Here is a 51,149-nt window from a genome sequence, read left to right as displayed (position 1 = left end):
TTACCTTTAACATTTACATAAGTTAAATCACTGACTACAACATCTAGAGTTTGCTCTCTGTTAAATTCTCTATCAACAATATTTTCTATTTTTTCTTCATTACATTTTGTTGAATGAACCTTGTATTGTTTGACAGTATAGCTAGAAACCAGACCATATTTTTTCATGATACGGCCAATCCTTCTTCTAGATACTTTATAATCTTTTTTAGCTAATTTTCTTTTGATTTTCCTTGTTCCATAATTATTTCTACTCTTTTTAAAAATAGAGATAATTTTGTTTTCTAGATCACTGTCAGATGATTTTTTCTTGGGCTTATAATAAATAAGGCTTCTTGATACATTTAATGCTCTACACATGGCGCTAATACTGTATTTATTCCTATTTGCCTTAATAACAGCTACTTTCGTCCTAGTATCAGCGCCGCTTGCTTTAAAATATCATTCTCCATCTTTAGCTGTTGATTTTCTTTGCGTAATTTTATTAATTCTTTTTCTTTATCAGTTCTATTGTCTTTGGCCTTAAATGAACCTGAATTATTAAAGTCCTTTACCCACTTATGAACAGTAGATCTGGAAATATTATATTCTTTGACTATTTCACTTATCTTTTTGCCATTATCAACTAAGCTTACTATCTGTTTTTTGAATTCATCATTATATCTTTTCGGCATGATATATATACCTCCATATTATTGATTTTATCTTACTATTATATCATGTCCGAGAAATTTCTGTACAATTAATTATAACCTATCCACTATATTGTCTCTTAAAACCTCAATATATTTTGATTTAATAACTTCTATAAGCTCATCAGGTATATTAAAATTCAGAAATTTTTTTGGAATTCCTGAAATATTAAATAAATTATAAATTTCATCTAACTGTCCATCATTTGCAAATTCAACAAACCTCCTAGGAACCCACTGATTCCCATGTGAATACATATTTAATAACTTATCTTTTTCTTGACTAGAATTATGAGCATATTCTTTTGAATCTTCTAATGTATTTAATAAAGCACTAGACATTTCATTTAATTTTGATAATATAAATACTCTTTTAAGATCAAAAGATTTATTAATTTTTTGAGTTCTTGTCTTTGCAAAAGGTACTTCAAATCTTTTAGAAATAATATCCCAGAACTTATCTTCATCATCCTTTAAAATTTCAAAAGGAACTATTAAAATATTATCAAAATACCTTCTATAACATTTTAAAATAAATTTAAGATCTAATGAATGCTTAAGTAAGTTATACTGCTTATAAACAAAATTTTCAGCACAACCATTCCACCCCTGTTTAATAGCTTGAACAAAAACAGACTTCACCCATGGAATTGGCTCCCTCACAACAATCAATAAGTTTGACTGATAATTGACCAAGAATACGACTGGAATAATCAATAAATTCAGGTATTTTATGCTGAAATTCAACCTCATTCATATATGCTGATGAAAAGCCTTCATTACTTATAACAAGTTTCTGTCCCTCCTGATAATTTATATCTGTATTGATATCTACTTTAAGATTTTTGTTTAAATTACCTTCTTTTACAGTAGATCGTAATTGTTCAAAAAACTTAATATTGCCTTTCCATGATAAAGAATATGATTCATCTTTTAACCATATATTTTGCATATATGTAGAAGCAGTCTTCGGCATTCCTATGTGTAAAAAAACAACGTCCATTTAGTTTCACCTACTCCTTTCAAAAACTGTACTTTAATCAATTAAAATACATAAACTTTGACTAATTAATAATTTAAATTATAATCTTCATTAGCTTGATAATAATCTTTTTTCTGACCAATATCAATCCAATATTCCCTAATAGGAAAACTTCCTACATTATTGCCATCGTTCAAAGCTGAATTAATAACGTCAGTAATATCAAAGAACTCATTTTCTGGAATATACTTTATCATATCTGGATTTAAACAGTAAATACCTGCATTAATAAAATAATAATAACTAGGCTTTTCTTCTAAACTCATAACCTTTGCTTCATCTATATTTACTACTCCATAAGGTGATTGGTATTCATATTTTCTAGTTGCCATTGTTAAATCAAATTCATTACTTTGATGAAATGCCATAAAACTTCTAAAATTTACTTCTGTTAAAATATCACCATTCATCACAAAAATAGGTTCTCTGTTTAGTTTATCTTCAGCTAACTTTAAAGCCCCTGCTGTTCCTAACCTTTTATTCTCTCTAATATAATCAATATTTACTCCGAATTTACTTCCATCTCCAAAGTAACTTTCAATTATCTCTCGTTTATAATTAACCGCAATTAAGATATTATAATAACCATATTCTTTAAACTGATCAATAATAATTTCTAAAATCGGTTTATTCCCTACTGTTAGCATAGGTTTAGGTGTATCTTCTGTTAAAGGCCTTAACCTAGTTCCTAATCCTCCAGCCATTAAAATTACATAATTATCTTTTTTCCTCTCTTCTAAAATTTCATCAAACAATACTAAATCTATAACTCTATTTTTAGAATCTAATAAAGGAATCTGATGAATCATCTTATTCTCTTGAAATACTTTCTTAATCTTTCTCTTTGAAGTGTCTTTATTTAAAGCTATATAATTAATATTCATAATTTTATCAACAGATTTATTTAAATCAATTCCTTTTAATATTCCTCGTCTAATATCACCATCGGTTACTGTTCCTAATAGTTTTCGGTTTTTATCAACTACTAAGGCTATTTGCTTTCTACCTTTATCAATTGCTTCAATTGTTTCCTTAATAGTATTATTGTGATTAACCATAATTTCTGCTAAATCTTTTTCAGTCATTAATGCCCCTCCTCTTTTTAATAATTCGTCCAGGATTCCCTACTACTAACGAATTGTCAGGCACATCATCTATAATTACAGAACCAGCTCCAATTAAAGAATTTCCCCCTATATTAATACCTTGGATTACCGTAACTCCAGTTCCAAGATGAGAATAATCACTTATTTTTACTCCTCCGGACAACTTAACTCCTGGTGCAATATGTACATGATTCCCTATTTCTACATCATGTTCTAAAATAGCTCCGGTATTTATAATATTATTAGTTCCTAATTTTACTCCAGAATTTAGAATTACACCGGCCATTATAGTATTAGCATTTCCTAAATCAACCTCTTCTCCAATAATACTATTTGGATGAATAGCATTAATAAAGTTATAACCTAATTCTTTAACTTTATTATAAAGCTTAACTCTTAGCCTATTATCACCTGTGCCACCTACAGCTATTAAAGTATTATTAACTTTTTTCTTAGTTTGAATTAATTCTTTATCAGATGCTATAATAGGAATATCTAAAATTTTTTCTCCTAATCTGTTCTTATTCTTATCTATCATGCCTATAATCTTGATATTATTATTACTTTTTAAAAGATCAATAACAACCTTAGCATGTCCTCCTGCCCCAATCAAAACTACTTTTCTTGACATTTTTACCCCTTCAATTTTCTTATTTTAGTAATTACTTCTTCAACCTCTTTATTCTCTATCCCTACACTACAAGGTAAATTAATACCCTGCTCCCAGAGTATATTGGCAATTTTAATATCAGCCTCATAGTCTTGATACATTGGCATAGTATGAATTGGCTTAAAGAAAGGTCTAGCCATAATTCCTACCTCATTAAGCAGTTTATATAGCTCTTTTGAAGTAATACCAAACTTATCTTCATCTATTAAAATTGAATATAACCAATGATTATTATAAGCCCAATTTTTTTTCTTGTTTACTTTAACTCCATCAATCTTTTTCAACCCAAATGTATATCTTTCAGCTATTTCTCTTTTTCTAGCAATAAAAGTATCTATCTGTTCTAGTTGTGCTACTCCAATAGCAGCTTGTATATTAGTCAAACGATAGTTATATCCTACCTCATTATGAATGTAATTTTCAGCATCATCTTTTGCTTGAGTTGAAAGATATTTGGCATATTCTGCATATTCTCTATTATCTGTTACTATCATTCCACCGCCACCGGTAGTTATTAATTTATTACCATTAAAAGAGAAACACCCAATATCTCCTAAAGAGCCTGTCATTTTATTTTTATATTTAGAACCTAAAGCCTCAGTAGCATCTTCAATTACCTTAATATCATAATCATTGCATACTTTTAAAATCGGGTCTATATCAGCAGGATTTCCGTATAAATGGACTACAATAACCGCCTTAGGCTTATCCCCATTATTAACCATCTCTTCGATCTTAGTCACTGTTTTTTCGGGATCTATATTATAAGTTCTTCTTTCTGAATCAATAAAAACTGGTTCTGCCCCACAATATCTAATCGGATTAACCGATGCTATAAATGTTAACGAAGGAACTAAAACCTTATCTCCTTCTTCTACTCCTATAACCTTAAGAGCAGTATGGATTGCTGCCGTTCCATTTACCATTGCTACTCCATGCTCTACTCCTACATAATCAGATAGCTCTTCTTCAAATTGCTCTACATATTTACCTACAGATGAAACCCAATTAGTGTCTAAACATTCTTTAATATACTTCCATTCATTCCCGTTAAGATATGGTATTGATAACGGTATTTTCTCCATCTTTTATGACTCTCCTCTTTAAATTAAACATTATAAATCTCTGGCTTGTAAAAATGCAAATTCTCACTTAACCAATCAATTGTTTCCTGTAACCCTTCTTCAATAGTATATTGAGGTGTCCAGTTTGTTAGCTTTTTAATTTTACTATTGTTACATAGTAAGCGGTCTACTTCACTTTTATTAGGTCTAACCCTCTTTTCATCAGTTAATATCTCTACTTCTTCATCCATCAACTCAATAATTAAATCTACCGTATCTTGCATGCTAATCTCATAATTAGAGCCTATATTAGTAGCTTCACCTATCGTTTCTTCACTTTTAGCAATCTCAATAAAGCCATTAACTGTGTCTTCAACATAATTAAAGTCTCTAGTCGGTGATAAATTACCTAACTTAATTTCCTTTTGTCCATTTAAAATTTGAGTAATAATTGTAGGAATTATTGCTCTCGCTGACTGTCTTGGACCATAAGTATTGAAAGGACGAGCAATGGCTATCGGCATTTCAAAACTCCGATGATAACTAATGGCCAATTGATCAGCTGCTATCTTACTAGCAGAATAAGGTGATTGTCCAACTAAAGGATGTTCTTCATCGATCGGTACATATTGTGCAGTCCCATAAGTTTCACTTGTAGATGTAATAATAACCTTTTCTAGCTCTCTTTGACGACTAGCTTGTAAAACATTATATGTTCCTTCTACATTAGTATTAATATATGCCAAAGGGGATTTATAAGAATAAGGAATACCAATCAAAGCTGCTAAATGAAAAACTACGTCTACTCCATCCAATGCATCATAAACAGCATCATAATCTCTAATATTTCCTGTATATACTTCTATCTCATCCTTAACTTTTGAATGTTCAAGCCAGCCCCAATCATTTTTAAAGTTATATTTAACAAAAGCTCTAACATCACACCCTAATTCAACTAATTTTTCAGTTAAATGTGAACCAATGAAACCTGAAGAACCTGTTACTAATATCTTTTTATTAGTTAAGTTCATACCTTGCCCTCCTTCAACCAAGCTATAAGTAGATTAAATTGATAAATTAATATCGTAAAAACTCTTTTTTATAAATTCCTCATTTATCTCTATTTCTTTTAAAACATTTTTTATCCGACAGCTTGTTTTACCATCTTCATGCTTATCATAAGGATTTACTACTTCTTTAATTTTATCTTTAAAATCAACTGAGAACCCTTTTTTAATTGCTTCTTTAATTTCATGATAGCCATATCCACAATCTATTACATTATCTGCTTTTATTCTTCCTTTCTGTCTATCTCCTACGTTAACTACTGGAATTTTGAAGCTTGGCCCCTCTATAAGACCACTAGATGAATTACCAATCATTATATCAACATGTTTTAAAGCTGAAAGATATCTCACTTGTCCTAAATTATCAAATAACTTATATTTTTCAGGCTCTTTATTTGTAAATTTTTCTATCTTTTCATTAATTACTCTACCAGATGTGTCAGCATTTGCTTTTGTAAAAATAACATTCATTTCAAACTTTTCAATTGCTTTTAGTAAATTTTCAATCTGATTATGAGCTGTATTGTTCTCTAATGTTACCGAATGATATGTAACAATAGCAGTCTTACTCGCTAATTGAAAGTTAAGCTCATTCTCTAACTCCGTCCTTGATAATAAATCTAATTTATGAATATTATCTAACCCTGGAGCTCCAAAATTAAATACTCGCCTTGGTTTTTCTCCCATCTGAATAACTCTTCTTGCATATTCTTTAGTAGCTGGAAAATGTGTAGACGCCATTTTAGTTAAAGAATGACGAATTGATTCGTCTATAGCACCTTCCGTTATTTCTCCTCCATGCAAGTGGGCTATAGGAATTTTAGCTATCATAGCAGCAATAGCAGCAGCCAAAACTTCAAATCTGTCTCCTAAGACCACTACTATATCTGGCTTTAATTCATCATAAGCATCAGCAAAGCCTATACATCCTAGACCAACTGACTTAGTAATTCCAACCTCAGTATCTGAAGACATAAGCATTTCTACTTTCTTATCTATCTTAAATCCATCTTCTTCTATCTTCTTATACGTTAAGCCAAATTCAGGTGATAAATGCATTCCAGTAGTAATAATTTGCAACTCAAGATTTGGGTCACTATCTATCTCCTTCATTAACCAATAAAGCAACCCGTACTCTGCTCTAGTTCCAGTTACTACACAGATTTTACGTTTATCCATTCTTTAAGTCCTCCCATTGTAATACCTGGTCTGCTTTTAAATCTTTTTTTACTTCCATACCTAGCACAGTATTTAAAAATTTAGGATTAATGCCTGTCCCTGGTCTTTTAATATCCAAGACTTCTTTATTTAAATCTTCTCCTGACTTCAACTCCGTATTTACAACTAAACTTTTTCTGGCTACTTTTATATTCGCAATTTCTGATTCAGCCGGCTTTTTAATCCCATCTCCTAAAGCTTTTTCTATATTTCTAATGCTTTGTACCATTTGCTTTAATTCATCTGGTTCTAAGGAAGCTTTGTGGTCAGGACCTTCCATATTATTATCTAAAGTAAAATGTTTTTCTATCACTACTGCTCCCATAGCTACAGCTGCAACTGGAATCTCTATTCCCAAAGTATGATCCGAATAACCAACCGGTAATTTAAAAGCTTGTCTCATTGTATTAATTGCTTTTAAATTAACATTTTGGTACTTAGCTGGATAATTACTAACACAATGAAGTAGAATCAATCTATCATTTCCAGTAGCTAATATCATATTAACTGCTTCTTCTACTTCAGCTAAAGTACACATTCCTGTAGACAAAATTATCGGTTTGCCTTTTTTAGCTATATATTTTAAAAGAGGTAAGTTTGTTGTATCACTAGACCCAACCTTATACAACTCTAAACCTAAATCATCAATTATATCAACAGACTTAAAACAAAACGGTGTAGAAAGTAATAAGATATCTCTATCTTCACAATATTCTTTTAGCTTTAAATGATCATCTAGAGAAAGCTCTAATTTTTTTATCATATCAAACTGTGACTCTTCTTTATCTGTCGTTTGAAGCTGATACTGAGCTTTTGGAGCTTGCTTAGAGACTAAATTTTCAGCTCTAAAAGTTTGAAATTTAACTGCATCAACCTCTGCCTCAACAGCCGCATCTACTAATTGCTTAGCAATATCTAAACTACCATTATGATTAACTCCTGCTTCTGCTATTATGAAGGTAGGTTCATTTGGTCCTATCCCTCTTCCAGCAATTTCAATCATATAAGTTCCTCCTCCAAAAGCAACTGAATTAACTTCCAATCTATTATATCATCAATATCTATTGACCGTTTCCTAGGCATTATATATGGTACTATTTTATCCGTAAAAAATGATTTATATTTTAGAAATACTTCTACTTGAGCTATATAAATGGCTCCATTTAACTGATAAGTGTCAGGTAGATCTTGTCTACGACTATAATGTTTCTTTTCACTAATGACTGGCTCTAAATGACCTTCATCATTTATTTTTTTCATCCAATATGGTGACTTATCTGTTTTACAAATACTTATTAATGAATCTGCTTTACTAGTAGTTAATTTTTCAATACTTCTATCAATATCCTCAACTATTCTTAATGGTGAAGTAGGTTGCAAAAGTACTATATAATCAGGTAAATATCCTTCATTATCTCTTAGCCAATTTAAAGCATGAATAATGGCGTCTTCACTCTTTGCAGTATCTGTAGCTAACTCATCTGGTCTTATAAAAGGAACTTCTGCCCCATATTGTTTGCCTGCTTCTGCTATTTCTTCATCATCTGTAGATAAAATTAACCTATCAATATAATCAGATTCTCTTGCTTCTTCTATAGTATACGTCATTAAAGGTTTACCATTTAACAATTTCATATTTTTACGCGGAATCCCTTTTGACCCTCCACGGGCTAAAATCATTGCTAATATTTGATTTCCCTCAAGCATATATACCCTCCAAATAAATCAATTTTATCTATGATTGTCTAAATCCTCTAAATGTCTCATCTAATTCAAAATATAATTTTTTTGCCGTTTCAATGGAACTATCTAATTGATGTTTATAATAATTTTCTATCAAAGTTTTATTAGCTTCATAAAGTGCTTTATGAAATTCTTCATCAGACAGTTCAGTAAAATTAACAGATAATAAATCTGAATTAACATGTTTATTTTCATAAAAATCTTCAACACCATCTAACAAACCATTATCTATAGCATAATAATATAATGGCGAACCAGGATATGGAGTAACAGGTCTTATAGTTCTTAATTGTGAATGATCATCATATTTTAATAAAAACTCTACTCCTTTTTTTAATGTCTCTTCATTCTCACCTATATTGCCAAATATAATATTAAATCCAGGAGAAATTTCTGCATCTAAAGTTGCTTCAATACCTTTAATAATTTGTTGTACTGTTAATTTCTTATTCATTACCTCTAATATTTCATCATCCATACACTCAATCCCATAATTAATAAATACACAGCCAGCTTTTTTCATTAAATCTAAAACATCAGAGGTAGCAAAGTTAAGTCTACCATTACAATCCCACTTAATATCTAAATCCGCCTCAATAAAAGCATGACATAATTCTTTGGTTCGTTCAGGGGATGACATTAATAGTTCATCAGAAAATGCTATATATGAAACATTATACTTTTCTTTTAAAATTTTAATCTCCTCAATGATATTTTCAGGAGACCTCAATCTAATCCCCTTATCCATACGGTAACAAAAGTTGCATTTAAAAGGACAGCCCCTAGCAGATAGAACTGGCATGCACCTCTCATCATTTTTAATATGAGGCATTCTAAGTAGTGAATAATAATCCATCGGAAATAAATCCCAAGCAGGAAAAGAAATAGTGTCTATATCTTTTATTAAATTCCTTCTCTCAGTAACTATACATTCACTCTCATCATCTAAATAAGCAATTCCTTTAACAGTAGATAAATTTCTTTTATTCTTTAACGCATTTAATAAATCAACTGCTGTTACTTCCCCTTCTCCAATTATTACTGCATCAGCATTAGTTTTATTTAAAAAGTATTCTGGCTCTGGTGAAGGACCATGTCCTCCAATCATATAAAAAGGCTTGTTAGGAACACTATTAATTACTTTAGAAATTTCTAATAGCTTTTGATATTGATAATAACCTGCTATCACACTAATACCTATCACATCAAAATTATTTTTTATTAAATATTCTTTTAGGTGTTCTTCTGAATAATGATACTTATCTTGATTATAAATTGTAATTTCATGACCAGCATCACGCAAAGCAGATGCTATATAAGCTAAACCTTGAGGAAACCAGTGTATATATGAATCATTATCGTATACTATTAATAATACTTTCATTATAGACCTCCCATTAATTAAAATACTATATCAATTATATTAATATTAATTTAAAATATATCTATTAATCCATTAACTTCTTATTAAATTTAATAAAATCATCTATATAATCTAATATTTCATATTCCAATAAGTCTGCTACAAAAACCATATCCTCATTTTGAAAAGCTTTCATTATATCTACTAATATTGTATTAATATTAGTAAGTTTATTCTTCCCTTCCTCTTTTAACTGATCATTAGAAATTAAAGATAAAATACTTTCTAAAGCATCAGTATACCATTCCAACCCTTCTAAACATAGTTGATATTTCTGATTCCCTTCCTCAATATTACCTTGTCTAAATAGTTCTGTTGTTTCTATTATCCCTTTTCTAAGCTTTGGTAAATATTCATCAGCTTGCTCTAATGTTTCTTGTATTAATATATTAACTTTCGTTGTTTTAAATTTAATATTAGATATCTGATCTAAGTTATAATTATTTTCTATTAAATAGGACTCATTCACCTCTACATCGTTAATAAAAATATTACTTATAATTTCATTATTTAACCTGGAATATATCCCATTTAATACTTCCACTATATTATTTAAATCAGATAAATCTTTAATTGCCTGACCATTCAAATATACCTTCATTACTTTCCACCTACTTTACAGTCTTTAATTATTGCCTTATCTTTATTAAAGAGCGCTTTATTTTCATCAATCTGTTTAGATGTTTTTTTCAATAATTCTAAAGAAGTTTTAAGTTGTTGCCAATAATTAGTCCAATAAGTTCGATAATACTTCATTTTCTCTTCCAATTCCTGTTTATTATTAAAGAAATATTTATTATTAACTTCTTGATACTTTAATTTCTCGATAATTAAAGTCCTTTGTGTAAAATAACTTATTCTTTTATGTTGTTTTAATTTAGACTCATATTCCCGTACTTTAGCTTGTACTTCTTTTAATTTATCGTTATTTATTTGCTGAACCTGAGTTAATTTTTTTTCAATCCCCTTAACGAAAGATAACTGTTCTTCTAAAATTTCAATTGAACTATTTAATTCCTCAATAGTTTTATCTATTTCTTCTTTTGAATTTTTGTAATAATCATTATGCTTTTCTTTTTTATTATAAACCTCTTGCAAGGTAATTAAAGGGTCAACTTCTTCTACACAATACTTAGCTATTACTTCTTGAAGAGTCATAATCTTAGTATGGTCAATCTTTGCTCCACCTTCTGTTGCATCAATATATAATCTATTAGACCGATTAGCAAAATAATCATTATAATAATTCAAAAAACTTTTAAAGCTTTTATTTGTATATACTCGATCTCCGTTAATTCCTTCTACGGTAATTAACCCTTCGTCATTTACTTTATTATTATCATATATTGTTCCTGAAGCATGAGTCTTATCCTCAGAAAATGATAAGTCCTGTCCTACAAGAATAATTGGATTTCCTCCAAACTTATAAGCTAAGTCAACCATACTATGAGCTACAGTACCGCCAGTATTAATTCCAGTATACTTCCCTTTCATCTTCTCTACCCAAGCACTTAAATTCCGCTTCATTGTAAAGAAGACTTGAAATCCAACCCAATTATCATTAACTAAAGGTGAATTAGCCTTTTCAGAAAAAAGAAAAACATCACTCAAATCTCCAATACCTTTAAACTGATTATACACTTTTTGACTACCATCCATAGAAACTACAATATCTGGCTCTATTCCAGCTTTTAGTAATGCTTTTAAAGCCGTTCCTACACAGATCAATAGGGCATTCCCTTTGGCATGTTTCAATTGATCAATATTCTTGTCTAAAGAAGGTCCAGCTGCAACACAGATTATTGGTATGTTTTGAAAAGAATTAAAAAAGTCATCAGCTTTTGGATTCTTTAATATATAAGGTAAATTTGAAATAATATTATTCCGCCATTGTTTTGCTACCTTAATATTAGTCATTCTACTAATATTCTTATACTCAATAGCATTTCTAATCTCATTATAAATTTGGTCATAATCTTCATTAAATAACCTAAGTGAAGGAGGATGTTCAAAGAATTTAATTTTATTTGCTAAAGATAATTGATAATTAGCTCTTATAGTAGAATAGAGATTCCCTTTGTCTCCTACAACTAAAATAAACTTCTTACTCTTTAGAATAGGAGTTAAATCACTATAAAGTAATGCGGTATAAAATATTGATAAATAAGGTTCTATAATGAAAACCTTACTAAATTTATCCTTAGTAAATAGTTCTACTAGATGATATCCTAAACCAACTCCTAAACCAAAAATTTGGTCTTTACTATTATACTTTAATTGTAAGTTATCAACTAACTTTTTAGCCTCTTTAACAGGATAATATCTACTATGAAAATAATTTTTTTCTTCATCTTTGATTATCTGCATAGTATAACTATCATTTTTAGTTTCTTCTATATTAATTATTAAATCATTTTCTAAATCTCTAACTTGAGCTATAATATCTTGGTCACTAACTTCATCATCTACTACGATTTTATCTGATTGATGGTAATTATCCATTATATTATAAGCCATTTTGCTTTTCCGTTTCAATAACCGCATATTTTCATCAAAAAAAGCCATTCTAATCCCCCATCTTTCTTTACTTCAAATCTATTCTTTCATTAACTATTCTTACTTAAAAAATCTAAGGGAAATATGAAATTTATTTTTTATTATCGATAAATTTACCCTCATAGTTATTAACAGCACCATCATAAGCACGATTAATATTTAAACCTGTATTGATATCTTTCATCTTCTTCTGTACTTTATTCTTTTGGTTAATTATCTGTTCTCTATTATCTTTTTCTAACTTATTAATCCGGTGCATGACTTGATAAGTATTTTCAATAACTTCCTTGAATTCGTTTGCATCCAATTGCAAATTATTCTGCTGGGCTAATTGCTTTTTATAAGATATCAATTGAGCTTCTAATTGTTCAATATTATCTATCTTCTTTTCTTTATCCTCTATTATTTGTTTTAAATTTTGCCATTCTTTCTTTTCAATAGCTTGCTGTTGATCTTTAGTTAATTTAAAAATCTGCTTATAAATTAATAGCTCTTGTTTATAAATATTTATTATTTCATTAATTAAACTCTTATGATCTAACTTATCCTTCAACACTAATACCTCCAGAAGGCACTTGTTGTTTCTTTTGAACTTTTCTTTCTTTCTTTAAATTCTGCATAGCTTGCTTCCAAGTATCACTTAACTCTTCCAACATATCTATTACTTCATCCATTGGTTCAATACTTTTATTAATATTAGCCTCAATTAAACGACGATTCATATAATCATACAAGCTCTCTAAATTCTGAGCAATCTCTCCGCCTTGCTCCATATCTAATGTAACCATTAATTCATTAATAATATTTTGTGTTCTAATTAAACAATTATTTGTAACTTGATAATCATTATTCTTTAACCCTTGCTTAGCTTGTTTAACAAATTTGAGCGCTCCATTATATAACATTAAAACTAATCTTTCTTGATTAGATGTTTCCACCTGAGTGTTTTGATATTTCTGATAAGGATTGTTAGCCATAATTAAACTCTCCCTTTTATTAATTAATAAATTATCCGTATCTATTAAGTAATTACTACTAATTGTCAATGCATATATTAAATTAAAGCATTGAACTTATACTACTAGCACTACCACCTAAACTAGCTAACTGGCTCTGCATCCAGCTCATTTGACTATTCATTTTTGAAATAGCTGTTTCCATAGCTGTAAACTCACTCTGCAATCTTTCCCTTTCTTGCTCTAAGTTATCATTTACAGAATCAATTTGCTCATCAACATTTTCCACCATTATTTCATAAGAATCTACTTTCTCCGGGATTACTCCTGTATTACTTTGAACCAATAAATCAAGATAGCCATCTACTTTAGTAGCAATGCCATTAAAAGAATCACCCTCATCAGTATCGGCATTAAATAGTTTCTTTACTTCGTTTGGCTTATCAGCAATACTTTCTTTAAATTTATTAGAATCGAACTCCATAGTTCCATCACGATTAATCTCTATTCCTACCATTGCTAATTGATCATAGTCACTATTGTTATCTACGCTATTAGTAATCATCTGTCGCAATTTTGACTGTAATCTCATTAGAGTTCCACTACCTTGTAAGGCTCCTGCTTCTCCAGTTTCTTGATTATAATCAAGTTTTTTCCCAATGAAACTCTGCACGCTATTATACTGGTCTACAAACTCTTGAATAGCAGAGGTAGCTTTATCTATATCTTTACTAACTTCAATAGTCGTAGCCCCTGTCGTTTTTAAATTAAAAGTAACTTCATTTACTACATCATCAAGCCCTTGATTACTAGACCGAGTAACAGCAAGTCCATTTACACTAAACTGGGCATCTTGAGCTGCCTGAAGTTCACTAGCAGTATTAACATTACCATTAATATCTAAATCAAAACCTAAATCATTAGTCCCATCATTATCTAGAATATTATCAGGGTCCTGAAAAGAAAGCATATTATTAGTTCCTGTGTTTACACCTTCAATAATTAAAGTATTGTCTACTACTGACGATTCTACTAATTTATTACCATTACCATCATCATTTCCACTGGCATTATTAATTGCATCTCGTACATCATTCAATGATTCAGGCCCATCTATGCTAACATTAAAACTTTTACTAATACCATCCAATTCAATAGTAAAACTACCACTATTCCCTCCATTTAAGCCTAAATCACTCGTAGAATCAACCTGCTGTGCAGAAGCAACTCGATGCTTTTTAGCTAATTGACTAATATCTAAAGTATAACTACTAGCATCAGCAGCAGTAGTTGCTGTCGCATCAGCTACATCTTTTGAAGAACTAGTTGTTTTATTGGAGTCGAAGGTAGAGCTTAGTCTTAAATCAGCCATTTTATTTTCTAAATTACTTATTCTAGAATTCACATCCCGCCAAGCATCTTTTTCAGTTTTTAAATTACTCTTCTCTCTACTTAAGTTCTGTAACTTAGTTCCATATTCTGCATTTAATATTTGATTAATTATATTTCCAGTTGCCATTCCAGTAGCTAAACCATCCATGCTTAAATCTGCCATTTTCTCACCCCCAAATTTAAACTAATAAAATAGCCAGCCAGAAAACCGGCCGGCCTATTTTATTCATATTTATTTTTTATTTATGTCAGTCTATTCCTTCACCGAGTAATGAAACTGCTTTCTGACACTAATGTATTAACCTAGAAGTTGAAGAACTCCCTGCGGTCTTTGGTTAGCTTGTGCTAACATAGCAGTACCAGCTTGAGAAAGAATTCGTTGCTTACTCAAATTCATCATCTCTTTCGCCATATCAACATCCCTAATTCGAGAGTTAGCAGCAGTTAAGTTCTCTTTAGATGTACTCAAGTTATTAATAGTATGGTCTAATCTATTTTGATATGCACCAAGCTTAGACCTTTCAGCCGAAACTCTAGATATAGCATTATCTATTGTAGTAATAGCATCATCAGCATCTGCTTGATTCATAACACTGATACCCTCGCCTTTTTCTAATACATTAATTGAAATATTTCCAGCGTCAGTAGAAATACCTGAAGTTGCAGCATCAGAAATTGCAATAGTCACAGAACCTGATGTAGTATCATCTGCAGTATAAGAGTCACCATTAATACCACTAAATGTCACACTTGTACCACCACTAGCCAAAGCTCCACTGGCAATAACAGTACCATCAGCAGCTTTAAGGTCAGCGCCACCACTATCTGTTACAGATACACTATATGCCCCTCCCTGTAAATTAGTTGTTGAGTTTCCACTAGCAGCCATATTAGTTGTCCCAGCATCAAAAGTTGAAACGCTACTATCTGCTGTAACACTTAAACTCTCAGCTCTCATATCATTAATCTTTAATGATATGTTTTGACCTTCATTTGAACCAATTTGAAACTTTGCCGCTTTCAGGCTACCATCTAATAATTTTTGAGTATTAAACTCGGTGTTATTACCAATTCTTGTCAACTCTTCAGTTAGCTTATTAACTTCTTTTTGAATTTCAAATCTATCAGCATTAGTATTAGTGTCGTTAGCTGCTTGAACTGATAATTCACGCATTCTTTGTAAAATAGAGTGAGTCTCTTTCAAAGCACCCTCAGCAGTCTGAATCATAGAAATACCATCTTGTGCATTTCTCTGTGCCTGTGCTAAACCGTTAATTTGCGCCTTCATCTTCTCACTAATTGCTAAACCAGCAGCATCATCAGCAGCTCTGTTAATTCTCTTACCACTTGACAACCTTTCTAAAGATTTGCTCATATTGCTCTGTGTAGTTTTTAGCTGGTTGTATGAATTCAACGCAGCAACATTTGTATTAATTCTCATAATATATCATCCTCCTTGAATTTTTTATATTTTTCAACATCCGTGTTGAAAAATTAGTGTCAGTGTATAGTGTCAGTGTCAATTAAAACCATTTAAATCCTTAACACATTAGCTACACACGCTATTTGGATACTATTTATCAGCTATTACTAGTCGGCCGCTCTAGTTATATCTGATAAAAGTTAGTAGCCACAACTACTTTAAATTGGTTTCAAAGCACCCGTCGATACTAACTTTCCTTTATTTTTCTATCTACTATTATATTTATCGACATTTTATTTAATATCTTAATCATTGTTTAATGCATATAAAGCCAAATAAAACCGATTAAGTGAAAATATAAACATATTACTCTTTCATTCCCCTTTTTTACTTGATTTCTCAGCTAACTCCATTATATCACTTAAGTCTTTAACTTTAACATTAGCTGCCTCTTTATTTTCAGCCTCTATCTCTTCATAAATCTCTTTACGATAAATATCTATATCACGAGGGGCATCAATACCTAATCTTACTTGATTACCTTCAATACCTACCACTTTTATTTCTATTTCATCCCCAATCATAATACTCTTATTATTCTTCCTCGTCAAAACTAACATTATATGCCTCCTCAATTACGCAGAAATATTCTCTTCATCATTAAATAACTTATATTTAACTGAATAATCGTCATCATCTAATATAATCTGTTTAGCAATTTGTTCGTTTTTATTAATTATAACTGGTGCTTTTAAATTCATAGTCATATCTTGAAGATTATCAGAAACTACTACAATATTAACTACTAATACATCTTGCTTCTCTTCAATTTTTAATTCTTTCTTTACTTCATTATCCAAATCAAATTCATAGTCTTCACAATAATTCCATGGTTCTGTTACTACAAAAGCTAAATCTGGATTATCTATAGCTTGCAACCAACAGAATGGTGTTTCATCATCCATTAATAAAATAAATTCTTTATTATCTTTAAAACCATATAGCCCCTGTTTAAAACTGATTACTTCATCTGGATCTATTTCTATCTTCCCAAAACGAGTAGTCTTTAACTCCATTTCTTCTCCTCCCCTTTTATTAATTGACAATTCACAATTGACAGTTGACAATTATATTTTCGTATCTACTACTTTAATCTCTAATCTTGGCTGTTTATTTTGATAGACCTCTACTTTCCCCCATTGAAAATCTACTTTAGGCCTATTAGATTTGACTTTAAAATCTATTCCATCTAAATCATTAACTTTAAATCTTATATTTTGCCTACCAGGAGCAACTCTATATTCAGGACCTTGCTTCCACTTTAAACCAAGCTTTTTTTGGTTTCCATAAGCGTGTTTAATTGCTTGACTAACTATCGATTTTCCACCTTTTTCTATAGCCGCAAGTTGGTCTCCTTCTTGGGCATAGATAGCTATAGCTTTTAAAGCAGCTTGATGTCCTTTTCGGGCAATTTCCTTACTATAAATTTTATGATTCTTATAATTCAAATCGGCCCTCGCTTTAGTCTGATCAATTTTAACCTTTGTAAATTGAGATTTAATACTTAATCGTCCTGGCTTCTGTGTCAAACTAATATTAGCAGGTCTTTGCTCAACACTCGTCTGAGGGTCTTTTAGTTGCAAGCCAATCTCTCCAAAGATCTGATTGATTCTTAATGATAATCTCAATTATATCACCTGCTTAACAGTTTTCAATTTCAGTTCTCAGTGTCTGTTGTCTGTGTCAGTTAACTGAAACTGTCACTGACCACTGACACTACTTAAGAAACTGAACTAAACTCGGCTGAATTATCCTAGCTCCCGAAGCTAAAGATGCTCGATATACATTCTCGCTCATCTTTAAATCCATAATCGTCTTAGCAATATCTACATCTTCATTCTCTGATAATAACTTTTTAAATTTAATCTTACTCTCTTCTAAACGATTTTGAGTTAATTCTAAACGATTCTGTTTAGCTCCAACCTCTGAGCGCAACCTAATTGCCTTGTCTAAATGCTTATCTATATTACCTAATCTCACATTAGATATATCATCTGTATTTCCTGCATTTAAATCGTTCACTAAGTTCTGCATTTCGTCTAAAATACCTTTAAAAAAGTCGCCATTCACATTAACATTCATCTTCACACCTTGATCAATCTCTCGAACAATCTTATTATTATCTCCCTGATAAGCAGAATTTGCAGTCGGATAAGGTTTAATCAGAGTCTTCTGACCTGCAAAGATATATTTATCATTGTATTTCGTATTAGCTACCGCAGCTAAATTCTTTCTTAACTCTTCTACTTCATCAGCAATTGCTTTTCTATCAGTATCACTTAAAGAATCATTAGCACCGTAAACAGCTAACTCTCTAGTTCTCTGCAATATCTTCCCGGCGTTTTTTAAGCCATCTTCTGTAGTCTGCATCCAGGTCAAAGCTTGGTCTATATTATCAGCATATTGCTTATTATCACCGATCGTCTCTTCCAACCGCATACTTCGGGCTACCCCAGTTGGATTCTGCGACGGCATATTAAACTTCTTACCAGTCGACAACTGGCGATTGAATTTATCTAATCTATCCATATTATCACTAAGATTCTTCAATAAATTATTAGTCATCATTCGACTAGTTACACGCATCACTTGTCACCTCACAATTTAATCATTAAAAATCTTTTTTTGACACGAGACTTACACGAGATTATACACAAGACTTTAAAACTTTAATTCATAAACATAGTAATATTAAACTATATTCTATTATTACTAAATTTTAACTATTATTTATTTTCCTTTAATCTTTAGTCTGTGCTTGGTCTTGTGTCCGTCTGTGTCAAATTATTTCCTCATCTTACTTATCTTTTAATTCCGTTAACTAACACACCTAATATCTCATCCATAGTAGAAACAAACTTAGCAGCCGCAGAATAAGAATGTTGATACTTAATCATCTTAGCCATCTCTTCATCTAATGATACACCAGAGATTGAATCTCGCTGCTTATTTAACTGCCTTGTTAAGACTTCTTGATTATTAACCATTCTCTTAGCTCGTTGACTATCTACCCCTAATTGAGCAATATTAGAACTATAATAACTATTAAAGGTAGCTGTGCCTGAATTAAATAATTTCTGGTCTCCTAAGTCAGCCAATTTTAATGCATTACTACCATCACCGGCATAGTCATTCTTCCCATCGCCATTGGTATCACTATACTTAGAAGCTGCTGCTATCTTGTTCAAATCATTCTTAATCGCCGCAGATAAATCCATGCTTTTAGCTGTTAATCCTGTTGGATCAAAGAAATCTATATTAGTACTATTACCTAACCCATATCCATTTTTATGTACGTTATTAAACTCAGTAACCATCTTCTTTGCCATAGCATCTAATTGACTAATATACTTAGGAATCTCTGTATCTCGAGCTTCTAATAGACCTTTAATTGCTCCGTCAGTAAACTTAACTTCTTCATTATTACTAGCCCATTTAACTTCTACTAAATTACTATTACTCTTATCCTTTTCAGCTACTAGTTTACTAGCTGTATCTTGCCAAACCAAGGATTGCCCTTCTATACTAATATTAGCAAAGCCGTTTTCATCTTCCTTAACCTGTACACTAGTAATTTTAGATAATTTATCGATTAAAAGATCTCGTTTATCCTTTAGGTCATTAGGATTCTGATTCATACTTTCAATTCTACTGATCTGCCCATTTAAATCGGCTATTCGCTGGGCATAAGAGTTGATATCCTCTACCTTAGTTCTGATTCGATCATTAAGAGCTAAGCGATAATCACTTAACTGATCATCTAAACTATTAAATGTATCGGTTAAAGCCAAACCACGCTGCCTTACGGTAGCTCGTACCGCTTGGCTTTCTGGATTATTATTTAGTTCCTGTAAAGAGTTCCAAAACTCATCCATCGTACTTCGCAGACTATTATCTGATGGTTCGTTAAAGATTAACTCTATCTCTTTTAGCGCATCACGCCGCATCTCCCATTTTCCTTTAGCACTAGTCTCTTCTCTAATTTGAGTATCAACAAAGTCATTTCTAATACGGCGGATCTCATCTATTTTAACTCCGGTACCTACTTGTCCAGCCCCAGTACCATGATAGATAGTATGTGGTTTAGTAGTCGATTGAATTACTTCTTGTCTACTATACCCTTCGGTATTGGCATTAGCTATATTATGTCCTGTTACATCTAAGGACTTCTTCTGTACCTGTAAAGCTCGTTTTCCTATCTCTATACCTCCGAAAGTTGAGCCCATTGTACTCCCTCCTATGCCTTCTGATCAATAATTCGTCGCTGTTGCTGATTATTTGCTGCTTCTTTACCTGGTTTTTGATAAGTATTATCTTTACTAATATTACTTTCAGTCAACAACTGTAATGTATAATTATTCAACTTTAATGACTCTTTAATTAAATTAGCATTAGTCTCATTAGCCGCTTTTATCTCCTCTAATATATCTAAAAGCTCTTGTCGTATCTCCTTCAATTCACTTTTAGCTGGATCAGAAATCAAATCCATTAACTTAGCAAAGGATAATTCTTCTTCAGTTAAAGAGTATTCACAAGCAAGCCCTTTTAAAATTTCGACCCGTTCTGCTTCTAGTTCATCAATCTTAAGAATCTCTTCTTTCTCTTCCTCGATAATACTCAAAAGGTCATCTACACGATTATCAACTATTATTTCCTTCTTTTCTCCACTTAATTGATAAATCTTTTGATACATTTTATATTCAGCCTCTAAAATTTGAACTAACCTTTCAATATTCATCAGATCACTTCCTTAATTAAACCAGGTTATCGACAATTGTTCTATTTAACATCTTTTCCGCCACTTCTTCTCCGGATACATTATAATTCCCTGTCTTAATAGCCTTCTTCAAAGCCGCTACCTTCTCTTTTCTGACACTAGGCTGACTCTTTAATGCCTTCTTAGCAACCTGTACTTCTTTTACTTCATCGGAAAGTGATAATCTGTCTCCTTTGCCTTTTCGCTTAGATTCCAGATTTTCTTTAGTCTTTTGATTACGATTATAAGTCTTTAATACTCGATGGAGTTGTTCATTAGAGATTTTCATAATTAACCACCTGCTTTCTTAGAGAATCTCACATTTAAGAAATTACTTCATCCCGTTACCTAACCTTTTTGACACTGTTTTTAAGGTCTGCAAAAGGATAGGATAACTCTCATATTAAACTGAACATCTTATTACATACTTCGATAAAATATGAATTATTCTTAAATGCCATAATACACTATTAACAATATTTATTTCTAATCTAAGGTGATTAACTATGTCTTACTTAGTTTTACGGGTTATTTAATCATCCCTCCATATGGAAGTATGCATCCTACTATTACTCTTTCTCTTAGGCTCTTCTTTTTTATCTTTACTATTCCCTTGACTTAAACTATTAGTCAAAGCATCTCTACACTCTTTACAATAGTCTCCCTCAGTAATCGGAGCACCACATCTTTTACATTCAACTGTTAATTCAACACCAGTTTCCATTAATCTTCCTTCACGAATGAACTTTTTAATTCGCTTAACACTTACCTCAGTCCCTTCATGAATCTCAGGAATTGATCGTTTCCCATGATCATAAATATATTCTTTAACCGTTAAAAAATCCTGTTCTTCTTCTTCCCTACACTGGGAACAAATCTTATACGAATCTGACACAAAGACTTGACCACAAAGCTTGCAATTTCTTAACCCCATCTGCATTCACCTCTTATATTTCAATCTTCCTTTATATGCTTAATCCTTACTTTCATAATTCGCCAAACGAATGCATATTTCCTGCTTGAGTTACTAATAATGTCATCTTTTTCGATAGGCATCTACAAACTTAACCTCACAACACCTCTACTTCTAATTCGAAAGCCCTTTTCTGGGCTATTGCCCCTGCTCTCCTGTTGCCAAAGTTAACACTGATACATCCCTAGCTCCTGCGCGCAGTAGGACTTTGGAGCATTCATTAACCGTAGCTCCGGTGGTATAGATATCATCGATTAACAGTACATACTTACCCTTAATCTCTTTTACATATTCGGGTTCACAATAGAAGATGTTGCTTACGTTCTCTTTCCGTTTCAATGGAGATAACTTGCTCTGACTAACTGTATTCACTGCTCGTTTTAAGACTTGGTCGTTTATTGGCAGGTCTAGCTTTTTACTCACTTCCCTTGCTAATAAGTATGCTTGGTTAAAACCTCTCGTCTTTAACTTCTCTTTAGCTAATGGCACAGGAATAATTACATCTAAGTCTTCTCTTTTATAAAATTCTAAACCATAGATTCCTAATATCTGTCCTAATGGCTTGGCTAAAGCCTGTCTACCTTGATACTTCATATCATAAATATAATCACTTAATGCTTGATTATAGGTTGCTACCGCTCTTGCTTTATTAAATTGGTAATTATACTCCTCACAATTTTTACACTCTTCTTCATCAATTATTAATCTGCCGCATTTCTCACAATAATTGTCGGTAATATAATTAATTCGACTTAAGCAGTCTTCACAGAGCTGAACCTCATCTGTTACTAATTCGTCTACCTCACAATAGAGACAACCTTCTACTTCTGGATAGACTAACCCTAAAAAGCCATTCCAGATATTATTTAATACTCCCATAAAACTCACCTCTTTATTAACTTCCACTCTTGAGATATCCTTTCTTATCCGCCTCTTGATTTAGATCTTCAATTCGCTCTTTAGACTCTTTCATAGCTTTACTTATCATCTGTCCTACGAACCAAATTTCTCCTTGTGGATATTCAAGAGAGCGACCGGCTCGACCAGCCATTTGAATTAGAGTCGGCACGTCAAAGACAAAGTCCCAATCAGCAAATAGAACTAATACATTAGCCTTGGGAACTGTGATAGCTCTTTCCATAATTGTCGTAGAGACTAAAATCGGATACTTCCCCTGACAGAATTCTTCTCGTTTTCTATCACGATGCGCGTCTTGCGCATGACTATATTGCACCCATGATTCTCCCTCTATCTCTGGCAGAGACCTCTGTAACTTCTTCCCAACTATCTCTACTAATTCTCTAGTCGGCAAGAAGATGAATAGTTGAGCTAAGTCTCTATAGATTGAATCCTTAATTATTTTTAATACCTTTTGTGTTATATCTACTCTCTTACTCTCCTTATTATAACTTATTTCTGCGGTTAAGAGCTTAGGGGTTGGTACCGGATGACCATGATAACGTGCCGGGATCTTAATTAATCTTCTTTGCTTATCATCATTAAATCTACTTAACTCTTCCCCAGGAGTAGCTGTCATATTTATGATCTTCCCTTGCGGATGACAAGCTCTTTCTACGGCTCCTGCAAGCATCTTACTACCTTGATAAGGAAAAGCATCTACCTCATCTAATATAATTAAATCAAATTTATTAATAAATCGCAAAACCTGATGAGTTGTTGCTACAGTGATTGGTGCTACATTGTATTTTCTTTCTGAGCCACCATAAAGGAGGCTAAACTCAAAATCAGGAAAGCTAGCTTTTAATCTCGGTGCTAGCTCAACTACCGCATCCTTCCTTGGAATAGCAAATAATACTTCTCCTCCTTGGGATAAGACCTCACCAATTGCTTGAAACGAAACTTCAGTCTTACCAGCTCCACATACCGCCCAAACTAATGCCTCTTTCCCATCACTAGCTATAAAATCAACTAACTGTTGACTAGCATCTCTCTGAGCAGCAGTCAGTGAAAACTCTAATTTAGGTTCTACTTTTTGCTCTTCTTCTGTTAATCGTGTTGCACTTAATTGAAAATCTGAATTAAAAGCATATAATGGTCGACAAGTTCTAGCCTTACCCATATAAAGACAACAGTCACAGTAATAGTCAGTTAAACCACAATAATTACAATCTATCTCAACTAACTTTTCATCTTCTCCACAACGCTGACATACTAAGTAATTCCTATCTTGATAAGCTAGGCTTGCTCCAATTTCTAGTTTAGATTCCAATCTTAATCCTTGTAACAATAATCTTAATGGCGATTTAAGAAGAACCTGGTTCTCTGCTAGCGCCTGTTTAATCTCACTATAATAAAGTAATCTACCAGCTAAAATCTTATGTACTTCTTCTAACTCCTGTAAATCAGGTAGATTATTATAATCACTTGCTTCTACTTCTTCAACTTGACTATAATCCAATAAAGAATAATACTCTAACAATCTTTCTACCCGCTTACTATATTCTAGCAACAAAGCCTTAATTCCTCCTGCTAAATCATCAATCAAAGCTCCTTGTCTTTCATATCTAGCAGTAATCTCCTCATAAATATATTTAGCTAATCCAATCGGCAAAGGCTTCGTTAAGCTATAAACCTGTAACTCTTCATCTGTAAAGCCCCTTCGCCTCTTAAGATAACTCAACTCAACCTCAAGGTCAGAAGTTAAACCAACCCGATATTCTTTGTTGTTAATTATCAAGATATAGATAACAAACCCTATTCCCTTCATTTAATCCCCTACTTACTTATTAAAAATAATATTAAAATAAGTCAAAATTATAAAATTATTAGACACGAGACTTTCACAAGACTATACACAAGACTTTTTAAATTAAACAAACTTCATAATTAGCTTTCAAAAATAATTAAATGTAAGCTTATTTCATATTAATTGACAAGTGATAATTTTTATTCATGAAATTCCCAACCACAACCTTATTTTCAAATCTAATCGTTTAAAGTTTTAAAATCTTTTAATTATCAATTATCTTTAGTCTGTGTTTGTCTGTGTAAGTCTGTGTCCAGTTATTTTAAGGTTTTATGTCTTAGCCTTAGCCTATAACTAAAAAAAGCTGCCCCCTTAATCTTATTAAGAAGGCAACTCCTAGCGCATACTAAAAAACATAAGTTAGTGGTTATCCACTTCGTCTTGTAATTTTGCTTTTAATTCATCGATCTTTCTTCTTGCTCTCTGTAAAGCATTATCTACAGTCTTTACACTACTACCGATCTCATCAGCTATTTCTTTATATGACTTTGCCTGTAGATAACTACTGAATACTTCCCATTCTAATTCAGTTAACATCTCTCTTAATTCATATGTAACTTCGTCAACTAATTCCCGATTAATTAAGTCTTTCTCTGGATCATTATTCTCATCGGGTAGTACATCTAATAAAGTTCGCCCTCGACCTCCATCATCTTTAGAATACTTTAATTTCTTATCGATTGAAGTCGACGTATTCAAAGGCATATGTTTTTGACGATTAGCAGTCTTAATAGCTGATATAAGTTGTCGACTTACGCACAAATGAGCAAAACCCCGAAAAGAAGCCGCCCGTTTTTCTCGATAATCTCTAATTGCTTTGTAAAGCCCTACTAAACCTTCCTGAATTACATCATCTTTGTCGAGTCCTTTAATGTAGAATAACTTAGACTTAGCATAAACGATGTCAATATTGTTGTCTAGTAAATACTCCTCAGCCAGCTTGTCTCCATTCTGGGCTAAATCAATTACTTGTTGCTCAGGCATATCATCAAATTTACTTTTGAATTTTTTCTTAGGCTTACCCATTTAGTTATCCCCACCCCTGTGCGATTTTTGACCATTACCATTATACCACAATTTATAGGGCTCGTCAAAATAGAACCAGCACGAACTTTCAGGATAATTGTCGAATTAATTTAATTAATAAATGTTCTTTCAAATCAACTGCATCATAAGGACATACTTCTTGACAACAAAGACATTTAATACAACCTTCTTGATCAATTTCTAAATGATAGTCTTCGCCCTGGTCTATCTCTTCGATCACTAACTGTGGACAGCTTTTAAGACAGGTCCTACAGTGAGTACAATTTTTTTGATTGATAATCGGTTTAGACATCATCAATTCTAAAAAAGGCTTAAGAAGGAAGTTAGGTAGATGTGACAAAAAAGCATTAGATGGCAAGTCATAACGCCTATAATCCGGTTGCTCAAAATCACCTTTAATTTCAATCATTCTTAATGAAGCCTTACCTAAGCCTCGCTTAGCAGCCAAATTTAAGATCTGGACCTGCTTGTCTTTATAACCTAAGTAATTAGCAGCTACTGTATCTAGAGCTACTAAATCATCACTAGCTAAGATAGTCCCTACAGCACAAGGGACACCAGAGCTACCTGGGCCATCGCCAGCTAAACCGATTATACCATCCATAATTGCTAAGTCTGCTCCTACCGTAGCAAAGATATCAACAATTACTTCGGCAAAATTATTCGGATTAGGAAATTGACGATGATATTCCATCTTCTTTAAACCAGGGATAACACCGTATAAATTCTTAACCGCTCCTGTAAATAGAGTTAGACTATGAGTCTTCATTTTAGGCAAAGAAATAATAAAGTCAGCGTCTAAGACCGGCAAGGGAAGGTTAAACTCCGCAACAGTGCTACCTGAATTCGCAACTACTTCAGTCTCCACTCGATCAAAATTAATCATTTCAACATTCATCTCTTCACATACAGTCTGAGTACCTGTTTTATCAAATGCCTTAGCTGTCAAAGACTCCTCTGCTAAAAAACCTCCTGAGCTCTCACCTACTATTGGAATAGCCCCTACTTCCTTTACTAACTGAATTGTAGCTTTTAATACTAAAGGATGAGTTGTTACAGCTTGTTCTGGGGCTTTCGGGCTTAAAAGATTAGGTTTAATTAAGACTCGGTCTCCTTCATCGATCCACTGACTCAAGCCACCTAACTCTGACACAGCCCGCTTTACAGCCTTAATCACCAATTCCTCTTCATATTTTGAGCAACTAATCGATGCTACAGTACTCATATCTAAATAATACTCCCTTCATAACCTAAATAAATTTATAATTATGCTAGAAGCCACTTAACTTCCTACCCTTATTATACATTGCTTAGACCATTTTAATCAAACCTTATTGTAAATTAACCGTATCTCCTATGCTTACCTTCTCTTTTAGTTCCCTATCTGCTTTTAATTCGATAACTTTAGTGGCTGATGATACAAAAGAGGAGATGCGATTTGGTCTTAAAGAAGGTATTACTTCGACTACAATATCATCTTCATTTAAGAATATAAGCCCTATAGCAAATTTCATAAAAAAGGTATGCACTATCTTACAAGGATTAATTAATAGACCTTCTCCTACTTTAAGCTCTTCTCTACCCAAAAGCCCAATCAAACGCTGCCTAAAAGTATTAGCTTCTCTCACCTGATCTGCTACTATTAAGTCTTTACTTTGGTTAAGTAAGATCATCTCATTAACTCCTTATCTTTATTTTCATTTAATTCAAGTTTGTAAATGAATTAATAACTTTAATGACAGCCGGACCTAAAAGGATGATAAAGATTGTAGGAAAGATAAAGAATACTAGAGGTAAAAGCATCTTAATCGGCGCTTTCATTGCCGCTTCTTCGGCTCGCTGTTTTCGTTTAAGGCGAATTTGATTAGACTGCACTCGCAATACCTTACCAATACTCACTCCTAATTTATCTGCTTGCACGATGGCCGTTATGAAGTTTGCTAAATCTTCCACATTAGTTCTATTACCTAAATCACGCATTGCATCTCGCCGTGGTTTACCCATTCTAATCTCTTGTAATAGCCTTTCAAATTCTTCACTAATAGGCCCTTTAATCTTATCTACAACCTTAACTAAAGCCGAATCAAAACCTAATCCTGCTTCGACACTAACAGTTAATAGATCCAAAACATCTGGTAGTGTCTGCTGTATCTCTTGCTGCCTCTCTGTAATCTTCTTACTTAATAAGAATTGCGGCATTAAATAACTAGCCACAGCAGATACAATAGCTAATAAGATGGCCTGTTGCCAAGCAAATTGAACTACTATTAAGAAGACCACAATCGGCAAAATCACCATCATGCTCCCTTGAATTGCTAAAACTTCTTTTGCTTCTAAGTCAAAAGGATGACCTGCTAAGACCAATTTTTTTCTTAAGCTATCCTTGAATCCAATAGGAGTCAACTTTACAAAAATTACAGCAACCTTCTGCAAGATAGGTCTAATTAACCTCTCCCAAAAAGACTGCTGTAATTCAACCTCCCGTGGTAAAACTTCTTTCTGTAATTGAGCATACTTCTGTAATCTATCCTTAATCTTTCGTTCACGAAGATTAGCATAATTAGTTATTAATAGGGTCAACCCGACTACTACTATGAAGACTACAATTGGTATTAACATCGTGATATCACTCCCATTTTTTAGCCCCTATCTCATTTACACTTTAATACTAATAATCTTTTTAATGAAGAGTAAGCCTATCAACTGTGAAATCAAAGCTATACCTATCATCGTCTTACCTAATGGATGCGTAAGTAACGGTAACATATAACCGGGATTGATTAAGCCTAAGACTAAGCCTAAACCGACAGGTAGGATACCGATAATGATTCCGGAAACTTTTCCTTGTGCTGTTAAGGTCTTAATTTCACCTTGTATTTTGATTCGTTCGCGAATAGTATGTGATATACTATCTAAAATCTCTGATAGGTTCCCTCCTACTTGGCGCTGAATAACAACGGCTGTAATTACCAAATCAAGGTCATCGCTCTCTACGCGTTCTGTTAACGCTACCAGTGCTTCTTCGGCAGGAGCACCTAAGTTTACTTCCTTTAATACTCGAGTGAACTCTTCGGAAATAGGCGGTGCCATCTCTTTAGCTACCATCTCCAATGCTTGAAAGAAGCTATAACCTGCCTTTAATGAGTTAGAAATAATCGTAAGTGAATCTGCTATTTGGTCATTAAATTTATTCAATCTCTTCTTTTGACTATATCTTAAGTATAAGTAAGGCCCTATTGCACCTATTACTGCCAATAGAACAACATGTATTAAACTTTTAAGAATTAATAGACCACCAATTCCTAAGACAGAAATTATTATTAAATTAAGAGTTATAAATTCCGAAGCTTTAATTGGGAGACTAGTCTTCTTCAATTCATCCTCTAAACCGCTAGTTAATGAAAAAGAAGCAAAGACCTTACTAAAACCACTTAAGTAGTCCAAAACCCTTTTTTGACCATCAACTGATTCTTCTTTAGCATCTTTTGCTTCATTTATAATATACTCTTCTGTTTCTAAATACTTATTCAATCGATTATTTAATCTTTCCTGTTTTGCAGTTAATAGGCTATAAAGAGCTAAAGTTCCTAAAGTAACCGTTAAAAAGACTAAGATAATAACTGCTATTACCATCCCTACCCCCCCGTTCAACTTAATAAGCAGCAAAAATATTGGCTGGCAACTCTATTCCTTCTGCTTTGAAACGTTCAATAAATTTCGGTCTAATTCCTGTTGGTTTAAATTCACCGATAATATTACCGTCTTGGTCTAATCCTTCTTGTTCAAATGAAAATATGTCTTGGAGAGTAATTACATCTCCTTCCATACCCTGTACCTCTGTCACCTTAACTATCTTACGACTTCCATCTCTTAATCTAGTCTGTTGAACAATTAAGTCTACTGCCGAAGCAATCTGGTCACGAATTGCTCTAACCGGCAGCTCCATTCCTGCCATCATTACCATCGTCTCTAATCTAGATAACATATCCCGTGGACTATTAGCGTGACCGGTGGTCAAAGAACCATCATGTCCTGTATTCATCGCCTGTAACATATCTAAAGCTTCTCCACCACGAACCTCACCGACTACAACTCGGTCGGGACGCATTCGTAGTGAGTTCTTAACCAACTCACGCATAGTGATAGCGCCTTTACCCTCTACATTTGGAGGCCTTGTTTCTAAGGAGACTACATGATCCTGAGCTAACTGCAACTCAGCTGCATCCTCAATAGTTACAATCCGTTCATCATCAGGAATAAAAGAGGAAAGAACATTAAGCGTAGTCGTCTTACCAGAACCTGTTACTCCGGAAACGACTACATTAAGCCTTACTTCAACGCAAGCCTCTAAAAATTGTGCCATCTCTTCAGTTAAGGTCCCAAAATTAACTAAATCTTTAACCGTAAAAGGATCCTCTGAAAACTTTCGAATAGTAATTGTCGGTCCGTTTAAAGCTAAAGGCGGGATAATAGCATTTACTCTTGAGCCATCCGGCAACCGAGCATCTACCATCGGACTACTCTCGTCTATTCTTCTCCCGAGAGGAGAGACAATCTTCTCAATAATATGAATCACATGGTCGTCATCACGAAATTTAACATCGGTCAAAACTAATTTCCCATCACGTTCTACATAGATCTGATCTGGACCATTGACCATCACTTCTGATACTTCTGGGTCATTTAGAACCCCATTAATCGGGCCAAAACCGATAATTTCATCTATAATCTCTTTAATCACTTTCTGCTTATCACCAGGAGAGATTCTCTCTTCTTCTGCTTCAATTACCTCAGTTGCTGATTCCTTAATATCTTCCCGTAATTGATCATTCGAGTCATCTGCATCAGCATTAGAGATTATCTGTAGATCTAGTTCATTAAGTAAATAATTATGAATCTTCGTCTTTAATTCCCGGTAAGGATCCTGTGGTAAAACAGAATTACTACCCTTAGAACTACTCTCCTGCTCAAACTCTTCCTTCGCTTGTTTCTCCTGTTCTTGTGCTAAACGTTCTAGTAAAGACATCATCTCACCACCTTAATCTATCTCTACTCTTTATTCAAAAAGCTACTTATCTTCTTCAACCAACCTTCTTTAGTCTCTGGAACTTCTTCATCACCTGTTACTAACTTTACTAGTTCATTAATCTGCTTAGAGATATCTGCTTGTGGTCTCGAGATTACAAATGGAACCCCCTGGTTAATAGCATCTACAGTAACCTTCCCCTCACTCGGAATATGAATATCAACAGAATAATTAAGGTTATCTTCTAAATCACTAACTTTAATTCCTACATCATTAGAGGAACGATTTAAAACTAGCTTTATCTTCTCTTCTGGATAATTCAAGTTTTCCATAACCTCTAAACAGAGCCTGACATTCTTAATCGTAGGTAAGTCTAACATTGCAATTAATAATATTAAATCCGAATTATCAAGTGCTGTCAACGTCTCTCCCGAAAAAGACTGGTCAGTATCGATAATAATGTAATCGAACCTCTCTTTTAAGATGCTAATCACTTGCTTAATCTCTTCACCACTGATCATCTCAGCCTGTTCTGGTCTTAGTGGCGATGCCAATACTCGCAAACCATTTTCATAACTTAATAAATAATCATCAATATTATCAGGATTAAGACTCTGCAGCTCATTAACCATATCAGAAATAGTAATTCGCGGTGTTAAATCCAACATCACCGCTACATCACCAAATTGTAAATCTAAGTCTACTAAGACTACATTTTTCTCTTCATCCTGTTGTAAGGCAACTGCTAAATTAGTAGCCAAAAGTGTCTTGCCTACGCCACCTTTGCTACTAAACACCGAGATGACTCTCTCTTCTTTAGACTCTACTTCTACTTCACATTGAGTCTGATAACTCTTTCTTTTAGACTCTAAATCATAGACCTGTTTAATCGTATTAATCAATTCATCATCACCAAAAGGCTTAATCAAATACTCTCTTGCCCCCACCATCATTGCCCGGCGTAAATAGTCCTGCTCCTCCTGTACCGACATCATAATAATAGGAGAACCCGGAACCTCACGACTAATTATCTCCGTCGCTTGAATACCATCCATATTAGGCATATTAATATCCATTAATATTATATCCGGTTTAATCTTCTTAGCCTTCTTTATCGCATCTTCACCATCTACTGCCTCAGCCACTACCTCTAAATCTTCTTCTAAACTTATCAGCTTTCTTATATTAGCTCTAGTCTCATCAATATCGTCAGCTAATAGAATTTTAATCATCTTCGACACCTACAAATCACCTCACTTTAAACTTAAAATGTTATCAGCTAAATAAGATCACTTGAGCTTCACTCCTCAGCCTTACCCTTACCCTCAGCCTTATGTTTTACCTTCTTTTCCAACTTCTCTTTTTTATTGAATGTGCTATCTAACCCTATCGCTTCTTTACTCTTTAAAGATGAGTCAATAATCTTAGGTGTTACTAATATAACTAACTCAGATTTCCCTTCTTTAAATGACTTACTCCTAAAGAGAGCTCCTAATATAGGTAAATCTCCTAAAAGCGGTACTTTATTCACTTCGCGCGACTTATACTGCTGGATTAATCCGCCAATAGCTAATGTAGCTTCATCATCTATAACTACTTCGGTAGCTACTTCACTACTTTTAATAGCCGGTAGCCTCCCATTGCCGTATTCGACAGCATTAGCCCAATCTAACCGACTAACTTTAGGATTTAAGTATGCTTTCAATCTTCCGTTCTTAGTCACAGTTGGCTTTATCTTAAACTGAACTCCATACTGCTTCCAAATCACTGTCTGCTCTCCTGAGTTATTAGTAGTTACAATCGGAATTTCTCCACCAGTAGCAAATTTAGCTTCTTTTCCACTCTTCGCTACTAGCTTTGGTTTAGCCAATAATGTTGCATCTCCTGATTGAACTAAAGCCTTTAGTTTGACCCTTAATTCACTTAGCCGTTCTGAGTATCCTAACCCAAATCGAGGAGTGGAATTTCGAATAATATTATCATTAGCGTCCTTATGATATAGTCTTTCACCTAACAAGGCTGTTCCTGAACCTAAGTTTGCACCTGTCCCATCAACACTATACCAATCAAAGCCTAGGTCATCGCTGGACGTTTTACTGATTTCAAATACTTGTGCTTCTAATAAAATTTGTTGTGGATTCTGCACAACTAAATGATTAACTACCTCTTCCCCAAAAACACTAGCTATCTCCTTAGCTCTCTGTAGTTGATTCTGATTCTTTACTTGACCAGTTAAAATAATAGACTGGTCAACCTTAGCAACTTTAACTGTATCTATACTGATTAATTTTTCAACCTTATTAATTATATTCTGTTCATCCTTAATAACCTGTAGTTGATAGACCTTATGCCCTTGCTTATCCCAAATATGTAGGGTTGTCTCGCCTACTTGCTTCCCATTGACTAGGAGTTGATCAGTAGAAATAGCTATTACATCAGCAATCTCCGGTTCAGTAATTGCCACTCTCTTTAAGCCGTTAATCTTTAGCAACTGAGACTGGCCAGTAGGGATCTTTAACTTTGTACCTTGACGAGCAATTACATTAGTCGTTAATAATAAACAGATTATAATAATCAGCCAAAGTATAGCGACCCTCTTTTTCATCAGCATCACTCCCTCTATTGCATTGGCACTTGAATGTAATTCTTCTTAGCACCACGAATTATCTCTATCTCTTTCTTTATCTCTCTTTTCTTTCTAACTTTAGTAGCAAATGATTTAGCTTGGTTCTCTTTAGTGACTTCTTCGTTTTGTTTGGTGCTTTGGTCCCTATTTACTTCCTTGCTTATAGGTGCATCTTTAACTTTAGGACTTACTTCTTGGTATCGTTCGGTAGGCTCATCTTCCTGTTTGATTATTTCTGCAATTTTAATTCCATCAGTTACTACATTACTCTTATTCTTAACTGAGCGTAATGCCAATCTGATATCACCTCTTGCATCAGCTAAGATTAATTTTTCTGCATCTTTTAAGTCAGCAGCTAAAGTAACACTCTTTGTTACCTTTGGCTCTTGATCTTTACCATTTACCATATCTTGAGCTACCGCTAATACCTTTATATTCTGCAATACTGTCTTAGCTATGGCTTCATCACCTGAATTAGAAGTAAAAACACCAACAACATCAACGTGGTCACCAGGTGTTAAGAATCCAGCTACTCCAATGACTTCATTGACAGCTACGGTGACCGCTCTTTGGCTAGGCTCCAAGTTAAAAGCTAAGCCTGGACTATCTTCTTTTTCATTTAACAATCTAGGTTTTAGAATCTGTTCACCAGCAATAATCTTCTTTAATACTAAATTACCCTTCACTTCCGAAAGTGAATTTATTGCTTGGGGATGCACCATCTCTTTTGGCATCTGTTTAACTTTCACTAAACCTTCTTCAATTGTCATTCTCGGTTGAATATCCTTAGTCGCTACTACTACCGATACTGTCTTCTTAGCTACCGGCTCCCCTTGCATATTATCCATCATAAAATAGACTGCTCCGGAGGTAATTAATCCTAAAACAAGAGCTATGATTAGAATAACTTTTGGTTTCATCTCCATCCCCCTCTTAGACGCTACTCTTACTCAACTAATTTAACCGTTCTTAACCCAAAATCTTGACCTTCTGAGCCTAATTGACCGGTCGTCGATAACCAGTTAATAAATCTACCTTCTACATAGGTGCTCTGTCCTTTGCTCTTACCTTTCTTCCCTTGTTGCTTACTATCTGTTCCTTCTAGAAAGAAAGCAGCAAAACCTACAATAGTTGCTTCACTTCTTCCATTCCCCAATTGATCAATAACCGGTACAAATAATAGCCTTGGACAGCCTCTCTCAACTGTATTATAAGTACAAGGTATTAATTCTTGACAACCATCTAACCTTTCATTAATTCCTCGCAAAGTTGGTCCTGCCATATTACCAGGTTCAGTAGTTACTGCCTGACCTATCTCTAGTTGACCATCATAACCATTCTTTAAATTCTGCTCATAATTCCTTGCCCCTTGTCCTCCTAAAGCTAAAGCACCGAAGTTTCCGTTTCTAGCCCCATCCTCTTCATCTGCTTGTCCGGAGCCATATCGCAAATAATATTCTTCACCATAACTAAACTGTTGGTTAACAATACCAAAAGGAACTGCTCCCCTAATAGCAGTTACTTGTCCTACCTTTGCCCCTGATTCAGCTGTAACTTTTACTTGGTCAACACCAAAGACAGAAGCAAAATTCATTTCTACCTGTCGACTAGTCCCTACTGTAATTTGATGATTATTATCTGTAATTTGAATAGACACCTTATTAGTATCTAGGTTATTCTTATCAGCATAATCTAAAGTAACCTGTTTCGCTTCAGTTGGATGATCTGGTAACTTTTGTATTCCGGCTAAAGCAGCTGCATCTAAAGCATTAATTAATCTATTCCGAGCTAGGTATAAGAAGCCTACATCTACTACCAAGGCCAAAAAAGACAAAAAGATAGTTAATAATAAAGCTACCAACACAATAACTGTCCCTTCTTCTGACCTAAAAAAATCCATCTAGCTCCCTCCTTTTAACAGCTTTTTAGCCTTAATTTTCTATTCAATCCTCATTACTGACGCACTACTAATAGGAAAAGGGTCCGGTAATAATTGTGTAACCACTGGAGTAAAGAGGTCAACATTATATTTCACTTCTACCTTTACTGAATCACCACGACTACGGTTGGCCTGACTAGGACTAATCTTAATATTAAGATTATTTAAATCTAAACTAGGATCAACTGCCGTCTCAACAGTACTTTGAATCTGTGAATCACTATTACTAATTGCTCCTTCTCTAGCCCCTTCTCTGGCTGCATTAGTAATTACTAAGTAAGCATGAAAGACCCGCCCAAACTCTACAATACCAAATAAAATCAACAATATAACCGGTAAAACCAAAGCTAATTCAACTAGAGCTTGACCTCTCTTCTGTCTTAATAATTGTATAACCATTAGCAGCCACCACCTTACTTATATTACAATTGGAACTTATCATAAAGAATAATTATCCACGTTCCGGTTGTTATCGCTACACCATAAGCAAAAGAATTCTTACCATTCTTATGTGATAAATCTTCCAAAGAACTTTTATATAGTAACTTGTTAATTAAGATATTTAATCTTTTATTCATAACCAAAATAAAGAGTGAAATCAAACCACCTACTACTGCAACTACCAAAGAATCTATAAAGATAAATTTAGCCCCTTTTACTGCTCCAATGGCAGCTAATAACTTCACATCTCCGGCTCCTAAACCACCTAGTACATAAGGAACTAAGAATATAAATAGCCCCACAAAAAAACCACTTAAACTAAATATAACTCCTGACCAACTATGTAAATATAAATTAATTATAATTCCAAAAGCAATTAAAGACCCAGTATAATAATTAGGAATGATTCCTTCCTTAATATCAGTCCATAACGGAATTAATAAACTAATGCCTAAGAATAAATTTAACATCTAACTTTACCCCTCTTCTTAACTTATTTAGGCATTAAAACCCTACTTGATGTGATCAAGTAGGGTTTTATGTAAGCCCATACCTATAAGCTATTAGAGATTTGTGTAAAAACATCACTTAGACTTCCTTGCATTGCTGTTAAAGCAGCAATAACTGCAATTGCAATTAAAGCAATAATTAATCCGTATTCTACCATGCCCTGCCCCTCTTCATCTCTTAATAAATTAGTTAGTAATTGTAACATGGTTTCACCCCCCTTATTGATATTATCACCCTTATATTATATTATTCTACAGCAACCTACAAATTCCTGTTTTCACATGCAATTATTTTACAATGTTAAAGCAACAGGTTAAACAGGAATTTTAAGGGTTATTTTCGTCCCTTTACCTCTTTGCGACTCAAATTTAATACTTCCTTGTACCAATTCGACTCTCTCTTTCATACTTAACAAGCCAAACGAACTCTTGCCTACTTGGTTCTCCAAAACTTCATCCACATTAAAGCCACAACCATCATCTTTTATAACTACATTAGCTAAATTATGTTTTAATTCTAACTTAATATCAACTCGCTTAGCCTGAGCATGCTGGTTAATATTATTGAGCGCTTCTTGTATTATTCGATAGATAACTACTTCATGTGAAGACTTTAAATCTACTTCTTCAGCCAAAACTTTAATTTGAATATCTAAACCTGTTTTTTCCATGAAATCTTCAATATATTTTCTAACTGTTGGAATTAATCCTAAATCATCTAAGGTCATTGGCCTCAAATCGAAAATTATCTTTCGCACATCCTGAAGACTCTTTCTAACCAACTTCTTTAATTCTTGTAATTCTTCCTTAGCTTGTCCAACATCATTATCCAATAATTTTTGTGAATAATCGACTTTGAAAACAACGTTGGCTAGTAATTGGGCTGGTCCATCATGAATCTCACGGGCAACTCTCTTTCTTTCTTCCTCTTGTGCTTTAATGATCTTAATTCCTAACTGTTCTTTCTGCTTTAGACCTTCCATTTGTGAAGAGAACTCCTGTAAGTCATTAGCTAAAAAATCTTTCATAATCTTAATTTGAGAAACTAAATTTTCAGCTCTCTCTACAGTCTCTTCAATTCCTTTCAATCTTCTTTCTAGTTCATCTCTCTTTTGCCGCATTCGTTTCTCTTTCTCTTCAAATAAAGATAACTCAACTTGAATATCCTTGGCCTTCTCATAAGCTTCTTTAATATCAGTTTCACTATAATCGTCTAAATCTTGGCTAACCTTCATTAAATTCATCCTAGCTTTTCGATTAGCTTCTCTTAAGTCATCTACTTTCTGAATAATATTAACAGTCTCTTCTTTAATGTCTTTTAAATCCTTTTCTGCTGCTTCGTGTTCCTGTCTCGCTGCTTCCGCAATCTCAAAGACTTCACCTTGGCTATCATCAATAGCTGTAACCATCTTATCCACTACTTGGTCTAAAGAGTTAACACCTAATTTCTCATCCATACTATTATCATCTACCTTAATCTGTCATTGTGATTTTTATCACGAAAAAGGAATAAAACAAACCCACTGCTTCAAAATATGACAATTATCATTAAACTAATTATACCACATAATCTGGAAAATTTAAACTAATTTTACGAAAAAATATTTATTTTAGATTATACTCGACATTTAATCGAATATTATTATTCCTTTATTAGTAGTTCGAAGCCACCCTTGCTTCTGAAGTTTATTTAAAGTCCGCGTCATACTTTCCCGTGAAGTTCCTATTAAACCAGCTAACTCTTCATGAGTCAGGCTTTTCTCAATCATAATTCCTTCTGTTACCTCTTTACCTTCTTCATCAACTAACTTAAGTAATAAATCTTTAGTTCTTTCAGTTACTGTCTTAAAATGAGCATTACTTAACTGACGATTAGTATCTCTTAATCTTTGGCTTAATACTGCTATAATTTTACTACCTATCTCCGGATATTTATGTATTACTTTTAAAAAATCTTGACGATGAATAATTAATAATTTCGTATTCTTTAATACCTGGGCAGTAGCAGACCGAAGCCCTCCATCTAATAAAGAGATTTCACCAAAAATATCACCGTCTTCTAAAATAGCTAATGTCTTTTCTCGTCCACTAGCTGATATCTTACTAATCTTTACTCTACCACTAACTATTAAATATACAACATCCCCTGGTTCATTCTCAAAAAATAACATTTTATCAGCAGGGACTTCTTTAGTTGAAGTTATCATCTCAATCTTCTTCAATTGTTCTTGCGAAAGGTTAGAAAAAAGAGATGTTTCTGATAAAAAATCTAATGTTGTCATTTACATCCCCCCTTCTTTAGACTCTTAATCATCATCTTTGTCATGATTATCACTGTCACGACCCTCTCTATCATGATTATCATCACTTACATTATCTCCTCTATCGTGCTTAGCCCTGTCATGGTCATCTCTATCATGATTATCACGATCATCTTTATCATGATCATCATCGCTCATATTATCATCCCGTCTATGATCATTGTTACTTTCATTATCATTCTTATCATGATTTCTATCATCCTCATCTAATTCTTCATCTCGTTCTTCATATTGGTCATTATCTTTATGCCCTTCTTCTTCGCTTTGCTCTTCCCTTTCTTCTCTTTCTTCTCTTTCTTCTCTTTCTTCTCTTTCTTCCTTCCAATCTTCTTTCTTTTCTTCAATTTCACGCTTCTTCTTTTCAACCCAATCCTCTAACTCTTTCATCCAAGGTTTAACACTCTTCCAATCTTTAGACACCTCTTGACCTTTCTTTATTTCCTCAAATTCACCTTCTCTATTTACCTTTAGCCTTTGTAGTTTATCAACTATTCTTCCATCATTATTATTAGTAACTAAGACTCTTCCTTCATCTACTCTTACCTCTGTTTCTTGTTTAGAATTAACTTTAACATTAAACAGCGTACCTTTCACTCCAGCAACTGCATTAGGAGTCCTAACCTCAAATCTAGTAATTCCAGATAATGATTCGATCGTCTTTACCCAAACTTCACCTAAAGTCAGTTTTAGAGATTGACTTCTAAAATAAGGTGATTTATTCTTGCCTGCCTTACCATTAGCTATCTCTAAATTACTATTAGCTTTTACTAAAACTCTAGTACCATTTATAAATTCCAATTCTAATTGACTATCTTTTCCTACCTTCAATAAAGCTCCAGCTTTTAATTTAACTTCAGAACTTAAATCTTCCCATTGCCAAAACTTCCACCAATCTCTAGCTTTACGATATTTAACATCTTTCTTTACCTCAATCACTTTAGCCTCAAACTCAGTATGTTGCACTTCGTTTTGGGCATAACTAATTACTTGACCTCCTAATAAGGTTAATATAAAGAACAACATTATAATCTTTTTCACTATTATTCCCTCCATTAAGAATTACCTATTTTAAATCTATTAAATTATAGACTTCAACCTTTCTCTTTTTTCCTTTAAGCTTAGTCTCTCCTAAGCTAACTCCTTTTACATCTGATTCTACTTTATTATAATCTTCAGCTGTTATTAAAATCTCTCCTGATTTAGCCATTCCTTCTAATCTAGCTGCTAAATTAACAGGATCTCCAATAACGGTATAGTCCATCCTCTTTTGAGAACCAATATTACCAGCCACTACCTCTCCGGCCCCGATTCCAATCCCTATATCAAATTCAGACTCTAATTCTTGACTATTCTTCTGAATCTCTAATGCTGTTTTAATCGCCTTTATAAAGTATTCTTCATCCTCTAATGGAGCCCCAAAGACAGCCATAATTCCATCACCAGTATATTTATCCAACATTCCACCATTTTTTAAAATGCTTTCAGCCATTACTGTTAAGTATTGATTTACTTGTCTGACTACCTTCTCTGGCTCATGTCTTTCTGTATAAGCAGTAAAGCCTCTAATATCAGCAAATAGGATCGCCACTTCTCTTCGTTGTCCTCCTAATTTAATGGCCGCTGGATTATTTAAGACCTCTACTATTAGCTCCTCTGGCAAATAACGATTAAAGATTTCCTTTAACTGTAATCGCTTTGGATCGGCTAGAAAATAATGGCTCCCTAATGAAGCTAAATAGACTAATAACATATTAACTAAGATTGGTACTATATTCAACAAAATATTATTATATATGAATAAATAGAATGATGTGAATATTAAAAGAACAATTTCAATTACTAAAATTAATATCCCTATTTTAGGCTTTAATCTTATAAATATATAAGTGCTTAGTGTTCCAGTAAGTAATATTATGAAAGCAGTTACTTTAGAGTTCATCTTATTAATTTGATTCTTATCTATTAGTGCTTGAATTAGATTTGCATGAATCTCAACTCCAGACATAGGACCAAAATTAGCATAAGGTGTCATATATTTATCTCCTAACCCTATTGCTGTTGCACCTAATAGAACAACCTTATCTTCAACTAACTGCTTTGCAAATTTATTATTTAAAATTTGATAATAAGATAACTGGGGAAACGTCTTAGCAGGTCCTAAATAATTAATTAAATCCCCTTCATTTAAATTATTATCTAAATACTTATCACTTTGCAAATATTCTCTAACTATCACTGCACTAAAAGAACGATATTCATTTTTCCCTCTTGTAATTAAAGGTATTCTTCTAACTAACCCGTCTTTATCTAATATTAAATTAATATATCCTAAGTTATCTGCCTGCTTAAATAACTCTTTAAATGGCAGCTTTATCTCTTTTATCTTTAAGTTGTCCTTTTGGAAAGGTAACCAGCCGCGACTAATCTTTAGATCTAGAATAACAGGATAAACGATTCTTTTTGCTTCTTTAGTAGCTTCTATTAATTCCTGGTCCGCTGCTTCTTCTTTTGGATTCCCATTACTAAAAATAAAATCTACTCCAATAACTTCGGCACCAGCTGCTGTTAAATTATTTATTACTTTAGCATGCTTCTCTCTTGACCACGGCCAGTCTCCTAACTGCTGCAAAGATGCTTGGTCAACAGTTACTAAGACTACATCTGTATTAAAATTCGAACCACTTAATAAATACTTTCCTATAAATCTATAGTCGATAGTCATTAATTCTAAATTATTAAAAAAACCTAAATAAAAAGTAATGATGATAAGCAAACTAATAGAAACACTAATTACTAACCATAACCTTTTTTTACTCATCTGCCTCATCATCTTTGCCCCTTTATAATTTGATTTTTCGCTCTTATTCAAATTAATTCTATTCTAATCATCAATCTTCCTGCTACAAAATTAATAAATAATAATTGAGATGCATACTTAGAAGGAAGTCAGTATACCTATATAAGAACAAAGTCAATATAGGTATATTGACTAGAAGTTATCCGCAATTTGAAATTAAGTATAATTCCCTATACGACGAAAAAACACCTACGTTATCCGTAGGTGCTTCTTTTTAATCACGATATTTAGCTAAAATTCCTGGAATCTCATCGGGGGTGAGACGACCATGGACATCATCATTAACCGTTAAAACCGGTGCTAATCCACATGCTCCAATACAACGGGTTTGCACTAGTGTAAACTTTTCATCTGGTGTCGTTTCACCAACTGAAATACCTAATTCTTTTTCGATCTCTTCGATTAATTTGCCTGCACCTTTTACATAACAAGCAGTTCCCATACAGACACCGATCTTATACTCTCCTTGGGGAGTAGTCGAGAAGAAAGAATAAAAGGTAGTTACTCCATATACTTCACTTGGAGACATTTCTAACCCTCGCGCTACATAATCCTGTACCTCCTCTGGTAAATACTTAAATATCTTTTGAGCTGCATGTAAGACTGGAATCAAAGCGCCTGGCTTACCCTTATATTCAGCTATTACTTTATCTAATTCATCATATCTTTCATCCTGTTCGTTACCATCGCATCCTGGACATCTATCTTTAACTGTTGTCATCATCATTACCTCCTTTGCTAGATTTCCTTTAATATCTATCTCTTGCTTTATAAGTTGTGTGTAATAAATGATGTGCTTTTTTGCTACCTGGTTCTTTTAGATAATCGTTATATATTTTATTGATTACTGGATTTTGGTGAGACTTTCTAATCTTCTTCTTATCATCAATACTATACAATCCAGCACCTCGTTTGGCTATAATCTCATCATTTGTTGGAATTGGCTGACCACCACCGCCAACACACCCACCAGGGCAACCCATTACTTCAATGAAATGATACTCTTTCTTACCATTCTTAACTGCTTCTAATACTTCATTAGCGTTATTTAATCCGTTAATAATCGCTACTTTTATTTCCTGTCCGTTAAGTTCTATACTTGCTTCTCTAACTCCATCAAAGCCACGAACATCTGTAAGCTTTAATTTAGCTAATTCATCTCCGGTTACTTCTTCATAAACAGTTCTTAAAGCTGCTTCCATCACCCCACCGGTTACTCCAAATATATCTCCAGCTCCAGTGGTAATCCCTAGCGGTGCATCGAATTCCTCACCAGGCAAGTTCACAAAATCAATACCTGCCATCTTTATCATCTTAGCAAATTCTCGAGTAGTAATTACATGGTCTACATCTCTAACTCCGTCTACCTCCATCTCTGTTCTAGCTGCCTCAAACTTCTTAGCTGTACAAGGCATAATCGATACAACAACAATATCTTCTCGATTAATATTCTCCGTTTCAGCATAGTAACTCTTAGCCATAGCCCCGAACATCTGCTGTGGTGATTTGCAACTTGATAGATTAGGTAAAAAGTCACTATGGAAATGTTCGATATATTTAATCCATCCTGAACTACAGGAAGTCAACATCGGCAAAGGACCTTCACCTTCTAAACGAGCTAATAATTCATTACCCTCTTCCATAATAGTCAAATCAGCTCCAAAGACGGTATCAAAGACTTGGTCAAAGCCTAATCGACGACAGGCTGTTACTAACTTATCTGCTACCAAAGTCCCCGGTTCCAATCCAAACTCTTCACCTAAGGAGACTCTTACTGCTGGTGCTACTTGAACTACGACCTGTTTATCTTCATCATTCAATATTTCCCAGACCTCTTCAGTACTATCCTTCTCCTTAATTGCTGCCACCGGACAAGCATGAATGCATTGTCCACAGAGTGCACAGGCCACTTCATCCAAAGACTTATTAAAAGCCGGTGAAATTAAAGTATCAAACCCACGATGATTAGGGAAAAGAGCCTTTACTCCCTGCACCTTATCACAGACACTTACACAACGCCGACATTGGATACATTTATTAGGGTCACGTACAATAGAAGGTGTCAGATCATCCAGTTCATAATCGATAGTCTCTCCACTAAATCTTACCTCTTCCACCCCTAATTCCTTAGCTAAACTCTGCAATTCACAATTCGTACTCCGTTCACAATGTAAACAATCCTGAGGATGATTAGCCAAAATGAGCTCCATATTTAACCTTCTTAATTCTCTAAGTCGTGGGGTATTAGTCTTAACCTCTAAGCCATCAGTTACAGGAAAAGTACAAGCCGGCTGATAACCGTTACCTGCCACTTCTACAATACAGACACGACAAGCGCCAATCTCATTTTTATCCTTAAGATAACAAAGCTTTGGAATCTTAATCCCTAAATCTTGAGCTACTGCTAATATCGTCTTTCCCTCTTCAACTTCAAACTCTTGATCATTAATTGTTATATTAACTACCACAATCAACACTCCTTTATTAATCTATTGCATTAAACGGGCATTTATCAACACAGGCTCCACACTTAATACAAGTCTCTTGGTCGATAAGATGAGTTTCCTTCTTCTCTCCATTAATTGCATCTACTGGACAAGCCTGTTTACATAATCCACAGCCCTTACATAAGTCTTCTATGACTTCATATTTCACTAAAGCTGTACAAGTCCCGGCTGGACATTCTTGATTATTAATATGGGCTTCGTACTCGCTTCTAAAGTGTTCAATAGTACTCAATACTGGGTTAGGTGCTGTCTGACCTAAGCCACAAAGTGACATCTCTTTAATCATATCACTTAGTGTCTCCAATAATTCAATATCTCCGGGCTGACCTTCTCCTTCTGTGATTCGTTCTAAGATCTCTAACATTCTAGTAGTTCCTTCTCTACATGGCACACATTTACCACAGGACTCTTCTTTAGTAAAGTCTAAATAGAAACGAGCAATATCTACCATACATGTATCCTCATCCATGATGATTAAACCACCGGAACCCATCATCGAGCCGGCATCCATTAAATTATCATAATCTATCTGCGTATCTAAATATTCTATCGGCAGGCAACCACCCGATGGTCCACCAGTCTGAGCAGCTTTAAATTCTTTTCCTTCAGGAATCCCACCACCGATATCATAGATAACTTTGCGTAGTGTAGTTCCCATCTGTACTTCGACCAAACCGGTATTATTGATATCTCCAGCTAAAGCAAATACTTTCGTTCCTTTACTATTTTCTGTTCCTAAACTCTTAAACCAATCGGCTCCTTTTAAGATGATTAAAGGTATGTTAGCATAGGTCTCCACATTATTAATTAGAGTCGGTTCTTCCCATAGACCTTTGCTTGCTGGATAAGGCGGTCTTGGTCTTGGTTCTCCTCGGTTACCTTCAATCGAAGTGATCAAGGCTGTCTCCTCTCCACAGACGAATGCTCCGGCTCCCAACCTTAACTCAATATCAAAGTCAAAGTCCGAACCAAAGATATTCTCTCCCAATAGACCATATTCTTGGGCTTGCTCAATAGCAATTCTTAATCTTTCTACAGCTATCGGATATTCTGCCCGAACATAGATATACCCTTGGTCTGCTCCTACTGCATAACCGGCAATCGCCATAGCTTCTAAAACACTATGAGGATCTCCTTCTAAAATGCTCCGATCCATAAAAGCACCTGGGTCACCTTCATCAGCATTACAGATTATATACTTCTGCTCACTATCTGCATCCGCAGTAAACTGCCATTTAAGCCCACTAGGAAATCCACCACCACCGCGACCACGGACCTGCGAATCCTTAATTATATCGATAACTTCCTGCGGTTTTAATTCAGTTATTACTCTTCCTAAGGCTTGGTAACCATCGGCTGCAATATATTCTTCGACATCCTCAGGATTGATATTCCCACAGTTTCTAAGCGCTATTCTTTCTTGGTGTTTATAAAATCCTATCTCCTTATATTCAGCAACCTGTTCTTTAGTCGTTGGCTCTGTAAATAATAAATCTTTCACAATCCTACCTTTTAAAAGATGTTCCTCTACAATTCTTGACACATCATCGGCTTCTAACTGACAATAAAAAGCTCCTTCCGGATAGACTACCACAATCGGTCCTATTTCACAAAAACCAAAACAACCGGTCTGAATTAATTTAATCTCTTCTTCCATATCATGCTCCTGTAGCTCTATCTTAAACTCTTCTTCTATCTCTTTACAGCCAGAAGAGTTACAGCCTGTTCCTCCACAAATCAAAATATGGGCTCTTTGGAATTCCATATTCACTACCTCCTATATTATTTGATTTAAATTGCTATTACTGGAATGGATGCTAGTTATCAATTGACAGTTGACAATTATCAATTTTAAAAACATTAATCTACTGTTGTATCTTTAAATCAAAGAAAGATGGCATCAAACTTACAAACTGTATCTAATAATTATGCTAGCATTTATAATACTAATTTCTACTTAGTTATTAACCAATTTTCAACTGCTCGTTCGTTAACTAACTCTTCACTAACTAACTTCTGTACTCTATCTGCCTTAATATTACCATAAGTTCTTTCAGAACCATCTTTTTTCTCAATTTTAATAATCGGTTCTTTCTCACATAACCCCATACAACCTACTTGAGTTAGAGTTATATCACCTAAGTTTCTTTTATCAATCTCATCAGATAACTTATTAATTATATCTCTAGCTCCTGCTGCTATACCACAAGTCCCCATCCCAACTATTACTCTAATTCTCTCTTCTTGATGTCGTAATTTAATCTTGCTTTCGACTTCTTCTTTTAGTTTCTGTAATTCTGCTAATGATTTCATTAATATCGCCTCCTTGAACTAATTGTTAAGTAATATAGATACATAAACTATTTAATTCATTCAAAACTAAATTTATGAGTAAATTATATAATTAAACCTCTTGCATAATTCTTAAGCATGGTAATTTTTCATTACTAATTGTATAATTGTCTGAAAAAAGATTAAATTTCAAACATTTTGTTATTGTGATAACTTTCACAACTGTTTTCATGTAGATTATATAGTATTTTTCGACTCTTGTCAACAAATTATCGCAAATATACTTCAATAAAAAAGTCTGCACCATATTGATGCAGACTTTGGCTTTCAATACCTTTTTGAAATTTCTTTTACTATATTAGTAGTAGAAGCACCTTTTACTTCTTTAACCAACTCTATCTTACCACCATATTTATAGACTACTTCTGCTTCTGGAAGTTCTTCTACTTGATAATCGCCACCTTTAACATAAATATCAGGCTGCAGTTTTCCAATTACTCCTTTAGCAGTCAATTCATCGAAGATAACTACATAGTCTATGACCTCCAAAGCTGCTAACATTTCTGCTCTTTCTTTTTCAGGGACAATTGGTCTCTTTTCACCTTTAAGCTCTTTTACAGAGGAATCACTGTTCAATCCTACTACTAAGAGGTCACCTTTAACTTTTGCTGCTTGTAGATAACGCACATGACCTACATGTAAGATATCGAAACAACCGTTAGTAAAGACTATCTCTTTATCAACTTTACTCTGTAAGATTTCTTTTAATTCTCTTAATTCAACTACTTTCTTGAGCATCAATAGCATCCTTTCTCTATTCACTAAGCACCGCACTTAATTCTTCTTGATTGGTCGTTGCTACTCCAGTCTTTCTGACTACGATACCTGCTGCATAATTGGCTAACTTCATGGCTGAAACTAAATCGGCATCACTAGCTAATGCTAATGCCAAAGTACCAATTACTGTATCTCCAGCTCCGGTAACATCAAAGACTTCTGTAAAGTTCGATGCTGGCACATGTTCTTCTAATCCTTCTCGATCAAAGATAGTCATTCCATCTCCACCGAGAGTTACTAACATTGCCTCAGCATTCATTTCGTCTAGTAGTCGTCTTCCTGCTTCACTCACTTTCTCTTTACTATCTAACTTCATTCCTAATGCTTTTTCAGTCTCTTCTTTATTAGGCGTCGCAATTGTTATATCCTTGAATGTAAATAATTCATATCTAGAATCAACCGCTGTTATCTTACCAAACTTATTCGCTAAGCGAATAACTTCCTCTTTAATTCGTGGCGTAAAGACACCATTACCATAGTCAGATAAGATAATAGCATCCATTTCAGGAATAATTCTTTCAATATATGCTAATAATTGATCTTCAATCTCTTGGTCAATATCATCTTGTTCTAGCTTATCAATTCTTACTACCTGTTGTTTAACAGTCTGTCCTCCCCCGGCTAAAATTCTAGTCTTGACTGACGTAGGACGACTTTTATCTATAATTAATCCCTCAGTCTTAATACTCTGTTGCTGTAAATAATCATTTAATCGCTGACCAACATTATCATCACCGATAACTCCAGCTACATGGACCTGTCCCCCTAATGCAGCTACATTATTAGCAGCATTAGTTCCTCCACCTGGTAGAATAGAATGGTCATCATGCTGTAAGATAAGTACAGGAGCTTCTCGTGATAATCGTTCTGGTTGGCCAACTATAAACTCATCAGCAATCATATCTCCTAAAACTAGGATCTTTTGCTGTGAAAATTCCGGTAAATAAGCTAACAACTCTTCCATCTTTAGTCTTAACCCCTTTCTAAAATACAAATATTATCGGCTAAATATGGTCACTATTTTCAAGAGGTCGTAATCTCTATATCTTTATTCAAATCATCTAAGATCCATTCTACTGCATCATATAGATCTTCAGCTATATACTCGGGGGTTACTGTCCACGAATCTTGTTCATATTCATAGACTCCTCGTCCATAACCGGTTAAAACTAATATTCCTTTAGCTCCTACTCTTTTAGCTGTCTCTACATCACTGATCTTATCACCAATCATATACGATTCTTCTAAATTTAAATCGAATTCCTCAGCACCTTCTTCTAGCATCCCTGGCTTAGGCTTGCGACAATCACAATCTTTACAATACTCACCTTCGCCAACTTCTGGATGATGCTTGCAATAATAGATAGCATCCAAGTATGCACCATCATCTTCTAGTAGTCTTTCTAACTTTTCATGTACTTCATGAATCCGTTCTTCCGGGAAATATCCTCGTGCTACTCCAGCTTGGTTAGTCGCTAAGAACGCTTTAATTCCGTTTTCATTCAACAACTTAATAGCTGATGCTGTTCTTGGTAGTAACTCGTATCTGGCAGCATGATTAACATAACCTATCTCTTTACTTACAGTTCCATCACGATCCATAAATACTCCTACATTATCTGTATCCATCTTAATTCTCCTTATTAATATAAATTATTAACCTAAATCTTCTTTATAAATAATTTCTTAATCCAAAAGTTAATCCACCTGTATCTTCCTCACCTGCTATCTTTTTAAAGCCAAACTCTAAAAACCAATCATTAGAAAGCATATAGTCAGCGCCTACTTCGTAACCTAATGAATCATGAGGTTGATCTAATAAAACATTAAAACCAGCGTTTAAATTCACAAATTCTGATTGTCGTTTAGAAAATAACATTCCAATCTGATTCTTTCCTTCACCATTGAACCTTGTATGGTACCCCACCAAACCTGTTAAGTTAAAATCATATTCGTCAACTATCTTTAACTTTAGATTAATGTCTAAGATATTATCATCATCATTTAAGTAAGAGAAGTTTGTGCTTACGCCTAAAGTCGGTGTTAATCCAAAATCACCTTCTAAATTCAATGCTTTAATCTCTCCATTCAACTTCTGTACATTATAGGCTATCGAATCTTTACCTTGTCTAATTTCAGCCTGTTGAATTGCCCAACTCATACTAGTATTTGCTAACATAAAAGCCATTACTAATGTAAAAATTACAATCTTCTTTTTCATCTCAATTTCCTCCTAAATAATTTGTTATTTTAAAATTTTCTCGTTCTATCTGTAATTACATCTTTAATTTCTACTTCTTCATTGTGCATTAGGTCTACTTCAATAATTTTATCATGTTCTTGCTGATCTGATTTATCTCCTTTACTACTAATAATCCGTACTACTGGCGATGATAAGTCTTCTTTATTTACATCTACTACTAATCCTGCCTCTCCTGTATTCAACTCCACTAAACTACCGATTGGATAAATTGCTATATTCTTAAATAGAGTCTGAGCAATATCGGGGTTAAGTTCTGCTTGCATCATATCCTCTAGTACATGTAACGCTTCATGGGCGGGCATTGCATTACGATAGACTCGATCAGTCGTAATCGCATCATAAACATCAGCCACAGTAACAATCTGTGCAAACTCAATTATTTCATCACCTTTTAGTCCTCGAGGATAACCAGTCCCATTATATTTTTCATGATGCTGGTAGGCTATATGTGCCGACGGCATACTAATCCCTTCAGCATCTTTGACAATATCGTAACCCTTTTTAGAATGTTTTTGCACTTCTTTAAATTCTTCATCTGTTAAGCGACCTGGTTTCAATAGAATAGAGTCGTCAACAAATGTCTTCCCGACGTCATGTAATAGAGAGCCTACTCCTAAATCACGTAATTCTAGCTTATTATAACCTAAACTGATACCTGTTAAAATAGATAGCGCGGTTACATTAACTGAATGTCCAAAAGTATAATCATCATAAGCTCTAATATCATTTAAGTGTACTATGACATGGCGCTTAGAAGTCAACTCGTCAACCATTTCATTGACCGCTTTCTTAATTTTGCGTGAATTTAGTTCATTCCCTAGCTCAATATCGTTCATACATTCTCGTAATAATTTAGAAGTCTCCAATCTCGTCTGGTCTGAAATAACCTCAGGAATCTCTACTTCCGGTAAAGACTCATCAGCAATAAATAAAGCCGGTATATCCTTCTTTTTTAATCGATCAATATAACTATCTTTAAGTATAACTCCCGCATTTAATAATACTCTACCATCAGATAAGTAAAGAGTCTTAGCAACCTTCATCCCCGGCTCCAAATCTTCTGTTAAAACTTTCCTCATTACTTGGCCTCCAATTCTGAATCATACGTTTTGCTTTTCATCATTACTATTATACCATATGTTATTTACTTTTCAAATAAAACAAAAGAGCAGCAAGTTTCTGCCCTCCTACTCTCTAACTAAATCCTGCCCGGGGTCAACCACCTTTATCACCCCAGCGTAAGCGCAGTTTAATTTTGAAGTCTCTAATACAGTTGGAATGCCGGTGATTGTTACATCATCTTTTCCTCCTTGCCATGGCGCAGATATATTCGGCTGACAAGGCATCTTCTTTAAATTACCATGATTAGCTGCGGTGGCTGCTGCTACCGTAGGATTCGCCATACTCTTGCACTTGCCGAAGGGCTTAATATTGACCATCGGTTTACTATCTTGGATAGTAGCCATCGGCTTACCTTGAATATAGACATTATGGATATCGATTACTTTAAATGTGCTCTTTTTATCGCCTTGATTACATTGCAATTTTGCACCATCACAGACATAGAGCCGGGCTTG

53 protein-coding genes and 1 pseudogene are annotated in these 51,149 nt (G+C 33.9%); all 54 read right to left on the bottom strand.

Annotated features, from left to right (window positions below):
- A pseudogene (locus tag BM077_RS11100) lies at nucleotides 1-673 on the bottom strand (IS3 family transposase); the annotation flags it as partial.
- Nucleotides 674-745: 72 nt separating this feature from the next.
- Entirely contained in the window at nucleotides 746-1,333 is a 588-nt protein-coding gene (locus tag BM077_RS11095) for a hypothetical protein (RefSeq protein ID WP_089750343.1), read from the bottom strand.
- Nucleotides 1,305-1,694 (bottom strand): hypothetical protein, encoded by a 390-nt coding sequence (locus tag BM077_RS11090; protein WP_089750341.1) that lies wholly within the window; start codon nucleotides 1,692-1,694, stop codon nucleotides 1,305-1,307. Before BM077_RS11090 ends, BM077_RS11095 begins: the two co-directional genes overlap by 29 nt.
- Before the next feature lie 65 nt (nucleotides 1,695-1,759).
- Nucleotides 1,760-2,818: a nucleotidyltransferase family protein gene (locus tag BM077_RS11085; protein WP_089750337.1), complete on the bottom strand. Its 1,059-nt coding sequence runs from the start codon at nucleotides 2,816-2,818 to the stop codon at nucleotides 1,760-1,762.
- On the bottom strand, nucleotides 2,811-3,470 hold the full coding sequence (locus BM077_RS11080; RefSeq protein ID WP_089750334.1) for an acetyltransferase: 660 nt from the start codon (nucleotides 3,468-3,470) through the stop codon (nucleotides 2,811-2,813). Before BM077_RS11080 ends, BM077_RS11085 begins: the two co-directional genes overlap by 8 nt.
- A 2-nt stretch (nucleotides 3,471-3,472) precedes the next feature.
- Complete coding sequence (locus tag BM077_RS11075) at nucleotides 3,473-4,594, bottom strand: LegC family aminotransferase (RefSeq protein ID WP_089750332.1); 1,122 nt, start codon at nucleotides 4,592-4,594, stop codon at nucleotides 3,473-3,475.
- 23 nt (nucleotides 4,595-4,617) lie between these two features.
- A complete protein-coding gene (locus tag BM077_RS11070) occupies nucleotides 4,618-5,604 on the bottom strand; it encodes an NAD-dependent 4,6-dehydratase LegB (RefSeq protein ID WP_089750330.1) in 987 nt (328 codons plus the stop codon).
- Between the two features lie 33 nt (nucleotides 5,605-5,637).
- Entirely contained in the window at nucleotides 5,638-6,819 is a 1,182-nt protein-coding gene (gene neuC / locus BM077_RS11065; RefSeq protein WP_089750328.1) for a UDP-N-acetylglucosamine 2-epimerase, read from the bottom strand.
- Nucleotides 6,812-7,861, bottom strand: a complete 1,050-nt coding sequence (gene neuB, locus BM077_RS11060; protein WP_089750326.1) for an N-acetylneuraminate synthase — start codon at nucleotides 7,859-7,861, stop codon at nucleotides 6,812-6,814. Before neuB ends, neuC begins: the two co-directional genes overlap by 8 nt.
- Nucleotides 7,858-8,565 (bottom strand): acylneuraminate cytidylyltransferase family protein, encoded by a 708-nt coding sequence (locus BM077_RS11055; RefSeq protein WP_089750323.1) that lies wholly within the window; start codon nucleotides 8,563-8,565, stop codon nucleotides 7,858-7,860. The genes neuB and BM077_RS11055 overlap by 4 nt, the downstream gene beginning before the upstream one ends.
- Nucleotides 8,566-8,593: 28 nt before the next feature.
- Entirely contained in the window at nucleotides 8,594-9,985 is a 1,392-nt protein-coding gene (locus BM077_RS11050) for a B12-binding domain-containing radical SAM protein (RefSeq protein ID WP_089750322.1), read from the bottom strand.
- Nucleotides 9,986-10,049: 64 nt separating this feature from the next.
- Entirely contained in the window at nucleotides 10,050-10,625 is a 576-nt protein-coding gene (locus tag BM077_RS11045) for a hypothetical protein (RefSeq protein ID WP_089750319.1), read from the bottom strand.
- Nucleotides 10,625-12,589, bottom strand: a complete 1,965-nt coding sequence (locus BM077_RS11040; protein WP_089750317.1) for a motility associated factor glycosyltransferase family protein — start codon at nucleotides 12,587-12,589, stop codon at nucleotides 10,625-10,627. The genes BM077_RS11045 and BM077_RS11040 overlap by 1 nt, the downstream gene beginning before the upstream one ends.
- A gap of 82 nt (nucleotides 12,590-12,671) precedes the next feature.
- Entirely contained in the window at nucleotides 12,672-13,133 is a 462-nt protein-coding gene (gene flgN, locus BM077_RS11035) for a flagellar export chaperone FlgN (protein ID WP_089750315.1), read from the bottom strand.
- The gene (fliS, locus tag BM077_RS11030; RefSeq protein ID WP_176941715.1) at nucleotides 13,123-13,557 is read right to left on the bottom strand and encodes a flagellar export chaperone FliS; all 435 of its coding nucleotides are present in this window, start codon (nucleotides 13,555-13,557) and stop codon (nucleotides 13,123-13,125) included. The genes flgN and fliS overlap by 11 nt, the downstream gene beginning before the upstream one ends.
- A gap of 82 nt (nucleotides 13,558-13,639) precedes the next feature.
- Nucleotides 13,640-15,091 (bottom strand): flagellar filament capping protein FliD, encoded by a 1,452-nt coding sequence (fliD, locus tag BM077_RS11025; protein WP_089750314.1) that lies wholly within the window; start codon nucleotides 15,089-15,091, stop codon nucleotides 13,640-13,642.
- Nucleotides 15,092-15,226: 135 nt separating this feature from the next.
- Nucleotides 15,227-16,369 (bottom strand): flagellin N-terminal helical domain-containing protein, encoded by a 1,143-nt coding sequence (locus BM077_RS14135; RefSeq protein WP_089750312.1) that lies wholly within the window; start codon nucleotides 16,367-16,369, stop codon nucleotides 15,227-15,229.
- Between the two features lie 356 nt (nucleotides 16,370-16,725).
- Complete coding sequence (gene csrA / locus BM077_RS11015) at nucleotides 16,726-16,971, bottom strand: carbon storage regulator CsrA (RefSeq protein ID WP_089750309.1); 246 nt, start codon at nucleotides 16,969-16,971, stop codon at nucleotides 16,726-16,728.
- A gap of 15 nt (nucleotides 16,972-16,986) precedes the next feature.
- Nucleotides 16,987-17,427 carry a flagellar assembly protein FliW gene (gene fliW, locus BM077_RS11010; protein ID WP_089750307.1) on the bottom strand — a complete coding sequence of 147 codons (441 nt, stop codon included), beginning with the start codon at nucleotides 17,425-17,427 and terminating at the stop codon, nucleotides 16,987-16,989.
- 51 nt (nucleotides 17,428-17,478) lie between these two features.
- Nucleotides 17,479-18,039 carry a DUF6470 family protein gene (locus BM077_RS11005; protein ID WP_089750305.1) on the bottom strand — a complete coding sequence of 187 codons (561 nt, stop codon included), beginning with the start codon at nucleotides 18,037-18,039 and terminating at the stop codon, nucleotides 17,479-17,481.
- A gap of 88 nt (nucleotides 18,040-18,127) precedes the next feature.
- Nucleotides 18,128-18,997, bottom strand: coding sequence for a flagellar hook-associated protein FlgL (gene flgL / locus BM077_RS11000; RefSeq protein ID WP_089750303.1), 870 nt, complete (start codon nucleotides 18,995-18,997; stop codon nucleotides 18,128-18,130).
- Between the two features lie 215 nt (nucleotides 18,998-19,212).
- Nucleotides 19,213-20,637, bottom strand: a complete 1,425-nt coding sequence (flgK, locus tag BM077_RS10995) for a flagellar hook-associated protein FlgK (protein ID WP_089750301.1) — start codon at nucleotides 20,635-20,637, stop codon at nucleotides 19,213-19,215.
- 11 nt (nucleotides 20,638-20,648) lie between these two features.
- Entirely contained in the window at nucleotides 20,649-21,149 is a 501-nt protein-coding gene (locus tag BM077_RS10990; RefSeq protein WP_089750299.1) for a flagellar protein FlgN, read from the bottom strand.
- A 16-nt stretch (nucleotides 21,150-21,165) separates the two neighbouring features.
- Complete coding sequence (gene flgM / locus BM077_RS10985; protein WP_089750298.1) at nucleotides 21,166-21,456, bottom strand: flagellar biosynthesis anti-sigma factor FlgM; 291 nt, start codon at nucleotides 21,454-21,456, stop codon at nucleotides 21,166-21,168.
- A gap of 243 nt (nucleotides 21,457-21,699) precedes the next feature.
- Nucleotides 21,700-22,101 carry a hypothetical protein gene (locus tag BM077_RS10980; RefSeq protein ID WP_089750296.1) on the bottom strand — a complete coding sequence of 134 codons (402 nt, stop codon included), beginning with the start codon at nucleotides 22,099-22,101 and terminating at the stop codon, nucleotides 21,700-21,702.
- A gap of 177 nt (nucleotides 22,102-22,278) precedes the next feature.
- Complete coding sequence (locus BM077_RS10975) at nucleotides 22,279-23,019, bottom strand: ComF family protein (protein ID WP_090003537.1); 741 nt, start codon at nucleotides 23,017-23,019, stop codon at nucleotides 22,279-22,281.
- 16 nt (nucleotides 23,020-23,035) lie between these two features.
- Nucleotides 23,036-24,868 (bottom strand): ATP-dependent helicase ComFA, encoded by a 1,833-nt coding sequence (locus tag BM077_RS10970; RefSeq protein WP_089750291.1) that lies wholly within the window; start codon nucleotides 24,866-24,868, stop codon nucleotides 23,036-23,038.
- 399 nt (nucleotides 24,869-25,267) lie between these two features.
- Nucleotides 25,268-25,933, bottom strand: coding sequence for an RNA polymerase sporulation sigma factor SigH (gene sigH / locus BM077_RS10965; RefSeq protein ID WP_089750289.1), 666 nt, complete (start codon nucleotides 25,931-25,933; stop codon nucleotides 25,268-25,270).
- Between the two features lie 88 nt (nucleotides 25,934-26,021).
- On the bottom strand, nucleotides 26,022-27,179 hold the full coding sequence (locus tag BM077_RS10960; RefSeq protein ID WP_089750287.1) for a DUF362 domain-containing protein: 1,158 nt from the start codon (nucleotides 27,177-27,179) through the stop codon (nucleotides 26,022-26,024).
- 106 nt (nucleotides 27,180-27,285) lie between these two features.
- The gene (locus BM077_RS10955) at nucleotides 27,286-27,627 is read right to left on the bottom strand and encodes a DUF192 domain-containing protein (RefSeq protein ID WP_089750286.1); all 342 of its coding nucleotides are present in this window, start codon (nucleotides 27,625-27,627) and stop codon (nucleotides 27,286-27,288) included.
- Nucleotides 27,628-27,655: 28 nt separating this feature from the next.
- Nucleotides 27,656-28,573 carry a type II secretion system F family protein gene (locus tag BM077_RS10950; RefSeq protein ID WP_089750284.1) on the bottom strand — a complete coding sequence of 306 codons (918 nt, stop codon included), beginning with the start codon at nucleotides 28,571-28,573 and terminating at the stop codon, nucleotides 27,656-27,658.
- A 36-nt stretch (nucleotides 28,574-28,609) separates the two neighbouring features.
- The gene (locus BM077_RS10945; RefSeq protein ID WP_089750281.1) at nucleotides 28,610-29,587 is read right to left on the bottom strand and encodes a type II secretion system F family protein; all 978 of its coding nucleotides are present in this window, start codon (nucleotides 29,585-29,587) and stop codon (nucleotides 28,610-28,612) included.
- A gap of 19 nt (nucleotides 29,588-29,606) precedes the next feature.
- On the bottom strand, nucleotides 29,607-30,980 hold the full coding sequence (locus tag BM077_RS10940; RefSeq protein ID WP_090095261.1) for a CpaF family protein: 1,374 nt from the start codon (nucleotides 30,978-30,980) through the stop codon (nucleotides 29,607-29,609).
- Nucleotides 30,981-31,003: 23 nt separating this feature from the next.
- Complete coding sequence (locus BM077_RS10935; RefSeq protein ID WP_089750278.1) at nucleotides 31,004-32,212, bottom strand: response regulator; 1,209 nt, start codon at nucleotides 32,210-32,212, stop codon at nucleotides 31,004-31,006.
- A 68-nt stretch (nucleotides 32,213-32,280) separates the two neighbouring features.
- Nucleotides 32,281-33,585, bottom strand: a complete 1,305-nt coding sequence (locus BM077_RS10930) for a type II and III secretion system protein family protein (protein ID WP_176941714.1) — start codon at nucleotides 33,583-33,585, stop codon at nucleotides 32,281-32,283.
- Nucleotides 33,586-33,599: 14 nt separating this feature from the next.
- Entirely contained in the window at nucleotides 33,600-34,526 is a 927-nt protein-coding gene (cpaB, locus tag BM077_RS10925; RefSeq protein ID WP_176941713.1) for a Flp pilus assembly protein CpaB, read from the bottom strand.
- 26 nt (nucleotides 34,527-34,552) lie between these two features.
- The gene (locus tag BM077_RS10920) at nucleotides 34,553-35,506 is read right to left on the bottom strand and encodes a pilus assembly protein TadG-related protein (RefSeq protein WP_089750272.1); all 954 of its coding nucleotides are present in this window, start codon (nucleotides 35,504-35,506) and stop codon (nucleotides 34,553-34,555) included.
- A 39-nt stretch (nucleotides 35,507-35,545) separates the two neighbouring features.
- Nucleotides 35,546-35,944 (bottom strand): TadE/TadG family type IV pilus assembly protein, encoded by a 399-nt coding sequence (locus BM077_RS10915; protein ID WP_218124685.1) that lies wholly within the window; start codon nucleotides 35,942-35,944, stop codon nucleotides 35,546-35,548.
- 23 nt (nucleotides 35,945-35,967) lie between these two features.
- Nucleotides 35,968-36,456: an A24 family peptidase gene (locus BM077_RS10910; RefSeq protein ID WP_089750268.1), complete on the bottom strand. Its 489-nt coding sequence runs from the start codon at nucleotides 36,454-36,456 to the stop codon at nucleotides 35,968-35,970.
- An 83-nt stretch (nucleotides 36,457-36,539) separates the two neighbouring features.
- Nucleotides 36,540-36,701, bottom strand: a complete 162-nt coding sequence (locus BM077_RS10905; protein WP_089750266.1) for a Flp family type IVb pilin — start codon at nucleotides 36,699-36,701, stop codon at nucleotides 36,540-36,542.
- Between the two features lie 108 nt (nucleotides 36,702-36,809).
- Nucleotides 36,810-37,952: a sensor histidine kinase gene (locus BM077_RS10900; protein ID WP_089750264.1), complete on the bottom strand. Its 1,143-nt coding sequence runs from the start codon at nucleotides 37,950-37,952 to the stop codon at nucleotides 36,810-36,812.
- A 171-nt stretch (nucleotides 37,953-38,123) separates the two neighbouring features.
- Nucleotides 38,124-38,777 (bottom strand): Crp/Fnr family transcriptional regulator, encoded by a 654-nt coding sequence (locus BM077_RS10895; protein WP_089750262.1) that lies wholly within the window; start codon nucleotides 38,775-38,777, stop codon nucleotides 38,124-38,126.
- Nucleotides 38,778-38,801: 24 nt separating this feature from the next.
- Complete coding sequence (locus BM077_RS10890) at nucleotides 38,802-39,854, bottom strand: FecR family protein (protein WP_176941712.1); 1,053 nt, start codon at nucleotides 39,852-39,854, stop codon at nucleotides 38,802-38,804.
- A 25-nt stretch (nucleotides 39,855-39,879) separates the two neighbouring features.
- Nucleotides 39,880-41,643, bottom strand: a complete 1,764-nt coding sequence (locus BM077_RS10885; RefSeq protein WP_177188347.1) for a CHASE2 domain-containing protein — start codon at nucleotides 41,641-41,643, stop codon at nucleotides 39,880-39,882.
- Nucleotides 41,644-41,887: 244 nt separating this feature from the next.
- Nucleotides 41,888-42,394 carry an NADH-quinone oxidoreductase subunit NuoE family protein gene (locus BM077_RS10880; protein WP_089750256.1) on the bottom strand — a complete coding sequence of 169 codons (507 nt, stop codon included), beginning with the start codon at nucleotides 42,392-42,394 and terminating at the stop codon, nucleotides 41,888-41,890.
- 28 nt (nucleotides 42,395-42,422) lie between these two features.
- Nucleotides 42,423-44,144, bottom strand: a complete 1,722-nt coding sequence (locus BM077_RS10875; RefSeq protein WP_089750347.1) for an NADH-dependent [FeFe] hydrogenase, group A6 — start codon at nucleotides 44,142-44,144, stop codon at nucleotides 42,423-42,425.
- Between the two features lie 13 nt (nucleotides 44,145-44,157).
- The gene (gene nuoF / locus BM077_RS10870) at nucleotides 44,158-45,945 is read right to left on the bottom strand and encodes an NADH-quinone oxidoreductase subunit NuoF (RefSeq protein WP_089750254.1); all 1,788 of its coding nucleotides are present in this window, start codon (nucleotides 45,943-45,945) and stop codon (nucleotides 44,158-44,160) included.
- A gap of 188 nt (nucleotides 45,946-46,133) precedes the next feature.
- Entirely contained in the window at nucleotides 46,134-46,493 is a 360-nt protein-coding gene (locus BM077_RS10865) for a (2Fe-2S) ferredoxin domain-containing protein (protein ID WP_089750252.1), read from the bottom strand.
- 306 nt (nucleotides 46,494-46,799) lie between these two features.
- A complete protein-coding gene (gene rfaE2 / locus BM077_RS10860; protein WP_089750251.1) occupies nucleotides 46,800-47,270 on the bottom strand; it encodes a D-glycero-beta-D-manno-heptose 1-phosphate adenylyltransferase in 471 nt (156 codons plus the stop codon).
- 16 nt (nucleotides 47,271-47,286) lie between these two features.
- The gene (locus tag BM077_RS10855) at nucleotides 47,287-48,273 is read right to left on the bottom strand and encodes a bifunctional heptose 7-phosphate kinase/heptose 1-phosphate adenyltransferase (RefSeq protein WP_089750249.1); all 987 of its coding nucleotides are present in this window, start codon (nucleotides 48,271-48,273) and stop codon (nucleotides 47,287-47,289) included.
- Between the two features lie 59 nt (nucleotides 48,274-48,332).
- Complete coding sequence (locus BM077_RS10850; protein ID WP_089750246.1) at nucleotides 48,333-48,938, bottom strand: D-glycero-alpha-D-manno-heptose-1,7-bisphosphate 7-phosphatase; 606 nt, start codon at nucleotides 48,936-48,938, stop codon at nucleotides 48,333-48,335.
- Nucleotides 48,939-48,981: 43 nt separating this feature from the next.
- Complete coding sequence (locus tag BM077_RS10845) at nucleotides 48,982-49,530, bottom strand: outer membrane beta-barrel protein (protein ID WP_089750243.1); 549 nt, start codon at nucleotides 49,528-49,530, stop codon at nucleotides 48,982-48,984.
- A 29-nt stretch (nucleotides 49,531-49,559) separates the two neighbouring features.
- On the bottom strand, nucleotides 49,560-50,651 hold the full coding sequence (locus BM077_RS10840) for an HD-GYP domain-containing protein (RefSeq protein ID WP_089750241.1): 1,092 nt from the start codon (nucleotides 50,649-50,651) through the stop codon (nucleotides 49,560-49,562).
- Between the two features lie 108 nt (nucleotides 50,652-50,759).
- On the bottom strand, nucleotides 50,760-51,149 hold a 390-nt coding region (locus BM077_RS10835), incomplete at its 5' end, for a DUF4280 domain-containing protein (protein ID WP_143018628.1).

Origin of the sequence: Candidatus Frackibacter sp. WG13, assembly GCF_900114655.1 — a bacterium.
Taxonomy (GTDB): domain Bacteria; phylum Bacillota; class Halanaerobiia; order Halobacteroidales; family Acetohalobiaceae; genus Frackibacter.
This window is presented reverse-complemented; position numbering and strand designations above follow the sequence as displayed.

Coding starts and splice junctions, on each gene's coding strand:
- BM077_RS11090 (WP_089750341.1), bottom strand. CDS start 1,694: ATGGACGTTGTTTTTTTACACATAGGAATGCCGAAGACTGCTTCTACA.
- BM077_RS11085 (WP_089750337.1), bottom strand. CDS start 2,818: ATGACTGAAAAAGATTTAGCAGAAATTATGGTTAATCACAATAATACT.
- BM077_RS11080 (WP_089750334.1), bottom strand. CDS start 3,470: ATGTCAAGAAAAGTAGTTTTGATTGGGGCAGGAGGACATGCTAAGGTT.
- BM077_RS11075 (WP_089750332.1), bottom strand. CDS start 4,594: ATGGAGAAAATACCGTTATCAATACCATATCTTAACGGGAATGAATGG.
- BM077_RS11070 (WP_089750330.1), bottom strand. CDS start 5,604: ATGAACTTAACTAATAAAAAGATATTAGTAACAGGTTCTTCAGGTTTC.
- neuC (WP_089750328.1), bottom strand. CDS start 6,819: ATGGATAAACGTAAAATCTGTGTAGTAACTGGAACTAGAGCAGAGTAC.
- neuB (WP_089750326.1), bottom strand. CDS start 7,861: ATGATTGAAATTGCTGGAAGAGGGATAGGACCAAATGAACCTACCTTC.
- BM077_RS11055 (WP_089750323.1), bottom strand. CDS start 8,565: ATGCTTGAGGGAAATCAAATATTAGCAATGATTTTAGCCCGTGGAGGG.
- BM077_RS11050 (WP_089750322.1), bottom strand. CDS start 9,985: ATGAAAGTATTATTAATAGTATACGATAATGATTCATATATACACTGG.
- BM077_RS11045 (WP_089750319.1), bottom strand. CDS start 10,625: ATGAAGGTATATTTGAATGGTCAGGCAATTAAAGATTTATCTGATTTA.
- BM077_RS11040 (WP_089750317.1), bottom strand. CDS start 12,589: ATGGCTTTTTTTGATGAAAATATGCGGTTATTGAAACGGAAAAGCAAA.
- fliS (WP_176941715.1), bottom strand. CDS start 13,557: ATGGCTAACAATCCTTATCAGAAATATCAAAACACTCAGGTGGAAACA.
- fliD (WP_089750314.1), bottom strand. CDS start 15,091: ATGGCAGATTTAAGCATGGATGGTTTAGCTACTGGAATGGCAACTGGA.
- BM077_RS14135 (WP_089750312.1), bottom strand. CDS start 16,369: ATGAGAATTAATACAAATGTTGCTGCGTTGAATTCATACAACCAGCTA.
- csrA (WP_089750309.1), bottom strand. CDS start 16,971: ATGTTAGTTTTGACGAGGAAGAATAATAAGAGTATTATGATTGGGGAT.
- fliW (WP_089750307.1), bottom strand. CDS start 17,427: ATGGAGTTAAAGACTACTCGTTTTGGGAAGATAGAAATAGATCCAGAT.
- flgL (WP_089750303.1), bottom strand. CDS start 18,997: ATGCGTGTAACTAGTCGAATGATGACTAATAATTTATTGAAGAATCTT.
- flgK (WP_089750301.1), bottom strand. CDS start 20,637: ATGGGCTCAACTTTCGGAGGTATAGAGATAGGAAAACGAGCTTTACAG.
- BM077_RS10990 (WP_089750299.1), bottom strand. CDS start 21,149: ATGAATATTGAAAGGTTAGTTCAAATTTTAGAGGCTGAATATAAAATG.
- flgM (WP_089750298.1), bottom strand. CDS start 21,456: ATGAAAATCTCTAATGAACAACTCCATCGAGTATTAAAGACTTATAAT.
- BM077_RS10980 (WP_089750296.1), bottom strand. CDS start 22,101: ATGGGGTTAAGAAATTGCAAGCTTTGTGGTCAAGTCTTTGTGTCAGAT.
- BM077_RS10975 (WP_090003537.1), bottom strand. CDS start 23,019: ATGGGAGTATTAAATAATATCTGGAATGGCTTTTTAGGGTTAGTCTAT.
- BM077_RS10970 (WP_089750291.1), bottom strand. CDS start 24,868: ATGAAGGGAATAGGGTTTGTTATCTATATCTTGATAATTAACAACAAA.
- sigH (WP_089750289.1), bottom strand. CDS start 25,933: ATGGGTAAGCCTAAGAAAAAATTCAAAAGTAAATTTGATGATATGCCT.
- BM077_RS10960 (WP_089750287.1), bottom strand. CDS start 27,179: ATGAGTACTGTAGCATCGATTAGTTGCTCAAAATATGAAGAGGAATTG.
- BM077_RS10955 (WP_089750286.1), bottom strand. CDS start 27,627: ATGATCTTACTTAACCAAAGTAAAGACTTAATAGTAGCAGATCAGGTG.
- BM077_RS10950 (WP_089750284.1), bottom strand. CDS start 28,573: ATGTTAATACCAATTGTAGTCTTCATAGTAGTAGTCGGGTTGACCCTA.
- BM077_RS10945 (WP_089750281.1), bottom strand. CDS start 29,587: ATGGTAATAGCAGTTATTATCTTAGTCTTTTTAACGGTTACTTTAGGA.
- BM077_RS10940 (WP_090095261.1), bottom strand. CDS start 30,980: ATGTCTTTACTAGAACGTTTAGCACAAGAACAGGAGAAACAAGCGAAG.
- BM077_RS10935 (WP_089750278.1), bottom strand. CDS start 32,212: ATGATTAAAATTCTATTAGCTGACGATATTGATGAGACTAGAGCTAAT.
- BM077_RS10930 (WP_176941714.1), bottom strand. CDS start 33,585: ATGAAAAAGAGGGTCGCTATACTTTGGCTGATTATTATAATCTGTTTA.
- cpaB (WP_176941713.1), bottom strand. CDS start 34,526: ATGAAACCAAAAGTTATTCTAATCATAGCTCTTGTTTTAGGATTAATT.
- BM077_RS10920 (WP_089750272.1), bottom strand. CDS start 35,506: ATGGATTTTTTTAGGTCAGAAGAAGGGACAGTTATTGTGTTGGTAGCT.
- BM077_RS10915 (WP_218124685.1), bottom strand. CDS start 35,944: ATGGTTATACAATTATTAAGACAGAAGAGAGGTCAAGCTCTAGTTGAA.
- BM077_RS10910 (WP_089750268.1), bottom strand. CDS start 36,456: ATGTTAAATTTATTCTTAGGCATTAGTTTATTAATTCCGTTATGGACT.
- BM077_RS10905 (WP_089750266.1), bottom strand. CDS start 36,701: ATGTTACAATTACTAACTAATTTATTAAGAGATGAAGAGGGGCAGGGC.
- BM077_RS10900 (WP_089750264.1), bottom strand. CDS start 37,952: ATGGATGAGAAATTAGGTGTTAACTCTTTAGACCAAGTAGTGGATAAG.
- BM077_RS10895 (WP_089750262.1), bottom strand. CDS start 38,777: ATGACAACATTAGATTTTTTATCAGAAACATCTCTTTTTTCTAACCTT.
- BM077_RS10885 (WP_177188347.1), bottom strand. CDS start 41,643: ATGAGGCAGATGAGTAAAAAAAGGTTATGGTTAGTAATTAGTGTTTCT.
- BM077_RS10880 (WP_089750256.1), bottom strand. CDS start 42,394: ATGACAACAGTTAAAGATAGATGTCCAGGATGCGATGGTAACGAACAG.
- nuoF (WP_089750254.1), bottom strand. CDS start 45,945: ATGGAATTCCAAAGAGCCCATATTTTGATTTGTGGAGGAACAGGCTGT.
- BM077_RS10865 (WP_089750252.1), bottom strand. CDS start 46,493: ATGAAATCATTAGCAGAATTACAGAAACTAAAAGAAGAAGTCGAAAGC.
- rfaE2 (WP_089750251.1), bottom strand. CDS start 47,270: ATGCTCAAGAAAGTAGTTGAATTAAGAGAATTAAAAGAAATCTTACAG.
- BM077_RS10855 (WP_089750249.1), bottom strand. CDS start 48,273: ATGGAAGAGTTGTTAGCTTATTTACCGGAATTTTCACAGCAAAAGATC.
- BM077_RS10850 (WP_089750246.1), bottom strand. CDS start 48,938: ATGGATACAGATAATGTAGGAGTATTTATGGATCGTGATGGAACTGTA.
- BM077_RS10845 (WP_089750243.1), bottom strand. CDS start 49,530: ATGAAAAAGAAGATTGTAATTTTTACATTAGTAATGGCTTTTATGTTA.
- BM077_RS10840 (WP_089750241.1), bottom strand. CDS start 50,651: ATGAGGAAAGTTTTAACAGAAGATTTGGAGCCGGGGATGAAGGTTGCT.